At 68.6% G+C, this 56,130-nt stretch carries 42 protein-coding genes; 22 read left to right on the top strand and 20 right to left on the bottom strand.

What is annotated here, in order from left to right; all coding sequences use genetic code 11:
* Positions 1–174 precede the first annotated feature (174 nt).
* The 7 genes from truD (at position 175) to FL344_RS21570 (ending at position 8,682) form a co-directional block, all read left to right on the top strand.
* Positions 175–1,812: a tRNA pseudouridine(13) synthase TruD gene (gene truD, locus FL344_RS21600; protein ID WP_141619871.1), complete on the top strand. Its 1,638-nt coding sequence runs from the start codon at positions 175–177 to the stop codon at positions 1,810–1,812.
* 111 nt (positions 1,813–1,923) lie between these two features.
* Positions 1,924–2,493 (top strand): RNA polymerase sigma factor, encoded by a 570-nt coding sequence (locus tag FL344_RS21595; protein ID WP_225909977.1) that lies wholly within the window; start codon positions 1,924–1,926, stop codon positions 2,491–2,493.
* Positions 2,490–2,993: a hypothetical protein gene (locus tag FL344_RS21590; RefSeq protein ID WP_141594154.1), complete on the top strand. Its 504-nt coding sequence runs from the start codon at positions 2,490–2,492 to the stop codon at positions 2,991–2,993. Before FL344_RS21595 ends, FL344_RS21590 begins: the two co-directional genes overlap by 4 nt.
* A gap of 7 nt (positions 2,994–3,000) precedes the next feature.
* Positions 3,001–4,446 carry a hypothetical protein gene (locus FL344_RS21585; protein WP_194863203.1) on the top strand — a complete coding sequence of 482 codons (1,446 nt, stop codon included), beginning with the start codon at positions 3,001–3,003 and terminating at the stop codon, positions 4,444–4,446.
* A gap of 232 nt (positions 4,447–4,678) precedes the next feature.
* Positions 4,679–6,025, top strand: a complete 1,347-nt coding sequence (locus FL344_RS21580) for a 2Fe-2S iron-sulfur cluster-binding protein (RefSeq protein WP_194863202.1) — start codon at positions 4,679–4,681, stop codon at positions 6,023–6,025.
* Entirely contained in the window at positions 6,022–7,539 is a 1,518-nt protein-coding gene (locus FL344_RS21575) for an FAD-dependent oxidoreductase (RefSeq protein ID WP_141619868.1), read from the top strand. Before FL344_RS21580 ends, FL344_RS21575 begins: the two co-directional genes overlap by 4 nt.
* A 348-nt stretch (positions 7,540–7,887) precedes the next feature.
* The gene (locus FL344_RS21570; RefSeq protein ID WP_141619867.1) at positions 7,888–8,682 is read left to right on the top strand and encodes a serine protease; all 795 of its coding nucleotides are present in this window, start codon (positions 7,888–7,890) and stop codon (positions 8,680–8,682) included.
* A 15-nt stretch (positions 8,683–8,697) separates the two neighbouring features.
* Here FL344_RS21570 and FL344_RS21565 read toward each other — a convergent pair whose 3' ends face one another.
* Complete coding sequence (locus tag FL344_RS21565) at positions 8,698–9,558, bottom strand: SDR family oxidoreductase (RefSeq protein ID WP_141619866.1); 861 nt, start codon at positions 9,556–9,558, stop codon at positions 8,698–8,700.
* 155 nt (positions 9,559–9,713) lie between these two features.
* On the opposite strand from FL344_RS21565, the gene FL344_RS21560 reads away from it, so the two are divergent.
* On the top strand, positions 9,714–10,175 hold the full coding sequence (locus tag FL344_RS21560; protein WP_090495356.1) for a universal stress protein: 462 nt from the start codon (positions 9,714–9,716) through the stop codon (positions 10,173–10,175).
* 12 nt (positions 10,176–10,187) lie between these two features.
* Here the strand turns inward: FL344_RS21560 and FL344_RS21555 are convergent, their stop codons facing one another.
* Complete coding sequence (locus tag FL344_RS21555; protein ID WP_228565253.1) at positions 10,188–11,309, bottom strand: hypothetical protein; 1,122 nt, start codon at positions 11,307–11,309, stop codon at positions 10,188–10,190.
* Between the two features lie 84 nt (positions 11,310–11,393).
* On the opposite strand from FL344_RS21555, the gene FL344_RS21550 reads away from it, so the two are divergent.
* On the top strand, positions 11,394–11,918 hold the full coding sequence (locus tag FL344_RS21550) for a hypothetical protein (RefSeq protein ID WP_141594160.1): 525 nt from the start codon (positions 11,394–11,396) through the stop codon (positions 11,916–11,918).
* A gap of 1 nt (position 11,919) precedes the next feature.
* Here FL344_RS21550 and FL344_RS21545 read toward each other — a convergent pair whose 3' ends face one another.
* The 4 genes from FL344_RS21545 to FL344_RS21530 all read right to left on the bottom strand — a co-directional run bounded on the left by FL344_RS21545 (position 11,920) and on the right by FL344_RS21530 (position 16,373).
* Complete coding sequence (locus FL344_RS21545) at positions 11,920–12,702, bottom strand: 1-acyl-sn-glycerol-3-phosphate acyltransferase (RefSeq protein ID WP_194858677.1); 783 nt, start codon at positions 12,700–12,702, stop codon at positions 11,920–11,922.
* Positions 12,703–12,720: 18 nt separating this feature from the next.
* A complete protein-coding gene (locus FL344_RS21540; RefSeq protein WP_141619865.1) occupies positions 12,721–13,503 on the bottom strand; it encodes an exodeoxyribonuclease III in 783 nt (260 codons plus the stop codon).
* Positions 13,504–13,584: 81 nt separating this feature from the next.
* Positions 13,585–15,273 (bottom strand): lamin tail domain-containing protein, encoded by a 1,689-nt coding sequence (locus FL344_RS21535; RefSeq protein WP_141619864.1) that lies wholly within the window; start codon positions 15,271–15,273, stop codon positions 13,585–13,587.
* 131 nt (positions 15,274–15,404) lie between these two features.
* Positions 15,405–16,373, bottom strand: a complete 969-nt coding sequence (locus FL344_RS21530) for an alpha/beta fold hydrolase (RefSeq protein WP_141619863.1) — start codon at positions 16,371–16,373, stop codon at positions 15,405–15,407.
* An 87-nt stretch (positions 16,374–16,460) separates the two neighbouring features.
* On the opposite strand from FL344_RS21530, the gene FL344_RS21525 reads away from it, so the two are divergent.
* Positions 16,461–17,243, top strand: a complete 783-nt coding sequence (locus FL344_RS21525; protein WP_141619862.1) for a phytanoyl-CoA dioxygenase family protein — start codon at positions 16,461–16,463, stop codon at positions 17,241–17,243.
* A gap of 2 nt (positions 17,244–17,245) precedes the next feature.
* Here FL344_RS21525 and FL344_RS21520 read toward each other — a convergent pair whose 3' ends face one another.
* The gene (locus tag FL344_RS21520) at positions 17,246–19,318 is read right to left on the bottom strand and encodes an ATP-binding protein (RefSeq protein ID WP_228565252.1); all 2,073 of its coding nucleotides are present in this window, start codon (positions 19,316–19,318) and stop codon (positions 17,246–17,248) included.
* Between the two features lie 186 nt (positions 19,319–19,504).
* Between FL344_RS21520 and FL344_RS21515 the strand changes: the two genes are divergently transcribed.
* Complete coding sequence (locus tag FL344_RS21515) at positions 19,505–20,293, top strand: WbqC family protein (protein WP_194863201.1); 789 nt, start codon at positions 19,505–19,507, stop codon at positions 20,291–20,293.
* 7 nt (positions 20,294–20,300) lie between these two features.
* Here FL344_RS21515 and FL344_RS21510 read toward each other — a convergent pair whose 3' ends face one another.
* A complete protein-coding gene (locus FL344_RS21510; RefSeq protein WP_141619859.1) occupies positions 20,301–22,064 on the bottom strand; it encodes an ATPase in 1,764 nt (587 codons plus the stop codon).
* A gap of 193 nt (positions 22,065–22,257) precedes the next feature.
* Here FL344_RS21510 and FL344_RS21505 point away from each other — a divergent pair, with 193 nt between their 5' ends.
* From FL344_RS21505 to FL344_RS21490, 4 genes are all read left to right on the top strand, one after another.
* Positions 22,258–23,034 (top strand): DUF6209 family protein, encoded by a 777-nt coding sequence (locus FL344_RS21505; protein ID WP_228565251.1) that lies wholly within the window; start codon positions 22,258–22,260, stop codon positions 23,032–23,034.
* Positions 23,035–23,124: 90 nt separating this feature from the next.
* Positions 23,125–24,786, top strand: a complete 1,662-nt coding sequence (locus FL344_RS21500; RefSeq protein WP_141619857.1) for an acyl-CoA dehydrogenase family protein — start codon at positions 23,125–23,127, stop codon at positions 24,784–24,786.
* 306 nt (positions 24,787–25,092) lie between these two features.
* Positions 25,093–25,851 carry a hypothetical protein gene (locus FL344_RS21495; protein WP_141619856.1) on the top strand — a complete coding sequence of 253 codons (759 nt, stop codon included), beginning with the start codon at positions 25,093–25,095 and terminating at the stop codon, positions 25,849–25,851.
* Positions 25,844–26,893: a GNAT family N-acetyltransferase gene (locus tag FL344_RS21490; protein WP_141619855.1), complete on the top strand. Its 1,050-nt coding sequence runs from the start codon at positions 25,844–25,846 to the stop codon at positions 26,891–26,893. Before FL344_RS21495 ends, FL344_RS21490 begins: the two co-directional genes overlap by 8 nt.
* Positions 26,894–26,924: 31 nt before the next feature.
* On the opposite strand, the gene FL344_RS21485 is transcribed toward FL344_RS21490, so the two are convergent.
* Together FL344_RS21485 and FL344_RS21480 are read right to left on the bottom strand one after the other, a co-directional pair.
* Positions 26,925–27,689, bottom strand: a complete 765-nt coding sequence (locus FL344_RS21485; protein WP_141619854.1) for a DUF4336 domain-containing protein — start codon at positions 27,687–27,689, stop codon at positions 26,925–26,927.
* On the bottom strand, positions 27,686–30,730 hold the full coding sequence (locus FL344_RS21480) for an error-prone DNA polymerase (protein WP_141619853.1): 3,045 nt from the start codon (positions 30,728–30,730) through the stop codon (positions 27,686–27,688). The genes FL344_RS21485 and FL344_RS21480 overlap by 4 nt, the downstream gene beginning before the upstream one ends.
* Before the next feature lie 372 nt (positions 30,731–31,102).
* On the opposite strand from FL344_RS21480, the gene FL344_RS21475 reads away from it, so the two are divergent.
* The 4 genes from FL344_RS21475 (at position 31,103) to FL344_RS21460 (ending at position 35,028) form a co-directional block, all read left to right on the top strand.
* A complete protein-coding gene (locus tag FL344_RS21475; protein ID WP_141593452.1) occupies positions 31,103–31,585 on the top strand; it encodes an NfeD family protein in 483 nt (160 codons plus the stop codon).
* 5 nt (positions 31,586–31,590) lie between these two features.
* The gene (locus FL344_RS21470) at positions 31,591–32,697 is read left to right on the top strand and encodes an SPFH domain-containing protein (protein ID WP_141593451.1); all 1,107 of its coding nucleotides are present in this window, start codon (positions 31,591–31,593) and stop codon (positions 32,695–32,697) included.
* Positions 32,698–32,912: 215 nt separating this feature from the next.
* Positions 32,913–33,287 (top strand): hypothetical protein, encoded by a 375-nt coding sequence (locus FL344_RS21465; protein ID WP_228565250.1) that lies wholly within the window; start codon positions 32,913–32,915, stop codon positions 33,285–33,287.
* A gap of 238 nt (positions 33,288–33,525) precedes the next feature.
* Positions 33,526–35,028, top strand: coding sequence for an ATP-binding cassette domain-containing protein (locus tag FL344_RS21460; RefSeq protein WP_141619851.1), 1,503 nt, complete (start codon positions 33,526–33,528; stop codon positions 35,026–35,028).
* A gap of 63 nt (positions 35,029–35,091) precedes the next feature.
* Here the strand turns inward: FL344_RS21460 and FL344_RS21455 are convergent, their stop codons facing one another.
* Positions 35,092–36,066 (bottom strand): NAD-dependent epimerase/dehydratase family protein, encoded by a 975-nt coding sequence (locus FL344_RS21455; RefSeq protein WP_141619850.1) that lies wholly within the window; start codon positions 36,064–36,066, stop codon positions 35,092–35,094.
* Between the two features lie 100 nt (positions 36,067–36,166).
* Between FL344_RS21455 and FL344_RS21450 the strand changes: the two genes are divergently transcribed.
* Positions 36,167–36,697: an FHA domain-containing protein gene (locus FL344_RS21450; RefSeq protein WP_194858610.1), complete on the top strand. Its 531-nt coding sequence runs from the start codon at positions 36,167–36,169 to the stop codon at positions 36,695–36,697.
* Positions 36,698–36,716: 19 nt separating this feature from the next.
* On the opposite strand, the gene FL344_RS21445 is transcribed toward FL344_RS21450, so the two are convergent.
* The 4 genes from FL344_RS21445 to FL344_RS21430 all read right to left on the bottom strand — a co-directional run bounded on the left by FL344_RS21445 (position 36,717) and on the right by FL344_RS21430 (position 41,049).
* Positions 36,717–37,247 (bottom strand): hypothetical protein, encoded by a 531-nt coding sequence (locus tag FL344_RS21445; RefSeq protein ID WP_225909294.1) that lies wholly within the window; start codon positions 37,245–37,247, stop codon positions 36,717–36,719.
* Between the two features lie 52 nt (positions 37,248–37,299).
* Positions 37,300–38,811 carry a DNA polymerase Y family protein gene (locus FL344_RS21440; protein ID WP_141619848.1) on the bottom strand — a complete coding sequence of 504 codons (1,512 nt, stop codon included), beginning with the start codon at positions 38,809–38,811 and terminating at the stop codon, positions 37,300–37,302.
* Positions 38,812–38,819: 8 nt separating this feature from the next.
* Complete coding sequence (locus FL344_RS21435; RefSeq protein WP_141619847.1) at positions 38,820–39,692, bottom strand: ImuA family protein; 873 nt, start codon at positions 39,690–39,692, stop codon at positions 38,820–38,822.
* Between the two features lie 142 nt (positions 39,693–39,834).
* On the bottom strand, positions 39,835–41,049 hold the full coding sequence (locus tag FL344_RS21430) for a vWA domain-containing protein (RefSeq protein ID WP_194863200.1): 1,215 nt from the start codon (positions 41,047–41,049) through the stop codon (positions 39,835–39,837).
* Between the two features lie 236 nt (positions 41,050–41,285).
* Between FL344_RS21430 and lon the strand changes: the two genes are divergently transcribed.
* On the top strand, positions 41,286–43,769 hold the full coding sequence (gene lon / locus FL344_RS21425; RefSeq protein WP_090495423.1) for an endopeptidase La: 2,484 nt from the start codon (positions 41,286–41,288) through the stop codon (positions 43,767–43,769).
* Positions 43,770–43,857: 88 nt separating this feature from the next.
* On the opposite strand, the gene FL344_RS21420 is transcribed toward lon, so the two are convergent.
* The 4 genes from FL344_RS21420 to FL344_RS21405 all read right to left on the bottom strand — a co-directional run bounded on the left by FL344_RS21420 (position 43,858) and on the right by FL344_RS21405 (position 53,499).
* On the bottom strand, positions 43,858–44,826 hold the full coding sequence (locus FL344_RS21420) for a LysM domain-containing protein (protein ID WP_141619845.1): 969 nt from the start codon (positions 44,824–44,826) through the stop codon (positions 43,858–43,860).
* 23 nt (positions 44,827–44,849) lie between these two features.
* Positions 44,850–47,399 (bottom strand): hypothetical protein, encoded by a 2,550-nt coding sequence (locus tag FL344_RS21415; RefSeq protein ID WP_141619844.1) that lies wholly within the window; start codon positions 47,397–47,399, stop codon positions 44,850–44,852.
* On the bottom strand, positions 47,399–52,072 hold the full coding sequence (locus FL344_RS21410) for a hypothetical protein (protein WP_228565249.1): 4,674 nt from the start codon (positions 52,070–52,072) through the stop codon (positions 47,399–47,401). Before FL344_RS21410 ends, FL344_RS21415 begins: the two co-directional genes overlap by 1 nt.
* 275 nt (positions 52,073–52,347) lie before the next feature.
* Positions 52,348–53,499, bottom strand: a complete 1,152-nt coding sequence (locus FL344_RS21405) for an SH3 domain-containing protein (protein ID WP_228565248.1) — start codon at positions 53,497–53,499, stop codon at positions 52,348–52,350.
* Between the two features lie 172 nt (positions 53,500–53,671).
* Here FL344_RS21405 and FL344_RS21400 point away from each other — a divergent pair, with 172 nt between their 5' ends.
* Positions 53,672–54,535: an N-acetylmuramoyl-L-alanine amidase gene (locus FL344_RS21400; RefSeq protein WP_194863199.1), complete on the top strand. Its 864-nt coding sequence runs from the start codon at positions 53,672–53,674 to the stop codon at positions 54,533–54,535.
* A 118-nt stretch (positions 54,536–54,653) separates the two neighbouring features.
* Here FL344_RS21400 and FL344_RS21395 read toward each other — a convergent pair.
* On the bottom strand, positions 54,654–56,130 hold a 1,477-nt coding region (locus FL344_RS21395; RefSeq protein WP_141619841.1), incomplete at its 5' end, for a thioesterase domain-containing protein.

Below are 56,130 nucleotides of genomic sequence, written 5' to 3'. Positions count from 1 at the left end.
ACCTGGACCTGCCCCGGCGCCAGCGTCCGGGCCGTCTGCTGTGTGGACAGCGTGGAGGCACACCCCGGAGTCAGGGCCAGGAGCAACAGGGGAAGAATTCGCATGAAAAGTCACGTTATCCCCTTTCTGGCGCAGATGCTTCATTCCGGGGCGCCGCGCTGGTAAGGGGGCGCCGTGCGAATCAAACAAAAGCCCGAGGACTTCTCCGTCAAGGAGTCATACCGTTTCGACGAAGTCGACTCGGGACGTCACCGCGTCTACCTGATGGACAAGCAGAAGCTGTCCACCTTCGACGCCGTGACCCGGCTGCGGGATGCGTTCGGGCTCAAGCCCGGCGCCATCAGCTACTGCGGCCTCAAGGACAAGCAGGGCCGGACCGAGCAGATCATCGCGGTGGACGGCGCCGACGTGGACATGCAGGAGCCTGACCTGCGGCTGAAGTACCTGGGCCGCACGGACAAGCCGCTGTCCGCCGCCAACATCACCTCCAACCGCTTCTCCGTCACGGTGCGCGCGCTCCAGCCGGAGTCGCTGGGGCCCCTCAACGTGGCCGCCGCCGAGGTCAACCGCCTGGGCGTCATCAACTACTTCGACAGCCAGCGCTTCGGCTCGCTGAAGCACGGCCAGGGCTTCATCGCCAAGGACCTCATCCGGGGCGACTTCGAGGCCGCGCTGCACAACTACATGGCCAAGCCGTCCGAGCTGGACCGGACGGAGGACGCCAAGATCAAGGCCTTCTGGAAGGAGAACTGGGGCCGCTGGGACGCCCGCGTCCCCTACGAGGGCACGCGCAAGTACCACCGCGTCCTGAAGTCCCTGCGCGATCAGCCGGGTGACTACCTGCGCGCCTTCATGCAGATCGACGCGGACTACCGCGCGATGCTGATCTTCACCTACCAGAGCTTCCTCTGGAACGAGGGCGTGCGGCGCTACCTCCAGCTCATGCTGCCGCGCGAGCACCTCTTCCCCATGCGCTACCAGGCCGGCACGCTGCTGTTCCACCGCGACGCCAGCCCGGAGGTGCTCCGCACGCTGCGCGACGCCTCCTTCCCCCTGCTCGCGCCGAACTCGACGTTCAGCGACCCGAAGGTGGAGGAGGCCGTGCGCTGGGTGCTGGGCCGCGAGAAGCTCCAGCTGTCGGACCTGCAAGTCCCCGGCGCCGAGCGCAGGCTCTACTTCAAGCACGAGGAGCGGCCCCTGCTGTCGTTCCCGCACAAGCTCGTCGTGGGCCGCACGCAGGCGGACGAGCTCAACCGCGACGACATCAAGGTCAACATCGCCTTCACCCTGCCGCCTGGCGCCTACGCCACCCTGGTCATCAAGCGGCTGTTCCACTTCGAGTACGCCGAGGACAGCGCGGAGACCATCCGCGCCTCGCAGCGGCCGAAGCTGGCGGAGGCCGAAGCCGCCGCCGCCGCGCACGAGCCCTCCAGCCGCCGGGGCCCGCCCCGCCGGGACGCGGACGGCGCGCGCGCCTCGAGCCGGGGCGCTCCGGGCTCGGAGACCCGCCGCCGTTCGTCCGGAGACCGCGACACGCGCGCACCCGCCGGCAACCGCGATGCCCGGGGCGCTGGCGCTCCGGGCCGCCGCCGCAGCGGTCCGCGTGAGGTGGAGCTCCTGGAGCCCGCCTCGGGCCGCGCCCGCACCCTGGCGTCCAAGGTCCCCGCGCCCGCCAAGGTCGCGGAGCCCGCCGCGCCGCTGGGCTTCCGTGAGCGGCAGCGCCAGCGCAAGGATGCCCGCTCGGCCGCGCGCGCGGAGACCGAAGCCAAACGTGCAGCCAAGGCCAAGCCCGCGAAATCACGGAAGAAATAGAGATGTATCTCCCGGATGCAATGGGCGGACGGGCGCGCCGTAGACCCAGGTGTGAACGCTCTTGCCCTCGACGACGCTCCCGGGACGCTCGCCCATGCCATCGGGATGCTGATGGCTGAGGAAGCCCCTCCGCTTCCCTGGAAAGCGGACGTACAGGCCGCCCGCCGGGGTGACCCGTCCGCTTTCGAGGCCTTGGTTCGCAGCGTGCAGCGCCCGGTCTACGGCCTGGCGCTGCGGCTGCTCCAGAGCGAGGCCGAGGCCGCGGAGGTGGCGCAGGAAGCGCTGCTTCGCGCCTACCAGAACCTCCACCGCTACGACGACGCGCGCCCGTTCGACCTGTGGGTGCTCGCCATCACCCGCAACCTCTGCCTGGACCTGCTCCGCCGCCGCACCAAGGTGCGCACGGAGGAGCTGGAGCCCATGAAGGAGGTGCTCCCCAGCGGCGAGGCGTCGCAGGAGGAAGGCGCCATCGCCCGCGAGGAGCGGCAGTCGCTGGAGGAGGCCATGGCCACCCTGTCCGTCGAGGACCGGGAGGTGCTCGCCCTCTATTACGTCCAGAAGCGCACGACGAAGGAGATCGCCCAGATCATGGGCTGTGCGCCTGGCACCATCATGGCCCGGCTCTTCCGGGCCCGTGAGAAGCTGCGCAAGAAGATGACGGCCGAGGAGGCTCCACGATGAATCCCCACCTGTGCCCGGACCTCGAAGTCCTCTTCACGGAGCTGGAAGCCGGTGAAGGCCCCGCGCTGGACCACGCCGCCGAGTGCGCCGCCTGCGCCGCCGTCCTGGAAGATCATCGGCTGATGGAGCAGGACCTGTACCGGCTGGCGGATCCCCTCCCCCCGCCCACCCTGGTCGCCAACGTCATGGCGCGCGTGTCCGCTGAACCCGTGCCCCGGCGCCGCGAGGTCTGGTCCGGGCTGGCCATCCTGCTGACGTCGATGCTGGGCGGGCTGGGCTACCTGGTGATGAGCGACCAGGCGCTCGGCCGGCTGGGAACCGGGCTGGCCTCCGTCCTGGTGCAGGGGCGCCCCTTCGTTGAAGGCGTCCTCAGTGGCGCCCACGCGCTGTGGTCCACCGCGGGCCTGACGGTGGCCTGCTCTCTCGCCTTCCTCCTGCTGACGTCGCTGTACGGTCTCAAGCGGCTTGTCGGCACCGGGCCCACTCCTTCCGAAGCGTGAGCGAACCATGAAGCTCCTTCCTCGAATCCTCTTCCCCGCTCTGCTGCTCGGCGCCCCCCTGGCGCTTGCCCAGGACACGGCGCCCCAGGCCGGCGTGACGGCACCCGCCGCGAGCACCATCGACATCAGCTTCCGCGGCACCCTGCGCGACGCCCTCAAGACGATCGCCGACAAGGGGGGCCTCAACCTGGTCGTCACCGGCGACCTGGACTCGCCCGCCGAGGTCCACCTGCGCGGCGTCACGGCGAACCAGGCCCTGCGCACCGTGGCCCGGGCGTACTCGCTGCGCCTGGACCAGGACGGCACCATCTTCACGCTGCGGCCCATGACGGCGCAGGAGAAGCACGCCGCCGAATCGGGTGAGTCCGAGGCCAACGCCGACGACGCACCGAACGCGCCGCCCGTGGCCAGCGATCCGCCGGTGATGGCGATGCCTCCCATCCCTCCGATTCCCGACCTCCCGAACGCGTTCTCCGAGGAGACGCGGAACGAGATGAAGCGCGCCCGGGACGAGATGAAGCGGGCCCGCGACGAGGTGCGGCGCAACATGCGTCGCAACGGCAGCCGCAACGTGGTGGCGCGCGGACAGAACCTGGAGGTGAAGGACGGCCAGACGGTGGAGAGCGCCGTGGTGTACGGCGGCAACCTGGTGGTCCACGGCCACGTGAAGGATGACGCGGTCGCCTTCGGCGGCAACCTGGAGGTCCACGGCCGCGTGGACGGGGACGCGCATGCCTTCGGCGGCAACGTCATCCTGGGGCCGGACGCACACGTGGAGGGCGACGTGTCTGCCTTTGGCGGCTCGGTGGAGCGCGACGACGACGCCCAGGTCGAAGGCAGCATCGAGTCCTTCGGCGGCGCGGGCATTGGCCGCATGGTGGCCAGTGAAATCAAGAAGGGCGTGAAGGAAGCCAAGGACTCTTCCGAGAGCCGGAGGGACCGCGACGATGACGGCGTGGGCCTGGCGGGCTTCATCCTCACCTTCGCGATGCTCTTCGGGCTCGGCTTCCTGGGACAGATGTTCTTCCCTGCGCGCATGAAGCAGTTGGGCGAGGAAGTGCGCCGCAAGCCGGTGCAGGCGGGGCTCACCGGCTTCGTGGGACTGCTGGCGATGATTCCCCTCACGGTGGTGCTGTGCATCACCATCATCGGCATCCCGGTGGCGCTGGTGCTGTGGATGGCGGCCCCCGTCGCGGCGGCGCTCGGCTACGCGGCGGTGGCGAGCGAGCTGGGCACGCGGTTGCCCATCTTCCGCGGCCGGAAGACGCAGGCGGTGGTGCTGGCCCTGGGGCTGCTGGTGCTGATGGTGGTGGGCTCGCTCCCCATCATCGGCCCCCTCATCACCACGCTGGTCGCTCTGATGGCCCTGGGCGCGGTGGTCCGCACCCGCTTCGGTCACCGGCCGCAGGGCATGCCCGAGCCCGTCATCCCCTCGAGCGAGCAGCCGGTCTGACAGGGATTGCCGGGTGCTTTGCCCGGCGCGTCACGCACTGACGTAAGTCTTCAAGGGGACTGTCCCGGGTGCCACACGGCCCGAGACGGTCCCCTCTCGTTTTACGGTGTGCGCCTTAGCCAAGGTCGGGCGCGCCATCACCGTGCCTATCAGCCAGGCATGTTGGGCATGGCGCGTCATGCCGTCAGAGGCTTTGACCGCCCGGTCCGCGTGGGCCATTTTGGCACACCCTATGCGACGCCTTCCCGACGTACCGCCGCGCGGCCGGGCCATCACCGTGGACCTCGAGGGCGAGAGCCTCCCCGCCATCGAAGGTGAGCCGGTGGCGTGCTCGCTGATTGCCGCGGGTGAGCCCATGCTCGCCCGCTCCATCAAGTACCACCGGCCGCGAGGCCCCTACTGCTTCGCCGGGGCCTGCTCGCATTGCCTGATGCGGGTGGACGGCGTGCCCAATGTCTACGCGTGCCGCACGCCCGCGCGAGACGGCATGAAGCTGGAGCGGCAGAACGCCTACCCCTCCGCGAAGGTGGACATCTTCGAGAGCATCGACTGGTTCTTCCCCAAGGGCATGGACCACCACGAGATGTTCGCCGGCGTCCCGGTGGCCGAGCAGGTGATGGCCAAGGTGGCGCGGCAGCTCGCGGGGCTGGGCCTGCTGCCCAAGACGCCCGCGCCCGAGACGGCGCCCGCGCGCACGGTGCGCACCCGCGTGGCCGTGGTGGGCGGCGGCGCGGCGGGCCTGGCGGCGGCGCGCGTGTTGACCGAGCGGGACGTGGGCTTCCTCCTCATCGAGCGGGACGACGCGCTCGGTGGCCGGCTCGCGAATGGCGCGCCGGAAGCCGGCGGCCCCAGCCTGGACGACATCCACCGCATCTCCCCCAGCAGCGTGCTCACGCGGGCCACCGCGCTGGGCCTGTACGACGACGAGGCGGGGCGCTTCCTCGCGGTGGGCACCTGGGAGGCGGACGCGCCACGCCTGCTGAAGGTGTACTCGGAGCGCTTCCTGCTCACGCCCGGCGGCCATCCGCCCACGCTCCCCTTCGAGAACAATGATCTGCCCGGCGTCTACGCGGGCCGCGCGGCCAGCCTGCTGCTGCGCCGCTACGACGTGGCGCCGGAGACAGCAGTCCTGGTGGGCTGGGGCGCGGAGCTGCACGCGCTGGCGAACCTGCTCCAGGAGCGCGGCACGAAGGTGGTGGCGGTGGTGGACCTGCGGGACACGCCGCCGGCGGGCGCCCATGCCACGGCGGTGCGAGGCAGCGAGCCCAAGGCCCATGGCCTGCGCGGCGTGAGCGCCTTCAGCTACACGCGCGAGGGCGGCGGACGCGAGAAGGTGTCGTGTGACGCGGTGCTGGTGTCCGTCCCCGTCAGCCCCAGCTTCGAGCTGGCGCGGCAGGGCGGCGCGAAGGTGCCGTTCGACGAGAAGCGCGGGCTCTTCGTGGTGGAGACGGACGCGGACGGGCGCACCCAGGCGCCGGACGTGTACGCCGCGGGTGACGTCACGGGCGGAGGCACCGCGAAGGACGCGGCGGCGGCCGGACGGCGCGCGGCCCAGGCGCTGGTGGGAGGGCTGTCATGAGCAAGGCGATGATCTGCTCCTGTGAGGACGTCACCGTCGACGACATCCGTCACGCGGTGTCCCGGGGCTTCTGCGACGTGGAGTCGGTGAAGCGCTACACCGGCTTCGGCACCGGCATCTGCCAGGGCAAGAGCTGCACGGCGGCGGTGGCCGCGCTGCTGGAGAAGGAGAAGGCGCTCAAGCCCGCGGCCGTGGTGCCCTTCACGCCGCGCCCGCCGCTCTACCCCACCGAGCTGCGGATGATGGCCTCCGCGCCCGTGGACGAGTCCCAGCCGCCCGTAGGCGGGCTGCCGCAGGAAGTGGACGCCTTCCCCGCCGCGCTGCGCCCGGAGGGCCCGGTGCCCGCGAAGGCGAAGGTGGTCATCATCGGCGGCGGCATCATGGGCCTGGCGCTGGCGTACAACTTGGCGCGCGCCGGTGAGACGGACGTGGTGGTGCTGGAGCGCGGCTACCTGTGCGCGGGCGCGTCCGGCCGCAACGGCGGCGGCGTGCGCATGCAGTGGGGCACGCCCTCGCTGGTGGAGTTGGCCAAGCGCTCCATCGAGCTGATGAAGGGCTTCGCGCGCGAGCTGGGCATCAACGTCTGGCTGCGCCAGGGGGGCTACATCTTCCTGGCGAAGACGAAGCCGGTGGCCCAGCGGCTGGAGCGCAACGTCTCGCTGCACAACCGCTTCGGCGTCCCCACCCGGCTCATCACCCCCGACGAGGCGCGCGGCATCGTCCCCGGGCTCACGATGAAGGACTGCCTCATCGCGTCCTACAATCCCGAGGACGGCGTCATCTTCCCCTGGCCCTTCCTGTGGGGCTACGCGCAGGGCTGCCAGAAGCGCGGCGTCCGCGTGGAGACGTACACGGACGTCACCGGCTTCGAGACCAGCGGCGGCCAGGTGCGCAAGGTGAAGACGACGCGCGGGGACATCGCCTGCGACACCGTGGTGCTGGCCGCCGGCGCCTGGAGTCCGCAGGTGGCGAAGCTGGCGGACGTGAAGCTGCCCAACGAGCCGCACCGCCACGAAATCCTCAGCACCGAGCCGCTGAAGCCCTTCCTGGGGCCGCTGGTGTCCGTGCTCGACAGCGGGCTGTACTTCAGCCAGTCCATGCGCGGCGAAATCGTGGGCGGCATGGGCGACGCCAAGGAGCCCGCGGGCCTCAACATGGGCAGCACCCTGCGCTTCGTGTCGCGCTTCGCGCAGGCGCTGATGGAGCAGTTGCCCGAGGTGGGCCACGTGAAGGTACTGCGCCAGTGGGCCGGCTGCTACGACGTGACGCCGGACAACAACCCGATTCTGGGACCCACCCCGGGACTGGACAACCTGCTCCAGATGTCCGGCTTCGTGGGCCACGGCTTCATGATGGCCCCCGCCGTCGCGGAGCGGATGGCGAAGTGGATGGCCACCGGCGAGTCCGACGAGCTCTTCACCCGCTTCAACCTCCGGCGCTACTCTGACGCGGCGGGCCATTCGCGTGACTTCGGCACCGGGACGCTGGAGCGCGAGGACATGGTCATCGGCTGAGCCCCTGGCCACGCCGTTCCCGGCCGCGCCTGGACCCCGTCTCCACCGGGTCCGGACGCGGCCCTTGTATTTTTCCGGAGCCTGTCCTGGCTGGAGACAACGGCTGGGGAGCGAATTGACCCGGAACGCACCAGCTCCGGACAATCTCGCAAATCACGAAAACAACTGGCGACCGTCAGCGGAGCTGTGAAGCGCCTTTACATCAACAACTGAGTTACCTGGACAGGGACGCACCAGTCGCGTGTGCCGGCGCGGTGCCCGCTCCGAGTAGAGACGCTCGGAGTGGAGACCTGGCACGGCGCATGCCTTGGCGCCTCGCCGCGCAATCCAGCGCGAGGAGGTGTTCCGATGTTCCCGAAGAGCGTTCGTGCGCTGTTCCTGGTGGGAGCCCTGTCTGCCTGCGGCACCGAAGCACCTCCCGACGTTCCCAACGCGGACGGACAGGAGCCGCTGCAGTCGCAGGAGTCCAACGTCATCGTGGGCACGGTGAACTGGGTGAGCGCCACGACGCTGACCGGCACGCAGCGCACGCGCTCGCGCGCGGTGGGCTACCTGTCCATTCCGGCGGTGGGCTCGCGCTGCACGGCGTGGCTGGTGTCGCGGGATGTGATCATCACCAACAACCACTGCATCGGCAGCAGCTCCGAGGCCTCCGGTGCGCGCGTGTCCTTCAACTATGAGGACGGCGTCAGCTCCACCGCTCGCGTCTGGTACAACTGCGGCACGATGATCCGCACCTGGGCCGGCGACGACATGACGGCGCTGCGCTGCACGGCCACCAACGGCCAGCTCCCGGGTGACGTGTACGGCTGGCTGACGGTGGCCAGCGCCAACGCCGCCACCAACGCCAGCATCTACGTGGTCCACCAGAACTGCGACTACTACACGACGAGCGGCTGCACGCCGACGAAGAAGTCCTCGCCGGGCGTGGTGCGCAACGCCAACTACAGCACCACGGACCTGTCCTATGACGCGGACACGCTGGGCGGCTCGTCCGGCTCGCCCGTGCTGTCCTCGTCTTCGCACCAGGTGGTGGGCCTGCACCACATCGGCCTGGGCGGCAACTCGCAGGGCCGTGGCACGGCCAACACCGGCGTGAAGGCCACGCGCGTGAAGGCGCGCCTGGCCGAGATTGGCCTCTAGAGCCGAGCCCCCGCGTCACGCGGGTGAGGGCTCGCCCGCCAGCGGCAGCGTCTGGGGGGCCTGCCGTGGTGGGAGCAGCAGCTCCTCCCGCCGCAGGCCCCGCAGCGCCATCCGCCCCAGGCTCCGCTTGAGCCCGCGTGGCAGCAGCGGCAGCAGCCGCATCACCCACCGGTGCCCCAGGCCCGGGTACACCAGGGCCTGGCCGCGCTCGAAGCCGGCGAGCGCCTCGCGGGCGCAGCGCTCCAGCGACAGATGGAAGAAGGGCGCCAGCGACTCCGCGCCCTCCACCCCCGCTTCCCACAGCGGCCCTGGAGCCACGCGCGTCACCGTGACGCCCTGCCCCTCCACCTCCAGGCGCAGCGCCTCCGTGAAGCCGTCCAGGAAGCGCTGGGTGGCGGAGAAGGTGGCCGAGCCCGGCAGGATGAGCTGCGCCGCGCCGGAGCCGATGTTGAGGATGCCGCCCCGTCCACGCTCCAACATGGGCTTGAGCAGCCGGTGCGTCAGCAGCGCGGGCACCCAGACGTTGGCGCGCAACATGGCTTCCACACGCCCCCAGCCCTCCTGGGCATAGAGCGCCTGGTCGCCTTCCGCGGCGTTGTTCACCAACACGTCCACGCGGACGAACTGCGACTCCAGTGAAGCGAGCAGCGCGTCCACCTGCTGGGGATCGCACACGTCGCAGGATTCGACGAGCACGCCCAGCGTCGGGTAGTTCAGCAGGAGTTCCTCGCGCAGGGGCTCCAGGAGCTGGGCCTGATGGTCCACGAGCACCAGGGTCCGAACGCGACGCGCAAGCAGCCGGGCAAGCTCCCGGCCAATTCCCCGGGCCGCGCCGATGATCAGCACGGTTCCTTGGTCGATGGGGAGAGGACGCATGACGAAATCCTCCGTTCGTTGAGGTGCCCATCGTGCGCACGCCTTGCGCGGTCTGCCGCTCCCGCCGCAGGGTTTGCATGCCTGGACAGCAGGCGACCGGCGCGGCGCTGGCACGGCTCTTCCATCTGGGGCGTGCCATGCCCAGAAAAGAAGACATGGCGACTGTTTCCCGAATCCTCGTTCCCGTGGACCTGTCGGACGGCTCCCGGGAGGTCATCGACTACGCGGTGAAGCTCGCTCGGCCTTTCAAGGCATCGGTCGAGGTGGTCCACGCCTGGGAGCCACCCCAATACGTGGCGCCCGACCTGCTGGTGGCCGCGCCGGGGTGGAACTCCCAATCCCTGGAGCACGTCGCCGTGGAGGCGGCGACGAAGGAGCTGACGGCCCAGATGAACCAGGGGGAGCCCCCGGGCGTCCCGGTGAGCCAGAAAATCGTCGTGGGTGAGGCGGCGTCCACCATCCTCGACCTCGCCGAGCAGGACCAATGCGACCTCATCGTCATGGGCACTCACGGCCGGCGCGGCCTTCCCCGCCTGCTCCTGGGAAGCGTGGCGCAGAAGGTCGTCGCCCGCGCGTCCTGCCCGGTGCTCACCATCCACCTGTCCGAGCGGAAGTAGCGCGGACGCGCCTCACGGCCCCGGCGCGGGCGCCACCGGGGGAGCGGCCTGCTCCCCCGCCTTCCGCCGCGCGGCCAGCACCGTGGGCACGGCCAGCACCGCCATGGCGGCGACAACGAGCGCGGCGCCCACCAACTCCAAGGCCCCCGCGCCCGGCTGGCCCAGGGTGACGGACATCACCACGGTCGCGACCACTCCGGCGAGCACGCTGGAAGCGCGATTCACCGGCACGCAGAAGGCATTCTCCCGCCCGTCCAGGAGGATGAGGCCGCCGAAGATGCCGGTGGCCTGCGACAGCAGTCCCACGGCGATCTCGGAGGCCAGGTGGCCTCGCGACAGGGCCCCGGTGAAGCCGTCGCGGATGTCACCGAGCACGCCATCACCGCCGATGAGGGCCAGCACCGCCAGGGTGCCCACCAGCACTGGCGTGGCCACCATCTGCTCCTCCACGAAGTAGCGGATGGAGACCTCACGCTCGCCGGACTTGGCCAACTGGCTCATTGCGCGCAGCCGGAAGAAATAGGCCGCCAGGTACACGCCCACGTCCACCGTGGCCAGGAGCGTCAGCGTGGGACTTACCGACGAGCCCGCGGCCACCGCCACCGCCGAGAAGCTCAAGCCCAAGGCCACCCATGAGGGCCAGCGCACCCGCCGTCCACTGAGGACGTCCACCAGCGGCGCCAGGACGAGCACGCCGCCGCGCATCAACAGCATCATGAAGACGATGGACGCCCCCGGCAGGGTGTACGCCAGCGTCGTGGTGCCGATGATGGCCGCCGAGCAGAGCCCCGACAGCAGCGTCCACCGCCCTGGTGCCGGCACCTGGAGGCCCCACACCTGGCGGTGCCCCGCGTAACGCCACCAGCGCATCCACGTGAGGAAGGCGAACATTCCCACCAGCGAGGCCGTGGTGCTCACCGGCAGGAGCGTGAAGCCGGAGATGCCCTCCCGCATGCCGGGCAAGGCGCCTCCGGACAGCGCCTTCGTCAGCGCGCTGTAGGGGGCATAGGCCACGAAGTAGCCCAGGGCGTACCCCCAGATGCTCAGGTCACGGACGTCATCATTTCGAAGAGGCGTGGCGGACAGGACGTGTTCCTGGGTGGGGGGGTGGAGACTGGGTTGTGCAAGCCGCACGCCGGGGAGGTAACGGCGTGGGCACGCAATCGCTTCCGTGCGGGCGCGTATCCAGCGGTGTCACGGCTTTCACAGGAGCCTCGCATGCGCTCGTCCCCCATTGCCACTCTGGCCCTCGGGCTCGCCCTCGCCACCCCTGCCTTCGCCGAGGACGACGCGAAGCCGCCCCAGAAGTGGAAGGTGGTGTGCGCCACGCAGTCGAAGGACGGAAGCCGCGCCGTCCAGGGCACGGACCTGATCATCGAGGCTGGTGAGAAGGTGAAGGACGGCGTCGCCGTGGAGGGCAACGTCATCATCCGCAAGGGCGCGGTGGTGGAGGACGTCGTCGCCATCCGGGGCCGCGTCATCGTCGAATCCGGTGCCCGGGTGACGGGCAGCGCGGTGTCCCTGGGCGGAGAGGTCCGCGTCCACAAGGGCGCCGCTGTCGACGGGGACGCCATCGCCCTGGGCGGAAAGCTGAAGGTGGATCAGGACGAGGCGGTGAAGGGCGACAAGGTCAGCCTGTCCTTCGAGATTGGCGGCCGGGACATCGTGCGCGGCTTCATTGAAGGCGCGCTCGACGAGGAGACTGGCTGCCACATCGTCGACGAGAGCGACAAGGACGTCTGAGTCACGCGGCGCTGGCCGGCCCCGGCGGCACGGCCGGCTCGGTGCCGGAGCGCGTCAGCGGCATCAGCGAGGCCCGCAGCGACAGGATCTGCTCGCGGGCCAGGTTCTTCAGCGTCTCCACGTCCGCCAGCGTCATCCCTTTGGTGGAGATGGGCGTGCCCACCGTCACCAGACCGCGCGAGGTGGCGAAGCGCCAGGAGTGCTTCGGCAGCGCCCGCCGCGTCCCGCTCACCGCCAGGGGCAGCACGTCCGCCTGCGCCTCGATGGCCAGCCGGAACGCGCCGTCCTTGAAGGGCAGCAGGTCATCCGTCTTCGAGCGCGTCCCTTCCGGGAAGATCATCACCGGCATGCCCTTGGCCAGCCACTGGCGGCACTTCGCCATGGCGCCCGTCGCCGAGTCGCGGTCACCGCGGTGCACGGGGACGTCCCCCGCCATCCACATGCTCCAGCCCACCACGGGAATCTTGAAGAGGCTGGCCTTGCCCAGCCACTTCATCTCCCACGGCAGGTGCGAGATGAGGAACGGGTCCGCGTTGGACTCGTGGTTGCTCACGACCACTGTGTTCGGCGCGAGCTTGTCCGGCACCGGGCCATGCACGCCGAAACGCCAGAACGGCGTCAGCTTCGCCGCGGTGACGCCGATGAGCCGGAAGCAGCGCCCCGTCACGTGGCGCTTGTGGTCGAAGGCCCAGGTCAGGATGGCCAGCGACAGCTGCACAAAGAAGCCAACCAGCGCCACCAGGCCAATCTCGATCCACGTCCAGATGGAGAGCAGTGCGTTCATGAGAGCCTCGAACAAGCGTCAGCGAACCGCGGGGTCCAGGTCCACGCTCACCGGACAGTGGTCTGATCCGAGCACGTCCGGGTGGATGCCAGCCTTGCGCACGTAGGCCATGGCCGCTGGTGAAGCCAGGACATAGTCGATTCTCCAGCCGATATTCTTCTCCCGAACGCCGGCCCGCTGACTCCACCACGAATAGTTCCCCCCACCCTTGTTGAAGTGGCGGAAGGTGTCCACCCAGCCGGCACGAATCCACCGGTCGAACTCCTCGCGCTCCTCGGGCCGGAAGCCGCTCGTCTCCCGGTTCTCCTTGGGCCGCGCCAGGTCGATGTCTTGATGCGCTGTGTTGAAGTCCCCCATCACCAGCACCCGGCCACCATCGCGCAGGGGCTTCTCCAGCCGCTCGAAGAGGCGCCGGTAGAAGGTCAGCTTGTAGGGAATGCGGCTCAGGTCCCGGTCCTTCCCGTTGCCGTTGGGAAAGTAGCCGTTCACCACGGTGAGCTTGCCGAAGCGGGCAATCTGCAGGCGCCCTTCGACGTCCAGCTCCCCCACGCCGAGCACCGTCACGACTTCATCGGGCTCCAGGCGGCTGTACAGTCCGACGCCGCTGTAGCCCGGCCGCTCCGCCGCCACGAAGTGCGTCTTCCACCGGGGCGGTGAGCGCACCTCGTCGGGAAGCTGGTCGGCGCGCGCGCGGACCTCCTGCAGACCAACGACTTGCGCCCGGCACCCCGCGAGCCAGGGCAGGAAGCCCTTGCGGTGCACCGAGCGAAGTCCGTTCACGTTCCACGAAACGACTCGCACGGGGAAGGCTTATGGCCCGCCCCGTGCGGCATTACCAGCCCCTACCGCACACACGGGCGGTAGGGGCGAACAGGAGATCTGCTACGGCTCCGCCGCGCTCGACGCGTTCTGCGGCTGACGCGTCGGACGGAGGATGAAGTCCGCCGAGTTGTCGTTCGAGTCGTGACCGTTGCCCAGCTGCGCGTCCGCGCCGGTGGTCATGGACTCCACCGTCGAGGTGGCCGAGGCCTTGCGCTCGTAGCTGCCCGCGACGGGCGGCACGGTGGCGATGCGCGTGCCCTCCGGCTGGTTGGCGTTGCTGCCGTAGCCCACCGTGTCCACCACCAGCGGCGAGGTGATGGCGTCGGTCATCGCCATCTCCGGGTAGCCCAGGCGCACATGGCCCGCGGAGCCGCCCATCGCGATGGTGCCACCCCAGTTCGCGTTGCCCGTCACAGTGTTGCCCGACGAGCTCGCGTAGCCCGACGACACCGCCAGGAAGTAGCTGCGCGGCGCGATGACCGAGCCGGCGGGCAGCGTGTAGCTGCTGTTGTAGCCGGTGGTGCTCGTGGCGGACTTGTACTGGAGCTTCCAGCCAGAGATGTCCACCGCGCTCGACGTCGGGTTGTAGAGCTCGATGAACTCGTCGCCGGCGCCACCGGGGCCCGCGGGCGCGAACTCGCTGATGACGACGTGGCCCGTGCTGCTGCCCGCGGTCACCTGCACCGCCGCCGCAATGGACTGACCGTTCAGCGCGGCCACCAGCTGACCCTCGCCGCCCGTGCTGCCCGCGGTGAAGTCGAACTTGGCGGACAGGCTGTTGGCCGGCACCGGCACCGTCGCCGGCACCGTGCCGAGCGACGCGGGCTCCAGCGCGAGCTGGATGACCGTGTCCTGCGCCGGGGGAACGTCCAGCTCCACCGTGAAGCCCTGCGTCTGGCCAGCGCTCACCGCGATGACCTCGGGCGACAGCGTGGCCAGCTCAGCGGCCTGATCCGCCGCCAGCACCCGGACCGTGGCCGCACGCGTGTCGTTGCCCAGCGTGGCCGTCAGCGTCGCCTTGTCCGTCTCCGGATCCGCGGCCAGGTTCGCCGTCACCTGCACCGTGGCGGAGCGCTCACCCGGGGCGATGCGCACCAGACCACCCTGCACGTTCAGCACGGCGCTGGACGAAGTAATCTCCACCCAGACCTCCGCCGGAGCGTCCTCACGCAGACGCACCGTCAGCGCCTCGGGGAACGTCGCCCCCGTGGTGCCGGTGCGCGCGAAGGTGCCCGTCGGACCGAAGCTGTCCAGCGAGACCTGGACCGTGCCCGCGTCGGTGCCGGCGTCGTCCTCGCCCGTGCCCGCGTCGGTGCCGGAATCCGGCTCACCCGAACCACCGTCTTCATCCGAACCCGCGTCCGGCTCACCTGAACCACCATCCTCGGTGGTGCCAGCGTCGTCCTCACCAGTACCCGCGTCCTCGGTGGTGCCCGCGTCCTCTTCACCGGTGCCGGCGTCGTCCTCACCGGTGCCGGCGTCGTCCTCACCGGTGCCAGCGTCGTCTTCACCGGTGCCAGCGTCGTCCTCGGTGCCGGCATCCTCCTCGGTGCCCGCATCCGGCGTGGTGCGACGGCAGCTGTTGTCACAGCTGTCGTTGTTGTTTCGGTTGCCGTCGTCGCACGTCTCGCCAGCCTCGACGATGCCATTTCCGCAAACGGGCCTGACTTCAGGGTCGTCGCCACATGCGGACATGAAAAGGAGCAGTGCGGACAGCGGCGCCAGCATCTGCCGGAAGGACCAGGGCATGGGTAAAGAGTCTCCGTTGAAACTTGAAGAGCCCCCTGCATCCCATATCTGTCACCCACGACGCAATCCGGGCGGCAGTTTCCGATTTCACTGGACTCAAGCCCGGCTTCTGATCCTCCCGGCCACCCCTCTCAGGAGGGAGGCACCGGAGCGTGCTCCCCGACCTCATGGGGCGGCTCCAAGCCGTGGTCCACGAGGAAGACACGCACGGCCTCGGCGATCTCCGACCCGGCCTCCAGCAGGCCCGCGTGCCCCGCGTCATCCACCCGCATCCAATGTGCGTGCGGCATTGCGTCACGCATTCGTTCCATCTCCCCCAGCGGAACGAGCAAATCGTTGCTGGCGGCGACGATGAGCGTGGGCACCTGCACCGTCCTGGCCACGTCCCAGGCATGGCCCTCCACCATGCCCCGGAGGGTGTACCAGTAGGCCCTGGGGCTCATCCGGCGCAGGGCGAGCATGAACTCGTCGATGTCCGCCCGAGGCGCCCGGGCCCGGAGCGCCCCCACCATCCGCGCCAGGGGGTAGGCGAAGCGGCTGGCCATCACCGCGTGCGCCACGGGCGCCGCCAGCGGCAGCGTGGGCGTGGCCAGCTTGAGCATGCCCCGGGTGGCGGACAGGAACGCGCGAGCCCCCGCCGAGTCCACCCCCGAGCCGAACGCCCCCGGCGCCCCGGCGATGAGCGTCATGGAAGGAACCAGGTCCGGCCGCCGCCGGTACAGGTCCAGCAGGACACGCACGCCCATGGAGAACGCCACATGGTGCGGCGGCCGCCCATCCCCCCGGGCCATCACCGCCTCGGTGATGCGCTCCAGGTCATCCACGTGCACGCGAATCTGGTACCCGTCCCCCAGGGATTCATCGCTGCTGCCGTGGCCCCGGTAGTTCCAGTGCACCACCCGGTGGTCCTGCTCCAAGTTGCCCACCAGGTAACGCCAGAAGTTCTCCGAGGAGCCAATCCCATTCGTCAGCAGCACCGTGGGGCGGGCCGCCAGCTCTGCGTCGGCGGTGGCCTCCCGGAGGTTGCCGAAGTGGGTATGCCAGGCGACCCGGGTACCATCCGGGGCAGTCACAAAGCGCGTGGTGCGACGGTAGGGCATGCCACCTCCCACGATGAGGCGCCCGGGCCGGGGGCGCAAGCATCAACCTGCCCTGACGGGCGCGTCCCGGGGTATGAGAGGGGCGCCATGCTTTGCGTCGACGTGGAACGGTTCGATATCCGCCCTGCCCTGGCCCACTACGCCGAGCACGGCTACGCGAAGCTGGGCCGGGTGCTGGGTGACGAGGGCCTGGACGCGCTCCGCGAGCGAGCCGACGACCTGATGCTGGGCCGGGTCGTCCACCCGGGCCTCTTCTTCCAGCCAGACGCCACCACCGGCCGCTACGAGGACGCCCCCCTGGGACTGGGCTGGCAGGGCCCCTCCCTGGACTACCGCAAGCTGGAGAAGCTGGAGAAGGACCCGCGCTTCCTGGCGTGGATGGAGAACCCGCTGTTCGAACGCATCGCCCGGGCGCGCATCCCCGGCGACATCGTCCTCTACCGCGCCATCCTCTTCCACAAGGGGCAGGCCGGCGGCAGCAACCTGCCCTGGCACCAGGATGGCGGACGGCTGTGGGGGCTCACCCATGAACCGGAGCTGCAGATCTGGACCGCGCTGGATGATGCCCCCGAGGACGGCGGCTGTCTGGAAGTCGTCCCGGGCAGCCACCGCGGCGGCCTGGTGACGCCCCTGGGCGGGGTGATTCCTCCGGACGCGGTGGCGGCGGCCGACGCTGAATCCCGCGTCCTGTCCCTGCCGGCGCGCGCTGGCGAGGCCATCCTGGTCCACAACCACCTCTGGCACCGCTCCGGGCGCGGGCGCCCCGGCCTGCGCCGCCGCGCCTTCTCCGCCTGCTACATGGACGCGGCCGTGCGCTGCCTGCGCAAGAAGAAGGCCCCCCGCGTCTTCCCGCCCATGTTCCGCCGCTGACCTCAGCCCACCAGGGGCATGCGCAGCGGCGGATCCACCGGCTCCTTCGCGCGCCGCGCCACCGGCAGGGAGACGCGGAAGGTGCTGCCCCGTCCCTCCTCGCTCTCCACGGAGATGTCTCCACCGAAGCCGGTGACGATGCCGTGGCAGATGGACAGGCCCAGCCCCGTGCCCTCGCCCACCGGCTTGGTGGTGAAGAAGGGGTCGAAGATGCGGGCGCGCACCTCCGGCGGCATGCCCATGCCCGTGTCGCGCACTTCGATGATGACGCGGTCCCCGGCGCTCCGCAGGCTCAGCCGGACCTCATGCTGCTCCGACTGGCCTATCGGAATGGCCTGCGCGGCGTTGATGAGCAGGTTGAGGAACACCTGTCCGAAGCGGCCCTCGTTGCCCTCCACCAGCGGCACCTCGCAGTAGTCGCGGACCAGCTGCGCGCGCAGCTTCAGCTCGCTGCGCGCCAGGGTGATGGCCGACTCGAGCACCGCCTGCACGTTGACGGCGGTGGCCACCTCGTCGTCGCCCCGGGAGAAGGTCCTCAAGTCCCGAACGATCTGCCGCACGCGGTGCGCGCCGTCGGTGGCCTCGCGCAGCACCTCCTCCAGCTCCGCCATGCGGCCCGACGGCAACTCCGGCGCCAGGGCGTGCAGTTCGCCCGCGAGGAACGACAGGTTGGAGAGGACGAAGGCCAGCGGGTTGTTGATTTCGTGCGCCACGCCCGCCGCCAGCGTACCCACCGCCGCCAGCCGGTCCGACACCACGAGCTGCGCCTGCATGGCCTTGCGGTCGGTGATGTCCACCGCCACGCCCGCCAGCAGCCGCCGCCCGGAGCGCTCCCGCACGATGAAGCGGTAGGTGAGCCAGTGGCGCTCGGTGCCGTCGCGCGCGGGAACCATCATCTCGGTGATGCTCTGCTTGCCGGATGTCAGCACCGCCTCGTCGTCCCGGCGCGACTGCTCGGCGGAGGTCGCGGGCATCAACTCCACGTCGGCCACGTTGGACATGTCCGCGCCCACCGGGTAGCCGAAGAACCGGCTGTAGCGCGCGTTCACCCAGATGCGGCGGCCCCGCTCGTCCTTCATGAAGGCCATCGCGGGGATGTTGTCCATGAAGGACGCGAACAGTTCCTGCGACTCCTCCAGCGCGCCCATCGCCAGCGTGTTCTGCACCATCAACTCCTGGCGCGCCTGGGCCTCGGCCGCGTTGCCCATGGCCGCGCCGAGCAGGCCCGCCATCAGCTCCAGCGTGCGCACGTCCCGGTCCTCGAACGTGTTCGGCCGTCGGCTGGTGACGTTGAGCGCACCCACCGGGCGACCCTCGCGCCACAGCGGAACGCAAATCATCGACCGCGCGCCCACGTGGCGCAGCGCCGTCACGTTGACCCGGACGTCCGCCTCCGAGTCATCCGTGCGCATCACCTCGCCCTGCAACAGGCTGGCGCCCGTGAGGCTGCCCTCCACCTTCAGCCGGAAGCCGATGAAGGGCGCCAGGCTGCCGGTGGCCACCAGGTAGGTCACCTCCTCGTCGGTGTCCGCCCCCAGCAGCGCCACCGCCGCGCCGTCCGCGCCGCACAGCACCCGCGAACGCTCGCACAGCAGCCGCATCAGCTCGTCGAGCCCGTAGCCCGCCATCGCCACGTCCGACTGCATCTGGATGATGGAGGCCAGCCGCGCCACCTCGCCCCGCGCCTCCGCCTCGGACGTCCGCCGCTGGCGCCGCGCCGCCACCCGCCGCTCCAGCAACAACCGCCGTGAGCGCACCTGCACCGGGGTGAAGGGCTCCACCAGGAACTCGTCCACGCCCGCGGCCAGCAGCGGCTCGAGCGCCGCGTCGGTGTCGTCCCGCGCCAACCCCAGCACCAGCGGCTCCTCGGGACGGGCCCGCGTCCGCAGCGCGTCCAGCCAGCGCGCGTCCTCCACCAGGTCCGCCGCGTCCACCACCAGCACGTCCACGGGCCCGTGCCCCAGCGCCGCGCCGGCTTCCACCACGTCGGCGGTGATGAACACGGCCTGGCCCTGGCGCCGCAGCTCCTCCGCCACGGGGTGCCGGTCATCGGTGGTGAGACACAGGAACTTCATCCAGTCGCTCTGCTCCGGGGCCCCAAACACACGGGGTGAAAAATACTATGATTCTGTAGCACGGCATTTCCAGCCAGGGGCGTCTTGACGGGTGGGGGTCAGGCGCACCCCATGTCCGGTGGAAACATACTGGCAGGAGGGCAAACGGGTGGCCACCGGGGGGCGCCAGGACGCTATCCTCCGCGCGTGCCGGGCATCCCTGGAGTCGTGGTCGCCGAGCAGCCGCATTACCTGCCGTGGGTGGACTTCCACGAGCAGTTGGCCCGCGCGGGGACCTTCGTCGTGCTGGACAACGTGCAGTGGCTGCGGCGCGGCTGGCAGCGGCGCACGCGGGTGGCCCTGCCCCACAACGTCCCCCAGCCTCCGCCCACGGAGCCCGGGTTCCAGTGGATGTCCATCCCCTTGGAGAACCCGCACCGGGACACCCTCATCAAGGACCTGGCGGTGGATGCCCGTCAGCCCTGGGCCCGCGAGCACCTGCGCACGCTGGTGTCGCTGTACGCGAAGCGGCCCTACTTCGCGTCGCAGGTACTGCCCCGGCTGGAGCCCTTCTATGACGCGGCGGCGCGCGAGTCGGGCCCGGGTTCGCTGCTGCGGGTGCTGCTGGCGAGCATGGCGCTCTTCAACGAGCCGCTGGGCCTGACGCCGAACCTGGTCCTGGCCTCCACCTTGGACAAGCAGGGCGAGGACAAGTCGGCCCGGTTGGTGGCGTACTGCCGGCAGTTGGGCGCGCACACGTACTACTCGGGGTTGGGCTCGTCCCTGTACCTCCAGGTGGGCCTGTTCCGGGACGTGGACGTGCGCGTGCTGTGGCAGCGCTTCCGCCATCCCGAATATGCACAGGGCCGCCCGGGCCGCTTCGTCCACGGCATGTCGCTGGTGGACGTGCTGGCCAACGTGCCGGTGGACGAGGTGCGCCAGTGGCTGGAGCCTTCGCCCTGGGGACCGTTCGCGCCCCGGCCCCCGGGCGAATGAGGGTGCCTCAGCGCGCGGAGGCGGACGTCCCCGCCGGCTTGTCCTTGTCGAAGCGCACGAAGTAGCCGCGCACGGCGGAGTCCAGGAGCTCGGTCGTCAGGCGCGGCTCCTGGCCCTGGTAGTGGGCCATGTCGATGACCTGATCCAACAAGTCACGCGGCTGGCAGGCGGCGAACGGACGCCCCACCGGGCGGTAGTGCGCGTCGATGAGGTAGTCCACCGCCGCCGCGTTGTAGGGCACGCCGCGCTTGCGGCACATGACCTGGAAGATGTCGTGGAACTGCTCCTCGTCCGGACGCTGCACCTCCAGCTTGTAGCGGACGCGGCGCAGGAAGGCGTCATCCACGAGGTCGCTGGGGTCCAGGTTGGTGGAGAAGGCGGCGAACACGTCGAAGGGCACCTGCAGCTTCTTGCCGGTGTGCAGGGTGAGCATGTCGATGTCGCTCTCCAGCGGGACGATCCACCGGTTGAGCAGGTCCTTGGGGGACACCTTCTGCCGGCCGAAGTCGTCGATGAGGAGCATGCCGTTGCTCGCCTTCATCTGGAACGGCGCCTCGTAGTACTTCACCTCCGGCGAGTACACGAGGTCCAGCATCTCCAGCGTCAGCTCACCGCCCACGACGACGAGCGGGCGCCGGCAGCGCACCCAGCGCCGGTCATACGGCGGCGAGCCGGGCTCGTCCTCCACCACCTTGTGGAGGTTGGCGTCGAAGATGCGCACCACGAAGTCGTCGATGAGGATGGCGTGGGGGATGAAGATGTCCCCGTCGAAGCAGTTCACCATGCCCTGGCAGATGGCCGTCTTGCCGTTGCCCGGGGGCCCGTAGAAGAAGATGGCGCGGCCGGAGTTCATCGCCGGACCGATGCCGTCGAAGATGTAGTCCTTGATGATGAGGTCGCCGAACTTGTCCTGCATGCGCGCGCGGGTGATGCGGTTGCCGCGCACGGTCTGCTTCTTCACAGCGGCCGCCCACTCCAGGAAGGGCACGGGCGCGGGGCCGTTGTAGCGGTTGCGGTCGAGCACCTGCCGCAGCACGTCCGTCACGAACGTGGTGAGCTGGTAGATCATCGTCGACTTGCCCACGCCCGACCCGCCACCGCCGCGGATGTCGATGTACTTCTGGCGGCGCAGTCCTTCGATGACGTCGTCCACCAGCGCGGTGGGCAACTGAAGGCGCGCGGCGATGTCCATGCCGCGCATCTCACCGGCGAAGAAGAGCGCCTTGAGGACCAGCTCCTCCACGAAGGTGGTGTTGAGGCCCGTCTCGCCCAGGGTGCGCGGCTGGGCGGGCCAGAAACGGTCGCCCGATCCGGCGCCGCCCTCATCTCCCGACCGCCGGGGCGCCCGGCGCTCCGGGCCGCTGTACTGTGGACTGGCGGCGCTGCCCCGTCGGTCCGGGCCCGAGTACTGGGACGGCCCGGGCCCACGGCGCTCAGGCGGGGCGACGATGACGGACGGCAGCGTGGCCGGCGCCGGCGGCGGAGCACGGCGGTCCGGCGGCGAGGACGAGCCGCGACGCTCGGTGGGAAAGTCGGGCTCGTCCGGCTCCGGCGGCAGCGCGGGACGTGAGCCCGTGACGGCGCCCGGGGGACGCGGCGGGAGCGCGGCGGTCATCCCCGTGACACCGACGCGTGGGCGCGGAGGCCCCGACAGCACCGGCGTGGGCGCCGCGGGCGGCACCACGGCCGTTTCCACGGGGGTGACGCTGCGGCTGGACTCGTCGCTCGACGAGCCGGAGTCCGGGGATGGCGGTCGCCTGAACAGGGACATGCGGTGCTCGCTCCAGGGTGTTCGCGCCGGAGCCTACCGCATCGGTCCGGTTTGGACGAAACGGAGTTGCAGAACAAACAGAAAAGCACTGAACCCAAGTGTTCCTGTCAGCCTCCTCGTCGATAGTGCGCGCGCCTCCGCCCGCATGCGCGGCGCGCGAAGCCCACCCCCACCATTCGCATTGGAACTCTTCGTGAAGCGACTTCTGTCCGTCCTCGCCCTGCCCCTGCTCCTGCTCGGAACCTCCGCGGCGGCGCAGACGACGCCCACCCTCTCCTTCCACGGCAACTGGACCATCCACCAGTCGGAGGTGCTGACCGAGGGGGGCCAGGTGCAGGTCGTCTACAGCACCGCGCGCCTGCCGCAGTGCCGCGTCAACAACCCCGACGGCAGCCCCGCGTGGAGCATCACCGGCCACTACCGCATCAACGGCTCCGCGCCGGCCAGCTTCGATGTGGCGGGCGCACCCGTCACCGGCAATGGACCGACGCTGGACCTGCAGGAGCAGGGCCTGCTGGAGCTGTGGTTCCTCGTGTCCAGCCCGGGCTGCGAGCACTACGACTCCAACTACGGCGGCAACTTCCAGTTCAACGTCCTGGAGGCCAGCGCCACGCCCACGGCGACGCTCGTGTTCCAGCAGGGCTGGGTGGAGCACGTGGTGGGCACGCCCCGTCAGGGCCAGCCCTTCGTCGTGGACTACGACATCGCGCGCCTGCCCGAGTGCCGGCTGCTCTACAACGGCGCGCCCACGTGGGACGTGGGTGTGCGCTGGCGCTTCAACAACGGGGTGATGGGCGAGAAGAGCGTCACCACCACCAGCGGCTATACGCGCACGGGCACGCCCGTCACCATCATCCCGCCCGTCGGGGCCACCTCCGTGCAGCTCTGGTTCGAGAACTGGGACCGCGGCACCTGCCGCCGCTGGGACTCCGACTACGGGGCCAATTACACGTTCACCCTGCAGCCGTAGGCCGTCTGGCGGCCGCACCCACGTTCCGGCCTGAATGCCCTCGCACCGCGAGACGCGCCCGGACCGGAACATGGGTGCTACCTTTGGCGCATGAGTTTCTTCCAGGAACCGCCGAGGCTGGGCAATCAGTACGACGACGATGCGCTGCTCCAGAGCTACCTGGCCCGCACCCTCCCCGAGGACCTGCGGCGCGCGCTGACGGATGAGTTCCGCGAGCTGGGCGAGCTGGGCGGGGATTACTTCTACCGCTTCCAGCTCCGCGACCGGCTGAACGAGCCGGAGCTGACCCAGTGGGATGCGTGGGGCCACCGCGTCGACCACATCGAGGTGTCGCCGCTGTGGAAGGAAGCCGAGGCCCTGGCCGCGCGGCGCGGACTGGTGGCCACGGCTTACGAGCAGAAGAACGCCGAGCTCAGCCGCGTCCACCAGTTCATCCTCAACTACCTCGTGCAGGCATCGCTGGACGTGTACTCGTGCCCGCTGGCGATGACGGACGGCGCGGCGCGCTCGTTGCTCACGCTGGGCAACACGGCGCTCATCGACCGCGCCCTGCCCCACCTGACGTCCCGGGACCCGGCCACGGCGTGGACGTCCGGTCAGTGGATGACGGAGCGCACCGGCGGCTCGGACGTGGGCCTCACGCAGACGGTGGCCCGGCAGACCCCGGAGGGCTGGCGGCTGTCTGGAACGAAGTGGTTCACCTCCGCGACGACGGCGCAGATGGCGCTCACGCTGGCGCGTCCGGAAGGCAACGGCCCCGGCGGCAAGGGCCTGGCCCTGTTCTACGTGGAGACACGGGACGCAGCCGGAAGACTCAATGGCATCCAGATCAACCGCCTCAAAGACAAACTGGGAACGCGCAAGGTGCCCACGGCGGAGCTGACCTTGGATGGCGCGCTGGCCATTCCCGTGGCGGGGCTGACGGATGGCATCCGGAACATGGCGTGGATGCTGAATGTGACACGCACCTGGAACGCGGTGGGCTCCGTATGGGCCATGCGCCGGGCCCTGGCCCTGGCCCGGGACTACGCCCAACGGCGGGTGCAGTTCGGCGCGAAGCTGGCGGACAAGCCGCTGCACATGGACACCCTGGCGGGGCTGGAGGCGGAGTTTCAGGCGGGGTTCCTGCTGGCCTTCCGCGCCGTGGAGCTGCTGGGCCGCATGGAGGCGAAGGCGGCCACCGAGCAGGAGCTGCTCCTGCAGCGGCTGGTGACGCCCCTGGCGAAGCTGACTACCGGCCGGCAGGTGGTGCACGTCACCTCCGAAGTCACGGAGGCCTTCGGCGGCGCGGGCTACGTGGAAGACACGGGCATTCCGCGAATCCAGGCCGACGCCCAGGTGTTGTCCATCTGGGAAGGCACCACGAACGTCCTCTCCCTGGACACCCTGCGCGCCCTGGCGAAGGAAGGCGCGCTGGAGGCGTTCTTCCACGAGGTGGAGGGCCGTCTGGGCCAGACCCGGGACGCGGGCCTGCGGCCCTGTGTCGACGCGGCCCAGGGTGCGCTGGAGCACGCGCGGGCTTGGGTGGCCGGTGCCATGGAGGACCCCGCCACCTTGGAGGCTGGCGCCCGGCGCTTCTCGCTGACGCTGGGACGGACGCTGGAGCTGGCCTTGCTCTGCGCCCATGCGCAGTGGTGCCTGGACCACGGCCACGGCCCCCGGAGCAAGGCGGCGGCACGGCGCTTCGCCTCGCACGGCGTGGACCTCATCCAACCGGCCGCGAGCCTGGAGGATGTCCGGCTCCTGGCCTGAGGTGCCGCGTCTGGCACCGGCCCGAAACAACACGACACATCCAGACCTTCTCAATCATTCACACGCAATTCCTATCCCAGGGGCCGCCCCGCCCCTCCCTCCAGGGCGGGCACCCTTGAAGGTATACGGACGTCGGTTCGCAGACGGCGCCCCTCCCCTCAATCCGAGCCCGCACATCACCTGCCCACTCCCAAACGCGGCGCCTGTGTAACACATCACGCTTCAACGGGAGACCTGATCGGCCAAAGACATACTCAGGAAGAGATAGAAAAAACCAGATGCGAGATGCATCCACAATCTCGAATCATGCTCGCCATGCACACGATGCAATGGCGGAGCTTGGACGAGATGTTGGGGGGGCTCAGACCACCAGAGCACTGCTGCCTCGAGCAGCTCTCGCGGGACTCCGTCGTTCAGGTCACGGCGCTTCTGGGGAAGTGGTACCCGGACATCCTGGTCGGCACGGAGAGCCGGCACCTGGAGCCCGCTTTCTATGAGCAGTGTGTCTGTCTCCAGGGTGAGTCTCCGGATCGGCCGGTGTATGCGATTCTGGGAAGGGACCGGGACACCCAGGAAGTCATCGGGCTGCTGACGCTGGAGAAGAACGCTCGCGGCCTGCAGTTGTCTGCCGCGATGGGGGCCGTTGAACCCTCTCAGCGAGGCCTGGGCCTGGGCCAGTTCGGCATCTCCCTGCTGGAGCAGGTGGGCCGCAACATCGGCGCCGAGGTCGTCCTCTATTACTCCACCCTGAAGATGGCCCGGGCGCAGCGCAACGCCGAGCACCGCGGCTTCAAGCTGGTGGGACTGGTGCCCGCGTTCGACGTGGACGCCATCGCGCCCAACACGGTGAAGCGCGTCTACGAGGCCATCTACGCGAAGGTGCTCGTCGGTCCGGAGAAGATCCACCTCCCTGACTGGAATGCCCTCATCCCCACCACGCGCGCGCTGTACACGCATCTCTTTGGCCAGCACCCGGCCGCCGCCACCCTGGAGCACATGAACGGCGTCTCCGTTCCTGCCTCGACACCGGCGCCCGTCTCCGCGCCCGAGGCCCATCATGGTTGAGGTCCGCACCTTCGAAGGCGGCGCGAAGGAAGCATCCCAGTTCATCAACAGCGTCTGGCAGCGCACCTACGGCGTGAAGATGGGACTGACAGTCTGGGACGAGCGCTTCTTCGACTGGCTGCTCTTCAGCAATCCCCTGGCGGACCAGGACTATCTGCTGGGGGCGTATTCAAAGGGCAAGCTGGTGGGGGCCTTCCTGGCGGAGCCGGCGAAAATCCAGCTTGGCCTGCGGCAGGTGGATGGCACCTACGGGAGCTGGGTCAGCGTGGCGCCGGAGAGCCGGGGCCAGGGAATTGGCATCAAGCTGTCGGACACCATGCAGGCACGCCACCGCGAGCGTGGCGCTGCGCTCACCTTGAGCTGCGTGGCCAACGGCACCCTGGGCCAGGGCTTCTGGGGCCGCCGGAGCCACACGCGCTACCTCAACAACCTGGGCATGTGGCTGCACGTCTTCAACACGGAGAAGGCGGTCCGCTGGTCGCTGAGCGCCGCCGAGCGCGCGTTCCTCACCTTCACGCGTCCGCTCCACCACCGGGGCTTCCTGGCGGCGCGCGCCGACGGCATCCGGGCCTACCAAGCCCGGGACCTGCCGCAGTGCATGGCCCTGGTCCAGAAGATGATGCGGCCGGTGAACCTGGGCTACGCCTACACTTCGGAGCGCCTGGCCCACCAGCTCCAGTTCCGCGACATCCCGCGCACCTTCGTCCTGGAGCGAGATGGCGTCATCCAAGGCATGGTCAACTACTACACCCTCCAGATGACGGCCCGAGGCCTCCTGACGACGGGACTGGTGGACCTGCTCGCCTTCCAGGACGGGCTGCCCTTTTCGGAGCAACGGAGGCTGCTGTGGGTGGCCATGCAGGACATGGTGGCCCAGGGCGCCGACTGCGCGGCGATGCTGCGGACCCCGTGCACGCCGGCCCACCTGATGCTGCGCTCCGGGTGGTTGCCATTCCCCGGAGGCTCCCGGGTGACGTGCCTGCTCACCACCCCCGACGTGGAGCTGCCCGCCTCGCCCCGGGTATTCATGCACCTGCGCTGACGCAGCGCGCGCGAAGCTGAAGCCCCGTGCTTCAGCGCAGCCAGGAGAAGGCGCGCTCGAGCGGGGCCATCCCCTCATCGAGATAGCAGCGGCCGTGCGCGAGGAGCACCCGACGAGGCTGCCATGCCATCATCCGCTGGTAGCAGGCGCGCGCCTGCGCGAGCCGGCCCCAGGTCGTCCCCCGCACCTCGCGTGGCGTCTGCCCCGGCCACATCGTCCCGCCGAGCGTCAGCAGCCATCTCAGGCGAGGCCGGAGACGCTCGGGCTCCAACGCCATGACCAGGTCCGCGAGAATCAAGGTCGAGGACGCACCGTGGAAGAACACCACCTCTTCCACGAAGCGGCTGCCCCGGAAGATGAGCTGGCCCAACTCCGTGGACCAGGCCGAGGGCGCGGCGTCGTCGAGGTCGGCATCGAATGGGACGTCAATCCGCTGGGAGCGCGCCCGCTCGCGAACGCCCGGAGATGCCCAGGCCGTCGCGCGCGGATAGCGTGCCTTCCAGGCCGGGATGCCCGCGTAGTGGAACCGGTTCGGAGAGACGAGATGTTCCACCGGGCCGAGTGCGTCGACCTGTTCGAACAACTCGGGCGTTGGAGCCGTGGGCGACCAGAGCCACAAGCCTCCCGAATTCAGGCGAACGATGACCATGCGCGTCGGGAACGGCAGGGAGACGGGGCCTACGCGCATCCTCGCCACCGGCCCGTCCACCCACCAGACGCCGTCCGCGACCGGCTTGAGGGTGGAAAGCGGCACATAGGGACGCACCCCATCGTTCCATTCGAGGTCGGCGGTCATCGCCCAGGCAGCGTACCCCGCTGTCCATGCAATGACGCCACTCGACTGGACTTCACGTTCGTCACCTTGCCGGAGCGCTCCAGGACGCCTTCTCCCACCAGGAAGAGCGCGCCATGGATGTCCTTCCGGCACCGCTCGTACACGTCCGGAGGCACCACCAGGTTCGCGATGCCCGTCTCGTCCTCCAGGGAGATGAAGCAGATACCCTTGGCCGTGGGTGGACGCTGGCGGCAGATGAGCATGCCTCCCACCGCCACCCTCCGCCCGTGGGCCACCTTCTTCAGTCCCTCCGCCGTCACCGCGCCTTGCTGCTTCAGCACCGGGCGCAGCAGCTCCAGCGGATGCTTCTCCAGCGAGAGTCCCACCGTGTCGTAGTCCGCGCAGACCCGCTCCAGCACATCCATGGACGGCAGCTCCACCGCCGTTCCGTCCATGGCCATGCCGAAGAACAGGTCATCCGAGTCCAGCGGCCCCAGCGCCTGGAGTTCCCACAGCGCCTGACGCCGGGAGCCACACAGCGATGACAGGGCGCCCGCCAGGGCCAACCGCGTCAGCTCGTGCCGGGGCGCCCGCGACCACCGCGCCAGGTCACCCACGTCACGGAAGCCCTCGCTCCTCGCCGTCGCCACGCGCCGCCCCGCGGACTCGCCCAGGCCCTTCACCATCCGGAGCCCCAGCCGCAATGCAGCCCCGCCCTCCTCCAGCGTGCAGTCCCAGCTCGAGTGACGCACGTCCACCGGCCGCACCACCACGCCATGCCGCTGCGCGTCCGCCACCAACGTGTGCGGCGCATAGAAGCCCATGGGCTGCGAGTTCAACAGCGCCGCCGTGAAGGCCGCCGGGTAGTGGCACTTCAGCCAGCTGGACGCATACGCAATCAACGCGAAGCTCGCTGAATGACTCTCCGGGAAGCCGTAGTGCGCGAAGCCCCGGAAGTTGTCGAACCACTCCTCGGCTTGTTTGCGTGTGTACCCCCGCGACACGCAGCCCTCCACGAAGCGTCCCCGGTATTGCAGCAGCATGGATTCGGCGCGCTTGTGGCTCAGCACCCGCCGCAGTCCGTCCGCCTCGCCCGCGGTGAAGCCCGCCGCCACCATGGCCAGCTTCATCGCCTGTTCCTGGAAGAGCGGCACCCCCAGCGTCTTGCCGAGAATCTCCTTCACCGCCTCGCTCGGGTACTCCACCTGCTCCTGGCCGCTCCGCCGGCGAAGGAAGGGATGCACCATGTTGCCGACGATGGGCCCCGGGCGGATGAGCGCGATCTCCACCACCAGGTCGTAGAACGTCCTCGGTCGAAGCCTGGGCAGCATGTTCATCTGTGCCCGGCTCTCAATCTGGAACACGCCCACCGTGTCCGCCTCGCACAGCATGTCGTAGACCTTCGGGTCTTCGGCCGGCACCGTCGCCAGGGACAGCTCCCGCCCGTGGTGCTCACGAATCAGCGCGAAGCACTTCGACAGCGCCGTCAACATGCCCAGCGCCAGCAGGTCCACCTTCAGCAGCCCCACCGCGTTGATGTCGTCCTTCTCCCACTGGATGACGGTGCGGCCCGGCATCGCCGCGTTCTCCACCGGCACCAGCTCCGTCAGCGGCTCGCGGGTCATCACGAAGCCGCCCACGTGGATGGACAGGTGCCGGGGAAAGCCCTCCAGCTCCATGGCCAGCGCCAGCGTCTTCTGGACCCGGCCGTCCTCCGCGGACAGGCCCGCCTCGCGCAGCACGTCCGGCGTCACGTCGAAGCCGTTCGACGCGGACACCTTCGACAACCGGTCCACCTGGTCCAACGACAGGCCCAGCGCCTTGCCCGTCTCACGCAGCGCCAGCCGGCCCCGGTAGCAGATGACCTCGCACACCATGCCCGCGTGCCGACGCCCGTGCTTCTCGTAGACGTACTGGAGGACCTCCTCGCGGCGCTCGTGCTCGAAGTCCACGTCGATGTCTGGCGGTTCCTTGCGCTCCATGCTCAGGAAGCGCTCGAACAACAGGCCCATCCGCACCGGGTCGATGGCGGTGATCTGCAGCGCGTAGCAGACCGCCGAGTTCGCCGCGCTCCCCCGCCCCTGGCAGAGAATCCCCTGGGCCCTGGCGAAGCGGACGATGTCCCACAGCGCCAGGAAGTAGCCGGCGAAGTCCAACGCGGCGATGAGCTTCAGCTCGTGTTCAATCTGCTTCACCACCGCCGGGGGCACACCTTCCGGATAGCGGAACCGCAGTCCTTCGTATGTCAGCACGCGCAGGTGCGCGTCCGCGGTGCGACCTTCGGGCAGGTCCTCTTCCGGGAAGCGGTAGTGCAAGTCATCCAATGAGGCGTGGCAGCGCGAGGCCAGCTCCGCCGCGCGCGCCAGGGCCTCCGGCCGGTCCGCGAACAGGCGCGCCATGTCCCGTGGGGACTTCAGCGTCCGCTCCGCGTTGGGCAACAGCCGCGTCCCCGCCCGGTCCACCGACGTCCCGTGGCGGATGGACACCAGCACGTCCTGCAAGGCCTGCCGCCGGCGGTGGTGCGTGTGCACGTCGTTGTGCGCGACCAACGGCACGCCGAGCTCCAGCGCCAGCCGCTCCGCCCGGGCCTCGCGCTCCGCGTCTCCCGCGGACAGGGTCCGGCAGATGCCGACGTGGAAGCGCTCCGGGAAGGCCTCCGCCAGCGAGACGACCTGCTCGAAGGGCGCGGGCGCGGGAAGGAGCGCGAGCAGCCCCGCGGACCGGTCCGCCACCGCGCGCCACGGCAGCCCGGCCTCGCCCTTGGGGTGGGTCATCCGGCTCTGGGACACCAGGGCGCACAGGTTCGAGTACCCCGTCCCATCCGCCGCGTACACCACCACCGGTGGGCCGTCCTCCAGCGTCAGCTCGGCGCCCAGGATGAGCCGCACCCCGTGCTCCTTCGCGGCCAGGTGCGCCTTCACCACGCCGTACAGGCCATCCGCGTCCGTCAGCGCGAGCGCACCCAGCCCGAGCCTCGCGGCCGTGGCCACCAGCTCTTCTGGATGCGAGGCCCCGCGAAGGAACGAGAAGTTGGAGCGGCAGACCAGCTCGGCGTAGTCCACGCCTGGATCTAGATACCGAACAGGCGTTCAGGCGCTAGATTGGATCTTCGCGGTGCGGGCAAGCGACTTCATGAGTTGACGCGAATGAGGGCGATCCGGGCGGGGGCGCGACTGCTGCTTGCCGGACAGAGCGAGCGGCGCCCTCCTTCGGGCCCACAATCAAGCCTGGCAAACTCGTCAGGCGCTGCTTTTGTCTTGTTACGAGATTCGTGAATGTCGCATCCGCGCAGCAAGTCCTGCGCACCCGCGAGGCCGGGCAAACCTCAGGGAGTTAAGCGACCTGCGCTCCACACAAAAGCCTGAGCCGTGATGTTTGAAGCTCGCGCCGCCGCCGTTTGACAGGATGCCGATCCGACTGACAAACATGTCTTCATGGACCTCACTCCCACCGCGTGGCAGCTCTGGCTGATCGCGGCGCTCCTCCTGGGAGCGCTGGAGCTCCAGCTCACCAGCTTCATGGTCCTCTGGCTCGCCGTGGGGGCGTTGGCCTCCTCGATCGGAGCGGCATTGGGCCTGAGCCTCAACGGCCAACTCTACCTGTTCACCGCCGTCTCCATCGCCCTGTTCGCGGCCTCTCGCACCCTCTTCAAAAGCGTTTTCATGCGCGACGCAGCGCATTTGAAGACAGGTATCGAAGCCATGCTTGGCCAGGAGGCGGTGGTGGTGGAGGCCCTGGGCGACCCGCTTGGGGGCACGGTGCGCATCAATGGTGAGCTGTGGACGGCGCGCTCCCTGTCGGGCCCGGTGCTCGAGGGCGAACTCGTCACGGTGGAGCAGGTGGAAGGTCTCAAACTCTGGGTGCGCCGACCGACGGCGTCGTTGCCGGTTCCCTCGGGGGACCCAAGGAAGGAGTAGGCGGGATGGAAATCGTGACGATTTTCGGCATCTTCGCGGTCATCCTGGTGGGCGTCGCCGCCACCGGCATCCGCATCGTTCCGCAGGCCAAGGTCATGGTCGTGGAGCGGCTGGGCAAGTTCTATAAGACGGCCAGCAGCGGCCTCAATTACCTCGTCCCCTTCGTGGATGCCCCTCGCGCCATCGAGATGCGCACGGGCAACCGCTTCATGCGCAGCAACCTCGTGGACCTGCGCGAGCAGGTCATGGGCTTCGACACCGTCCAGGTCATCACCCACGACAACGTCAACATGGAGGTCGGCTCGGTCATCTACTACCAGATCGTCGAGCCCGCGAAGGCGCTCTACCAGGTGGAGAACCTCGCGCTCGCCATCGAGCAGCTCACGATGACGAACCTGCGCAACATCATGGGCGGGCTGACGCTGGACCAGACGCTCACCAGCCGCGAGACGGTCAACACCAAGCTGCGCATCGTGCTGGACGAGGCCACCGAGAAGTGGGGCGTCAAGGTGACGCGCGTGGAGCTGCGTGAAATCGAGCCGCCGCAGGCCATCAAGGCCGCCATGGCCAAGCAGATGACCGCCGAGCGTGAGCGCCGCGCCGAGGTCACCAAGGCCGAGGGTGACAAGGCCGCCGCCATCCTCCAGGCCGAAGGCGAGAAGATCTCCCGCATCCTCCGCGCCGAGGCCGAACGCGACGCCGAGGTTGCCCGCGCCGAAGGCCACAAGCGCGCCACCATGCTGCAGGCCGAAGGCAAGGCCGAGGCCACCCGGCTCGTCTTCGAGGCCATCCACAACGGCCGCGCCACTCCCGAGGTGCTCGCGCTGCGCTACATGGAGACCCTCCAGGAGCTGGGCAAGGGCGACAACAAGATTTTCGTCCCCTACGAGGCCACCGCCACGCTGGGCGCCGTCGCCACCCTCAAGGAAGTCTTCGCTCAGACTGGGGATGCCGCCAAACCCGCCCCGGCGCCGGCCCGCTCCGCCGCGAGCCTGAGCGCCCAGGCCATTGCCCGGAACACGGTGGTCCCCGAACACGCCACCCTCCCCGGCAGCACGCCCGCCGTGGCCCCTCGGCGTTCGCGGCCCGCCCTGGATACGCAGGACGACTGAGCCCAGACGTAGGCAGTCCCCGAGGGAGGAAGACGCCTCCCTCGGGACACTGGGCAGGACTCGCGTTCGCGCATCCAGGACGACGGTCCGTTGCGCCATCAGGGGCCGAGCAGACAGCGCGCCCTCCTGTCCACCACCGCACGCGCAGTCACTTCGCGGGAACCTTCCATGTGTCCGGCTGTCAGAGCCTCCGAACACACCCACTGGAGGGGAGCATGCAGAACATCTTCATCGCAGGAGGCTGGGGGATGTATCCCACGTTGCTCGCGGGAATCGCGCTCATCGCCACCTGCGTCCAGTACGCGCGCCGGCCCGCGCCGCGCTACGTGCCGCTGATGCTGTCGCTTGGACTCTGCACCTTGATTGCCGGCACGCTCGGCTTCGCCACCGGCATCCTCTCCCTCCTGCAGGCCTATAGCGGCCCGCTGTGGGACCAGGGCCCGCGCGTGCTCTTCATCGGCACCTTCGAGGCGCTGCACAACGTGGCGCTCGCCTTGCTGCTTGCCATGCTGGGCGCCCTGCTGGCGTCCATCGGCGCGTGGCGGCTCTCCCGCCACACGGGGAACTTCGCGGCGCCCGCCGCAGGTTGATGTGTGACTGTCGGACGCACTGCCGGAGGAGTGCCCCCTGCCCCATGAAGGCGGGGGTTGCATTCCGGCGCGCGTCTGGACATAGATTGCAACCATCCCCAGGAGGGATTGACGCCCCCTCCCAACGAGAGGTCAGACGCACCCTTGAGGACGCTTCGCTGAATTCCCAGGTCCGTTGACGTTCCCGCGCTGAGCCGCCTTCGGGCTGGCTTGCGCCCTGGATTCAGGAGCTTCCTTTATGTCTTCCGTGCGCGCGCACTGCGTTTCGTTCGCCTTTTCTGACGCCGTTCCCGTCCTCTCTGAAGTCGACTTCCACCTGTCCGCTGGCTGGACGGGGCTCGTGGGCGCCAATGGCGCCGGCAAGTCCACCCTGCTCCGGCTGTTGGCGGGAGAGCTGACGCCCACCGAGGGACACCTTCAGTTCGAACCCTCCGCCCCCACCCTCCGCCTCTGCCGTCAGGAGGTGGAGGCGCTGACGCCCGACATCTCCGCCTTCGCGGAGTCGTGGGACTCCGTCGCGCGGCGACTGCACGGCCAGCTGGGCCTGGACGTCACCGCGCTGGAGCGCTGGCCCACGCTGTCCCCGGGCGAGCGCAAGCGGTGGCAGGTGGGCGCCGCCCTGGCCGCGGAGCCCCACTTGCTGCTCTTGGACGAGCCCACCAACCACCTGGATGCGGAGGCCCGCACATGGCTGGTCTCCGCGCTGCGCCGCTTCCGGGGCCTGGGCATCGTGGTGTCACACGACCGCGACCTGTTGGAGTCCCTCACCACCTCCACGCTGCGCGTCCACCACGGCAGCGCGCGGCTGTGGCCCGGCGCATACACCGCCGCGCGGGCGCACTGGGAAGCCGAGCGTGAGGCTGAAATCGCCACCCACCAGCAAGCCCGCGCTGAACAACGCCGTGCGGCGCATCTGCTGGACCAGGCCCGGCGCGAACAACAGTCCGCGGATGCCGCGCGGCACACCCGCAAGCGACTGAAGAACAAATACGACAACGACGCCCGCTCCATGGGCGCCAAGGTCGTTGCCGGCTGGGCGGAGGCTGGGGCCGGACGGCGCGTGGGCAATGCACGGCGCGAGTTGGAGCGCGTCAGTGAGTCCGTGGGCGAATTCACCGCGGACAAGACGGTGGGCCGCTCCGTCTTCCTGGACTACGTGCGCGCGCCGAACCCGTGGCTCTTCACGCTGGACGTGCCCGGCCTCCGCGCCGGTGACGTGGAGCTGTTGGGCCCCGTGAATCTCTCCGTGAGCCGCGAGGCCCGCGTACGCATCGAAGGGCCCAACGGCGCCGGCAAGAGCACCCTGGTGCGCGCACTGCTGGAGAACGCGCGCATTCCGCTGGAGCGCGTGCTCTACCTGCCCCAGGACGTCAGCGCGGACGAGGCCCGGGCCACGCTGGACGCGGTGCGCGCACTGCCGCCCGAGGAACGCGGACGCGTGCTGTCACTCGTCGCGGCGCTCGGCGTGGACCCGGAGCGGCTGCTCGCCTCCGAGCAACCCTCCCCCGGCGAGGTGCGCAAGCTCCTCATCGCCCGGGGACTGGGCCAACACGCCTGGGCCCTGGTGCTGGACGAGCCCACCAACCACCTGGACCTGCCGTCCATCGAACGGCTGGAGGCGGCGCTGCGGGAGTACCCCGGCGCACTGATGCTCGTCACGCATGACACATCCTTCGCCCAGGCCTGCACCTCCGAGGTGTGGCGCGTGGAGCATGGCCAGGTGACGGTGACGTCCGGGTAGCCGGCACGCAGGCCCCACCTCGAGGCACGTTGAAGACGCCCGGCCACGTCTCGTCGTTCTGCCTCAGGTGCCCGACTGTTCGTGGAACCACGCCACCAGCCGTGTCAGCCCCTCCTCCACGGAGACGCGCGGCCGGAATCCCGTCTCCCGCTCCAGCGCGGAAGGGTCCGCCCAGGTCGCGTCCATCTCCCCAGGCTGCGCGGGCGTGGACTTCACCCGCGCCCGCGCCCCCAGGAGCCGCTCCAGGACAGAGAGGAAGGCCCGCACCGAAACAGGCTCGCCCCGGCCCACGTTGAGGACGCGATGGCGAGGTGCCCCTGGGGGCGGCCGGTCCAGCACGCGCACCACGGCCTCCGCCACGTCCTCCGCGTAGGTGAAGTCGCGCTGCATCCGGCCTTCGCCGTGCAGTGACAGCTCGGTGCCGTCACGGATGGCCTGGAGAAAGCGCAGGGGGGCCATGTCTGGTCGTCCCCAGGGGCCGTACACCGTGAAGAAGCGCAGGCCACTGGTGGGGAGCCCGTGCAGATGGCTGTACGCGTGCGCCAGCAGTTCATCGGCGCGCTTTGTGGCCGCGTAGACGCTGAGCGGGTGGTCCGCCGCGGCGCCTTCCTGGAACGGCGGCACCGAGCCCGCGCCATACACGGAGCTGGAGGACGCGTAGACCAGGTGCCGCACCCGGGCGGAGCTGGCCTGCTCCAGCACCTGGAGGAACCCCGACACGTTGGCGTCCACGTATGCCTGCGCGGTGCCCGCCGGCGCCCGCACACCCACACGCGCGGCCAGGTGCACCACGGCCTCGGGGCGCATCTCCTCGAAGAGCGCTCGCAGCGAGGAGCTGTCGGTAACGTCCACGGGACGGAAGGTGAAGCCCGTCGCCCCCGGCAGCGTGCCGAGCCGCGTCAGCCGGGCCTGCTTCAACGCCACGTCCCCGGACGGGTCCAGGTTGTCCACGCCGATGACGGCATCACCGCGCGCCAGCAGCCGCGCGCTGACGTGGTGGGCAATGAAGCCCGCAGCTCCCGTGACGAGTACCCGCATCCACCTCCACGCTCCCACGCCAGCCCCCAACACGCCACGGCGGAAGACGTGGACGCGGCGCTTCCCGTCCCCGCCACTTGCACGTAGGGTGGAGGCCCTCATGGTGTCCGTGAATCAGCTCCGCCCCTTCGCCGGTGCCTCGCTGGACGCGTTCCGGGCCGCGTCCGGCCCTGTGGCCCTCATCCAGCAGCCCGTGGAACTCGTCGGCCAGCACAGCCGGGGCCTGGCGGCACGCACCGTCGGCATGGCACACCGCGCGTACATGGACGAGCGGCTGCTCGCCATGCTCCGCGACTTCGACAACCTGGAGGTCCACTTCCTCCAGCCCTCCGTGGACGGCGAGGAGCTGACGGTCGGCCGCACCGAGGCGTGCGACCTGGTGGTGCCCGACCCGTCCGTCTCCCAGCATCACGCCACGATGCGCTGGAACGCCGCCCGCGGCGGCTTCTCCGTGCGTGACGCCGAGTCCATGAACGGCACCTTCATCAACGGTGCCCCCCTGGGCTACCGCGCCCAGGTGCTGCTCCACGACGGGGACACCCTGGCCTTCGGCGACGCCCAGTTCCTCTACCTTCGCGCCGAAACCGTCTACGAACACCTGCGCCTGGCCAGCCCGAAGAAGGCCCGCTGAGCCAGCCCGAGCCCGAGGCTCACGGAATGGCCTGGATGGCCTCCACCACCGCCTTGCGCAGGTAGGAGCGGAAGTCCGTCTGCGCCTGGTACATGCCAATCGTGGAGACGGTGCGCGTGGGGTTGCTCCAGCGCAGCTTGCCGTTGGGTCCCACCACCCCCGTCTCCAGCAGCACCTCCGCGCGGCCCATCAGCTGGGCGGACGTCACGTCCACCCAGTTCAGCACCACCACCACTCCGGCCTCGGCCTCGTTGTCCTGAATCATCGCCACCACCTCGTGGATGGTGGGTGACGGTGCCTGGGAGATGCGCGTCCCCACCACCTCGAAGCCCCGCTCACTCAGCGTGGCCTGGGCCTGGCTGACGAGCACCGAACGGGGATTGCCTTCCCCCATCATGTCCTGCCGGTACGTGTAGGTCGGCAGCGAGTCCACCCGGGAGCCCACCACCACCACCACCTTGCGCAGGGCCCCCGGCGGGCGGACCTGACGCGGAGCGCACGAAGCGAGCAGGAGGCAAAGCAGGACAGCCGCGGGACGGAGGACGCGCATGACGGGGAACCTGGGAGACGGGGACGAGGCCACTATGCTGGGCCGCTGGGCCTCAGTCGAACAGTCCCTGGAGGTAGAAACGTCCATCCCGTCCGTCGCGGAACACCCAGGCGGGGCCCAGCCCCTCGAAGTGGACCCGGTAGTAGTCCCGTTGAAAGGGCGTCTCCGACCACCACTCCCCACCCAGCCGCTCCGGCCCCGTGAGCGCCGTCACCCGGTGCCGTCGGCCCGCCATGCGCGCGGCCAGCAAGCGTCCGGACTCCGCCACTTCCGCGTCCAGGCACGCCGGCTCCGCCAGCAAGCGGGAGGGCCGCTCCCGTGAGGCCGCCGACACCGAGGCGCGCCGGGCGCCTGGCTCCAGCAACTCCGCCGACAGGCCCCGCCGCGCCTCCGGGGGCCGGAAGGCCCGTGTTCCATGGGCCGCCTCGGGCCGGTGGACCGCCTCCAGGCCCGCCGCGAAGAGCGACCCCTCCCCCAACGTGGACGCCAGCCGCGACAGCACGACTTCCAGCGCCGCGTCGCCCTCCGGCGCGTCCCCCAGCGCGAGCTGCTGTCCTCCGTCCTCGGAGTGCTCGTCCACCCGAGCGGACACCTCCGCCACCGGGTTCTCCAGCCGCAGCTCCTCCAGCCGGTGCCGCGCCAGCTCGTGCAACAGCTTCGCCCGCGCCGTGGGCCGCGCCAGCGTCAGCGTCACCTGCCGTTGCCCCGAGGGGTCCAGCTTCAGCGTGAAGGTGAGCCGCACCGCCGCCCGGCACCGCCCGGACAACCGTGCCCCCAGCCGGTCCGTCAACGTCTTGAGCGCGAAGCGCAGCGGCTCGAAGGACTCGGCCGGGAAGTCCAGCACCACGCGCTCCTCCAACACCTCTTCCAGCGACGCGGGGACGAAGGGCGTGTCGTCCTCTCCGCGGCACCGCGCATGAACCCGTGCGCCAGCCACGCCGCCCCGGGCCGCCACGGCCCCCACGGGCAGGGCCGCCACCTCGCCCAGCGTGGTGAGGCCCAGCGCGGAGAACGCCGCCCCCTCGCGGCCTTCCAGCGCGGACAGCGGCAACGGCGCCAGGGCCCGAGCACTGTCCCCCGGAGCCACCACCTCCACCCGGCGCGCGCCATGCCGAGCCACCGCGCGCGAGGTGAAGGCCTCCGAGGCCACCACCACGTGCGCCCGGTAACCCTGCTCTGCGCACAGCGCCAGCATCCGCGTGCCCAGGCCTTCCTCGCCGTCGCACAGGTGCGCGGCCCCCGCGTCCAGCCACAATCCATCCGGGGCGCAGAGCTGGAAGCCCGGGGCCAGTGGCAGCAGCGCCTCGCCCAGCGCCGTCAGCGCGCGCAGCTCGTCCTCCGGGCGGTAGTCGAAGTGCCGCAGCCCTGGCTCCAGCGCGGTGGCCGCCGTCAGCGTCATCCCCGGGCGCACCCCCGCCTTCAGCGCCGAGGTGGAGGCGAAGGCCACGCGGCGCTGGCCACGCACCGCCTCCACCAGCGCGAAGGGACGGCCCGCAAGTTCCGGGGACTCCACCACCCGGCGCTGCACCGGGAAGCGGGTGAGGTGCAGATAGGCCCTGCGCATGTCGTGCCTCAGTGCGCCGGCAGGGCCGCGTCCAGTCCCTGCCGCACGGGCGGCAGGGGCGCGTCACGGCCAGGACGCTGGCCCAGGATGCCCAGCCCGTTGCGCAGCGCCCCGGACTGATCTCGCAGGAAGTCCGGCGTGCCGTCCTCCGTGTCCTCGGCCACGTCCAGCAACCGGCCGCCTCCCTCCAGCCCCAGCGCCGGGTACAGCGCGCTCCACGGCAGCTCCGCCCGCGCGCCCGTGCCCCCCTGCCGGCTGCGCACCACCTCCACCGACCAGCCATCTCCGTCCCGGGCCTCCGTCCGCAGCCGGACCACGCCGTCCGCCGGTGACTCTGGCGAAGTCAGCAGCAGGAGCAGCCCGCCGCCGCGCGCCGCCGCGTCCGCCAGCTTGCGCGCCTCCGCCAGGGCCACCCGGCACGCGCGCCCGTCGGGATTCACGCCGCGCGACAGGTCCAGCACCACGCAAGCGAAGGCCCCGCTCCGAGCCAGCTGCACCGCCGCCCAGATGCGCTGCTCAGGAGCCTGGGGCCGGACGATGAGCAGCCGCTCCAGGTCCACGCCCAGGGCCGCGGCCGAGGGCGAGTAGAGCTCCCGGGGGCCGTCCACCCAGGCGCACAGCCGCGCCTCCTGGTGCGCCGCGGCCACCGCGTGCAGCGCCAGGCTGGTGCGCCCCGAGGCCGCCTCACCGCACAGCTCCACCACCTGCCCCAGTGGCAGGCCCCCGGTCGGCAGCAGGGCGTCCACCGCCGACAGGCCCGTGCGGAGCACCGCCAGGTAGCGCCGGGGCGCCGCCTGCAATTGGCGGATCCGCTCCCGAAGCTGCTCCACGACCGAGCCCGTCCCCTGCCCCACTCCCACTCGCTGCTCCGCCGCGCTCATCTCGCCTCCTCGCCAGGCCCCTCCGGACCGAACGACCGGCGGGGCGGTCGTCCACTATCCTCGGAGGTCTGACATGCGCCTTCATGGGACGCATGGCGGTGGGTGCGTGGATCAGACCCGCTGGTGCGGGCTCACCCGGGCATCAGCCGGCGCAGAGGACCTTCACTTCCACCTTCTTGTCGTCCGCGCGGCGCAGGCAGCTCGACTGGAAGAACAGGCGGGCCGGGTACGCCTCCGTGGACGCCTCGTAGCGCAGGTCGCCCGCGGCCACCGAGCACCGCTCCACCTCGTCATTGGCGCGCGTCAGCTCCACCTGGACCAGCCGGGGATCGGGCAGGTTCACCACCTCGATGCTCTGCGCCACCGTGGCCAGCTCCGCGATGCGCAGCAAGGTGTCGCGGTAGTTGTCCCGGCAGATGGAATCGAGGTTGTCGAGCCCCTGGTCGAACGCCTCCGCCATGGCGCGCTGCCGGTGGCCGGGACCGTAGGAGGTCGGGCAGTCGACGTTGCGCACGAAGACACCGTCGGGCGTCGTGTCGCGGATCAGCTCCGCCCGCTTGTCGGACAGCGCCACCGGACCAATCGTGGCCCAGAGCACCTGACGCGAGGCCCCCGTTGAATCCCGAAGCTGCTGGAACGTGGCGAAGTACTCCTCCACCGGCGTCAGCAGATGGGACTGCTCACTGCAATTGTCGATGGACGTGTCGTCGGACACCCACACCGGCGGAGGGCGCTGCGTGGTGCTGCAGTCTTCCTCGTCGGTGACCACCGCCACCAGCAGCCGCGCGCCGTCGCGCAGGAACCCGGCATTGCCGTTCTCCGCCCCCGGCGTCGACACCAGCGGCTCCGTCACGGCCAGCCGGACCGCCTCGAAGGGCGTCTCCTGCCCGCTGCCATCCGTCCCCTGGATCACCAGCCGGCGGAACTTCTCCAGCACGTACGGATCCGTGCCGTCGATGAAGCGCTCGTCGGTGGGGTTGCCCGCCGCGTCTGGCACGCGCTGCAACCGGCCAGACTCCCTGGTGTACTCGCGGTACTGCTCCTGCCCCTGGAACATGGCCAGCCGGTACACGGACGTGGTGATCACGCCCACCCGGAAGTCCTGCGAGACGCCGCTGCCCTCCTTCAGCGCCTCCAGGAAGGCAGGCAGCTCGGTGGCGATGGCGTTCTGCTCCTCTTCCATGGATCCGGAGTTGTCGATGACGAAGAGGATGTCCGTCTTCTGCGGCGCGATGACGGGGGACTCGCTCTCGCACTTCCCGGGGAGATTGGAGCCCGGTTCGTCGACGGGCGACCGGCACGACGTCCACAAGAGAGACGGCAGCAGGAGCAGGTGGGCGAAGGGTCGGAGCTTCATGGGGGGCCTCTCGAAGAGCTGCGCACCCCGGCGGGGCGCCGCGTCAGATGCTAGGGGGGCGATCATGCCCCACCCTACGTCCGGACGCGAGACTTCCGAGGAACCCTGGAGAGGTGACGGGGGACGGAAAAACGCACACTGCGTTTGCCATGTCCGTTTTGGTTGTTACGTTGGTTCATCCGCCGCAGAAAACCTGGAAATGTTCACTGGTTGTCGAAGGGAAAAGGCTGAATTTCATGTCCGATGAGAAGAAGAAGGGCTCCGCTGCGAGCGCTATGCCCACCGCGATGGCCCCTCCGGGGCTCATCAACAAGGAAGACATCCCGCAGGTGCTTCCCATCCTCCCCCTGCGCAACAGTGTCTTCTTCCCGGGCGGGGTGCTTCCGCTGGCCGTCGGCCGCCAGAAGACCATCGCCCTGATCAAGGACGCCGTGCGTGACGACCAGGTCATCGGTGTCGTCACCCAGCGCCGCGCCGAAGAAGAAGATCCGGGTGCCGCCGACCTCTACACCATGGGGACGGTCGCCCGCATCGTGAAGCTCCTGAAGATGGGCGAGGACAACTACTCGCTCGTGGTGCAGGGGCTCGCCCGCTTCCGCGTGGTGGAGCTGGTCCAGGAAGCGCCCTACCTCAAGGCCCGCGTGGACGCCGTGGAGGACAAGACCTCTTCGGAGAACGTGGAAGTCGAGGCGCTGGGCATCAACCTCAAGAAGCTGGCGCGCGAGGTCATCGAGCTGATGCCCGAGCTGCCCGCCGCCGCCACCGAGCTGGTGGAGAGCATCACCCACCCCGGCCACCTGGCGGACCTGATCGCCGCCAACGTGGACGTGCCCATCGAGGAGAAGCAGGCCGTCCTGGAGACGGTGGACCTCAAGGCCCGGATGAAGCTCGTGCTGGAGCTGCTCAACCGGAAGCGGGAGATCCTCAAGCTCTCCAACAAGATCGACTCCGCCGTGAAGGGCGAGATGTCGAAGACCCAGCGCGAGTACTACCTGCGCCAGCAGCTCAAGGCCATCAAGGAAGAGCTGGGAGAGATGGGCGAGGAGGAAGAGGAGCTCGACGAGCTGCAGGAGCGCCTGAAGAAGGCCAGCCTGCCGCCCGACGTGGAGAAGGTCGCCAACAAGGAGCTCAACCGCCTGAAGACGATTCCGGCGGCCTCCAGCGAGTACACCGTCGCGCGCACCTACCTGGATTGGATCGCCGACCTGCCGTGGGCGAAGCTCTCCGAGGACAACCTCGACATCGAGAACGCGCGCCAGCAGCTGGACAAGGATCACTTCGGCATCAAGAAGGTGAAGAAGCGCATCCTGGAGTACCTGGCCGTCCGCAAGCTGAAGAACGACATGCGTGGCCCCATCCTGTGCCTCGTCGGCCCGCCGGGCGTCGGCAAGACGTCGCTGGGCCAGAGCGTGGCCAAGGCCACGGGCCGCAAGTTCGTGCGCCTGTCGCTGGGCGGCGTGCGTGACGAGGCGGAGATCCGCGGCCACCGCCGTACCTATGTGGGCGCCCTCCCCGGCCGCTTCATCCAGAGCATGAAGAAGGCCGGCACGAAGAACCCGGTCATGATGCTGGACGAAATTGACAAGCTCGGCGCCGACTTCCGTGGCGACCCGAGCGCGGCGCTCCTCGAGGTGCTGGATCCGGAGCAGAACAACACGTTCAGCGACCACTACCTCGACGTGCCCTTCGATTTGTCCAAGGTGATGTTCGTCGCCACGGCGAACCAGCTCGACCCCATCCCCGGTCCGCTGCGTGACCGCATGGAGATCATCGAGCTGACGGGCTACACCTTCGAGGAGAAGCAGAGCATCGCCCGCATCCACCTGGTGCCCAAGCAGCTCAAGGAGCACGGGCTGAACCCGGACCACATCGACATCACCGACGAGGCGCTGCTCACGCTGACCACCGCGTACACGCGCGAGGCCGGTGTGCGCAACCTGGAGCGCCGCATCGCGGACATCTGCCGCGCCGTGGCGGTGGAGGTGGCCGGCGGGAAGACGGAGAAGCAGACCATCAACGCCGACCGGGTGAAGGAGATCCTCGGGCCCGAGATGTTCTACTCCGAGGTCGCCGAGCGCACCGAGGTTCCGGGTGTGGCCACGGGCTTGGCCTGGACGGCGGCGGGTGGCGACCTGCTCTTCATCGAGGCGACGAAGATGGCGGGCAAGGGCGGCATGACGCTCACCGGCCAACTGGGCGACGTGATGAAGGAGAGCGCCACGGCGGCGCTGAGCTACCTGCGCAGCAAGGCAGAGCAGCTCGGCATCAGCCCGAACTTCCTGGAGAAGACGGACCTGCACCTGCACTTCCCGGCGGGCTCCATTCCGAAGGACGGGCCTTCCGCGGGCGTCACCATCCTGACGGCGCTCACCAGCCTCCTGACGGGCATCCGCGTGCGTCACGACACGGCGATGACTGGCGAGGCCACGCTGCGTGGCCTGGTGCTGCCGGTGGGTGGCATCAAGGAGAAGGTGCTGGCGGCGCACCGGGCGGGCATCAAGCGGGTCATCCTGCCCGAGCGGTGCCGCAAGGACCTGATCGACGTGCCGGACCAGGCGCGCAACGAGCTGGAGTTCATCTTCGTCACCCACATGGACGACGTCCTGAAGGCGGCGCTGGAGACGCCTCCCGTCGGCGTGGCGGGAACCCCGGGCGGTGAGCCGGGCAAGGAGGCTCCGCTGCCGAAGCCGGCCGAGTCCGCCCCCGAGGTCCGCGCCTAGTGCACGGCCTTCCAGCCGATAGGAAGTGACACGGGCAGGTTCCCTTCTTTCGGGGACCTGCCCGTTGTCTTTGCGGGGCAGGTGGCGCTCAGAGCGAGAACAGGAAGTGTCGCGGCTCCGGGACGCGCTTCACCCTCAGGATGTGACTGTGCTCCACAGGCAGCCGGGGAACGGCCTCTGGACGGGGAATGTAGAGGATGCCGGGGTCATCCTCTCGGGTGAAGACGTACTGCCCACGCGAGCCCCTACGCGTGCAGCCCACATCGAGGATGAGGTGCCGCTCGATGTCCGCCGCGTCCGTGGTGTTCCAGTTGAAGCGGGTGAGCTCCTCCACCGTGCGGCCATACATCTCCGCCACGCTCTCCAGCGTCTCTCCGTCGATGACCCGGTGCTGGGTGACACGTGCGAGGAAACGCGGCGCGCTGGCCACCCTCGCCCGCTGACCTCTCTTCGCGGGCTTTTGCTGGGACCAGGGGCCTCCCGTCCGCACCAGCGCCAATGTGTTGTCCACGGTGGCTCCTTCCAGGTCGGACAGGACGTGGGCGCCCCCCTTCGGAACGCCTTTCAGGTCGATACGGCCCTCTGAATCCGTCCGGGCCTGATGCTCGGACCGGTCGTCGAGTTGGATGCGCAGTTGGATGCCGGCAATGGGCACATCGGTGGTGTCGTCCACCACCTGAAGCCGTAGCCAGACCGGCTCCTCCACCGGAACAGGCACACACGCAGGCTGGGGAACGGAGAATGACGGCGAAACGGCGACCTCGCGCGGGGGCGCCTGCGCCAGCCGAAGGACCCCCGAGTCCAGAAGGAGCGCGGCCTGCCGCACGACTTCGTCCACCGGCAGCGGTGCGCGCATCCCGCTGCGGTGTCCATGGCTGTAGACCAGTGATTGGAGCGTCCGCTGGTTGGATGAATCCTGCGCGAACTGGCGCAGTCTCCGCTCCAGCGCCCAGCCCCGCGCAGGAGTCACGAGCGTGTACCCGTTGGGCAGCCCCTCATGGAGCGCGAGGACAATGTACTCGCGTAACCCGTCTTTCAGACAAGAATGGAGAAACATGCTGTCACCTGAATGAGACGTCTCTATTTGCGGAACTTCTGGCCTTCACGAAGGTGCCGCTCCACCGGAACCAAGATGTCTGCCTTGGTGATGAAGCCCTTGCCACCGCGGTCCAACCCCTTGTTGGGCGCGTAGCCCCTCGACCCCTTGGCGTAACAGACGAAGGACGCGTCCTTGCCGAGCGCCTCTGGACAGAGGATGCACGCGTAGACATCACCCAGATTGTCTAGAGGGAGCTTCGACCGCGCCTTCCACATGCGGAAGTACTTGGCGACGTAGTCGAGCTGCTCGACAGCGCTCATCCGCACCAGTGCGGACAGCTTGATGTCGAGCGCATCTTTTCCTTCGTTGATGGCCGTGAACTGAATGAGACCGAACGCCTGATGCCCAGCCCGGTTCGGTGTGTCGGCCCGGAAGGCATTGCCCGTCTCAAAGGCCATGCACGCCATCAAATCATCGGCATTCATCTCCAACTGCTCGGCGATGATCAGAACCTTCCTCCGGAACGCCTCCGTCACATTCGGGTGGCTGCCGTAGATGAGCGTGCCTTCGATGCGGCGCGGTGTTCCCTCCAGATCCAGGTGGATGGCAGGAAGCGCGCTGGAGTGGTTGGCATTCGCCCGATCCACCAGGCGCGCTTCAATCCGAAATCGGCCCTTGCGCCGCATCCGCTCGACGAGCGCCGGCTCCCGGAGACGCGCCACCACCCGTCCACGAGCGTCGCATTGCCCCGCCGCCCCCTTCGCGACCTCATACCGGAAGGGCACGGCACCGAAGACAACGGGCTCCGCGACGTCAGCGAAGAACTCATACAGGCGGAACTCGATGACATCCCCCTCCTTTCCATTGGGAATGTGGAGGGCCTGACAGCGGACTTCCAGGATGGACGTATCATCCGTGAGCTGGACGAACTCGGCGCGAAGTCCCTGGAGCTGAGGAACACCTGGGTACTCCACGGAGAAGGCCGGTGGCGCCGCCACCAATTCATCCCAGAGCCGCGCATCCGGTTTTGAGACTCGCCCCTGGATGAAGACCTTCTGGCGGATTCGAGGATCGTCGAATCGAACGAGCGCCTCGTAGTAACGAGGATTCCCTTCGAGAGGCCGCGCCTCCAACCGAAGCACCTCGGTCTCCCGAGAGGCCGTTGGCTCCGCGGGGCGCAGATCGTCGCAGATGGAAAAAACAGGCGAGGCCTCACGCCAGTAGTCGAGATCCCCGATGACCTTCACGGTGATGAGCAGGTGGTTGTCGCGAGCCCCCAGCCAGACGTCCCCGAAGCGAGGCATGCGCGAAGGCCGGACCGCCAACTCCTTGGAGGCCAGTGCCGTCACCAGCTCCTGGCGCACCCGGTCCTGCTTCTGCCTCGCGGGAGCCCTGGCCGACGTTGGGGCTTCCAGCCACAGGTCCTCGTCCTCGAACGCGAGGAATTGCGTCTCATCGAAGTCCAGCACCGAGCGGATGGGCACGTATTCATCGGTCCCCGTCAACGAGCGCGGAATCCGCAACAAGGCGAAGCTCTTCCGGCGCAGCCAGTCTTCAGCGTCGAAAAACTGCCGTAGGAACAGGCCCCTCTCGTTGGCGTTCACCAACACCGGCCGCGAGACGGGGTCCATCAGGGTGAAGGACAAGGCCTCTCCTCGCGTCTGAGCCTCGTACCGCCAGTGGGTCAGTTCCAGGGGGAGCTCGAAATCCGGCTCCAGATGATCCACCGTCGCGGTGACCGCGTGGTGCTTGAATTCGAACCCGGTCAGCTTCGGCTTCGGGCACACGCATGCCCTTGGCTGCTCCCACACCACGTAGGGCCGCGTCTCCCCCTCGATGTCTCGGAGCACTTCGAGCCGCAGGTCGAAGGCGTACTCGCCCTGAATGGGCTCACGCCATGGCAATCTGAGACCGTCCCCACTCCAGGCGCAGCCAACTCGCCAGTCCTTCGCGCCCAAGTCGGAAGCGCCCCATTCCAGCGCGGCATAGCGCTGTTCCTCTGAAGCCATCCTCGGCGCCACGCCACGCTTCGGCTCCACGGAGTGGTAGATGGAGAGCCGAAGCGTCGCGCCGGAGAAACGTGCATCCATGTCCGGCTTCAAGTGGAACCGCCGGCCAAACAGGACAGGGACGCCCAGGTCGAGCCCCCTGAGCCCCAGGGGGATGTCGAACTCGAAGGGCTTTTCGAGGCAGCATTCCTGCGCGAAGGGGAAGTCGGGGACGATGGTCATCTCCGCGTGGCCCCGGCCGAAGAAGCTCGCCTCGTAGATGTCCGCCTCGAACTCCAACGTGCATGACCTGCCATTGACACGCAGTGGGACGTTGACCAGCGTGTACTCCCGCGCTGGCGCCCCACGCGCGTGCGTCTTGATCAGAACGCTGCAGACCGTGTCCGCCGGCAGGTTCTTGTGCGTTCCCTCCAGGATGAAGGCAATCCTGTCCTGAACGGCCCGGTGGCTCTTCAGGGAGAGCTTGAGCTCCGTGGGGGCCACCGCGACGAGATAGAAGGCGCCCTCGGCTCCCGGTTCACGCCGAAGCTCGAAGCGCTCGGCGCCAGCATGTGACTGTGAAGCAACGGCTGTGTCCGCCATCACCCTTCCCCCTTCATGGGCACGGCCCCCAGGTCGTCTGACCACCACCACAGATTGGGGCGAATCCGCACGTCGTCGTGTACTCGGGGCACGATCCGCTCGGGCAACGAGAGCTTCAGCTCCCGAGCAAGATCCGCGTCGTTCTGATGAATCGGGACGACACGGAGCACGTATTCCCTGGCGCCCTCCAACGCGGCCTCGACGTCATTGAGGTCCACGTCCGCATGGAGCGCCCCTTCCACGTCCGTCAGACCTTGCCCTTGGCGTTCTGGTTTGTAGACAACGCTGCCCTTCTTGAGCTTCAGCGGAAGCCCGGGCGGGCCGCCTGGCAGCGACGGACTGGCGAGTTCCAATCGGAAGGGTCTGCTCACCGGGACGGCCTCCGTCATGACGGCGACCTTCAGGCTGAAGGCATCATGGTAGTGAGACCGAGCTTCAAGCCTGGCGTTGCGCTGCATGGTGTAAGCACGGCCCTTCGCGGGCTGGACGTCGATCCGTTCGTGCCCCAGGGGCACATGCTTGTTCACCACCTCAGCGGTCGGGATGAGAATTCGCCCCTGAACCTGCGCATCCTCGAACCCGAAGGTCCGCACCACGCACCCATTCTGGATGACGGACTGACGTGCGGCGGCTTCATCGAGGGAACTGTGGCCCACCTTGATGATGGGTCGAGCCTTCTCCCAGAAGGTCCGATTTCCACCCAGCAACCGCGAGGAAAGCTGAATCCCCCGGGCGGTGACGAAGACCTTGGGCGCTTCGAGCGAAGGGATGTGAAGGACCTCCGACACCTCGGTGGACCACACCTCCAGCGCCCCCGCTTTGGCGCCGCTCCGCAGCGCGTCGAGCGTCACAGGTTCACATCGGCTCCCTAGCGTATCCGCCGTCACCAGGCGCGAGTCCCGTGCGCTTCCCCCGTTCGGGAAGAACGCGCCGAACTTCACATGGACCTCATGGGTACCTGGGATGCCCTTCCGCAGCTCCGAGAAAGCAGCGCTGGCGTCGAACCGGACGACAAGTTCACCAGGATGACGTCCCTCCGCTGGCGCTGGGACTCGGACGCGAATCGCCCCCTTGGCCGCGTCCTCCAAGGCGGTGAACCAGCCATCCTCTCGAACCTTCTCGGCGGCATCCTTCAACCGCCGGGCATTCGTGGCCGTGAGCACGATGGACAATCCGTCCTCGGCCAGCGCGGACAACACCAGCAACTGCTTCTCTGAATACGCGCACTGGACACGCTCCACCGCCTCCACGAGCGCCCAGGTCAGCGGAGGCTCTGCCTTGGAAGCAGCGGCCTTCAAGAAGGCGCGGTAGGTGAAGTGCCGCGTCACATACGTTTCCAGCTTCTTGAGCGCCCCTTTCTGAATGAAGCCGTCAACGACGCGGAGTCCGGAGGCCTCATTGAACGCGAAGTCCTCCCGCCCCTGCACGGGGATGGCCACACGGGCCAGTTCGAACGCAGGTGCCTCCGGGTGCAGCCCTTCCTGTTTCGTGGCCTTCGCCCATGCGCTCAGAAGCACCCAACCCCGAAGAAGCTTTGGGCAGTTCCCCCTGAAGGGAATACGCCAGGAGAACGTTCCATCCTTGTGAGACTCGGGAGCGTAACGAGCCGAGGAAACAACCTGGCTCCCAGGAACCTCCGCCGACTCGCGCCCACCCAGCAACACCGGCGGGAGCACCTCCAATGTCGCGGCTCCCACAAGCCGGGCACCCGGCATGTCGAGCGTGCAGGCCCCCCAACCCGGCAACTCCACCTGCGCGAAGAAAGCACCCTCGGTGCAACTTCCGCTCGCGAGGAAGCAGCGTGTGCCCTCATGCAGCACATGCAGCTCCACCTCGTCATCTCCGCTCCCGCGCACCACGGCCCCCACGTCCAGGAGTTCCCCCACCCGGTATGCGGGATGAGCGCTTCGTGCCGGGAGCCACCCCACCGCGAGCACGTCCTTCGAGTTGCTCGGGCGCCAGGCCGGCAGGTCCGAGAACCGGACGAGGCCATACCGGACCATGAGCATCAGGAGCCAGGCGAAGGTGACTGGGTGCGGGTTGTCGACCAGCCCCTTCGCGGGCAATTGGTCGACGTCAGGCGCCGCTGCGAAAAGCGCCTTCTTGCCACCGTTGTCCCCCACGGGCCCGAGGAAGGGTACTTCCTCCGGGTGGGCCCAGAATCCGACTGCCTCCGCGTAGCGGCCCAGCAGCCTCTTGGCCTCGTCCGGCTGCTGGATGTCGGCGATCTGGCTCCCCATTCGAAGCTGACCGTGAATCTCCAGATGCTTCATCACCTGAACGACAATGCTCTCCGGCAACCACTCGTTCAGGTGCCTGAGCACCACGTTTCGCCAACGGACGGATGCCAGCCTCTTGAAGTGCTGGAGTTCCTGCTCGAGTGCATCCTGAGCACCGCCGCCCACCTGCAGCAGAAAGCCGGAGCCGTCGGCCGGCTCCACGAAGATTCGTCGAGCCCCAGCCGGCAAGCGCACGTTGAGACGGCTCTGTTTTCCATCGTAAGCGACGTACCGTTCGCCCAAAGGAGGCTCGAAGGTCAACTTGAGCCAGTAGGTCCCCTCAGGGAGCGTGTCCTTGTAGTTGGTGATGACAAGCTCCGCGGGAAACGAAGGCTCGCCGGCATCACCAGGCGCATCATCGGACGAGAACGCGAGCGCGCGAGGTGAGCGAAGAATCTCCTTGAGCGCGCCGTGGTGATACGTCTGCTCGAAGCGAGCGAGACACTCCTCTTCGGGGCTCCCCGCAGCGTGAATCGACTTGGGCGCCAGCTTCATCAGCGCGTCGAGTTCTCCCTTCGACGGGTCGAAGAAGTTGTTCTGGTCCGCCTCCTCGAAGACCTTGAAGAAGTCGCCCAGCCCCAGCGTGTCCTTCGCGAAGTCGAGGAAGTCCTTGAGCTGCCCTGGCTCGGAGGGCGCCAGGATTTCCCAGTGGACGAAGCCATCCCCGATGGCCTTGCTCCTGCTGTCGACGTAGCCAAGCACCGCGCCAGCCTCCAGCTTGAGCAAGGGGTGACGCAGCGTCACCATCCGCCCCTCGCGCAGTGCTTCATGAATCCCCGTCAGGTCCTGGTCCGCCGGCCTCCAGAGCGCTCGGACATCGTCCCCCTGTGCATCTCCCAGGCGCAGTGTCTCGGGCACGCCCAATCCCGTCCCCACGACGGAGTAGCTTCCCCCCTTCTTCTCGACGACGTCCGCTCCCGCCTCCGGCAGGGCCTCCTGCAACCACCGTGTCTGGCGAAACGCCTCATGCGCCGGATCAACCACCGTCAGCGCGCCGTGGCGCCGCACGAGCAGCTTCAACCAGTCCACGTTCCGGTATGTGTCCGGGTCCTTCCAGTCCGGAGGAGCGAGGTGCATGTAGAGGCTGTAGAACGTAAAACGCCGCGGCGGCTGGCCCTCCGTCTTCGCTACCTCTTCGACATCGTGCCGGACGAGGACGAAGGAGTTGTGGTTGCCCGTGAATTCCCGGGCCAACTCGTGCGCCTCGGGTCCCGTCTCGACACGCTCCTTTTCTTCGAGGGGAGCAGGCAGGCCATGGGCCAGCCGGACGGCCACCACGTAACCTGGGGCAAAGCAGCGAACCTCTCGCACGCCGGACCCGGCTGCGGAGCTCGTCGTCCCCTCTCGCGCCGAGAAATGCGACGCAGGCAGATGGATTCCCGAATGAAGATTCCGGCGCATTCCCAATGGGAAGAGCCCGCCGGGCGGCATTTCCGTCTCCGTGAGGGCATAGCAGTTGATGGGCCGGAAGCGGGTATCCCCGTGGTCGAACGGATACGCGACCGTGCGCATCACGTTGGTTTCGAGAAAACCAGGCGGGACGACGGTGGGACGGAGCGAGTAGAGAAAGGCTCCACCCTTGTGCTCGTCGTGGCGGTAGTCCATGAACAAGTCGTCAGGCACCGCGCTATAGGTGTTCTCCTCAAACAGCTTGCGGGCACGAATCAGGACTACGGACGCCTGCGCATTCTCCCAGTCACCTCTGCGTACCCGAAGAAGATCGTGCTCACCCGTGACCTGCTTCTTTGCAATCGCATTCAGATCCGTTCCATCCCTCGATCCTGATTCGGGAGGGAAGAAAAGACCGCTTCCTTTCTTGCCACCAATCTTGTTGTTCTGTGTCGCCGGATCAGCAACCGCCAGCCAGAGATGACGTCCGGAAGCATCCACCAGCCAGGCGAATCCGACAATCAGAACAAGATGAATGGGCTCAGTCTTGTTCGCAGAGAATCCCGAATAAAAGATGACCGGATTATTGGCAACAAGCGCCTTGAGAATCAGCGATAACTTCCCCTCAATCAAATTCGGATCGTTCGCAATTCTCGCCGCCATCCTGCGCCGTTCCTTGATCGAGCATGGCAGAACATGGTCGTACGCAAAACCAAGCACCTTGGAGGCGCTAAAATCACCCGCCTCGAACCCATGCTTGTCATCCATCCCAAACTGCGGAGGAGACACACTCAAGACAGGAACAGGAACAGGGCTGCGATTCGAGACCGAATACCCACTCAGATTGGCATTAAAGGGCGGGGCTGTGGGCTTCGTATGGAACGCTCGCTGCCCACCAGGATATCGCAGATCCACAAACTGCCCCGGCTTGCCTCCATCCCAGTGCGTCACGAAGCGAGAAGCAAAATCGCCCCCCTGAACCACTTGGTAATAGTTATAGGCCATTGCACTGGCTGTCCGCCCGCACCAATCTCCCGGCCCTTTCGGGTAATGCTGCCCGAGCAATGGGACCTTCAAGATATGATATTCATCCAGCGCAGACAAAAGCTGCCCAGGGACCTCATAGTCCCACAAGGCCGGATATCGATTTTTCCGAGACACAACGCGCTCCCCCATGAGTGCGTTCAATCAATCCATCTCTGTGCACTCCCCCAGTGCACCAGATCAATTCCTTGCTTCAAACATCTCAACGGCAGCTCGAAGTCGGGACCGACTCTGCGTCAGGGACCACCTTCCAGACATTCCCCCCCAGTATCGGGGTACTTCGAAAACGCATATGTGTAGGCGGCTTTTCCCAAGAACGCGATGTCCGCTCCGGGCTCCGGCAGCTTGAAGCGCTCTTGACGCGCGTTCCGCCCGTAAAAGTCTTCGAGCGTCAGGTCGAGGCTGTTCTCACTCTTCGATGCAGCCGTCACCCAATACCGCTCCAAGCCACCACCTGGACCCTCGATGACGACGAGCACCCGCCCATGAATGTCACGCCTCAACAACAGCTTGTAAGGTCTCTTCAGGCAAGCGTTCCATCGCACCCTGGGAACGCCATCCTCACTCTCCAATGTCAGCAACGCCCATTCAGATGAAGTTTCCGAAACGACCTGTGCCGCAGCCTCGCTCAACACGTATCGCCCGAAGGCTGGCCACAACTCGTTCTTCGAAGGCATTGCGGCCTCTGAGAAGAGAGCCCTATCGAGGGAATGGGTGATTGCGGAGGTGATCTCCTCCAGAACCTCACCCTGAACGTGAGCCTCCTGAGTCCTCTCGAAGTGCTTGTTGTCGAATCGGAACCGACCCCGGTAGACGGTCAAGGTCTCCGCCGTGCCAAACGCGATGACAAACAGATTCTTCTTCGTCTCGGCCCGAACCTTGACGCCGTCGACGAAGAGCGCGCTCGTACCCCGGAGGCACCGAGCCGGCTCATCCACCGTGCAGTCAAACTCGAACGACCTCCGCAGGCTCGGCTTCTTCAGCCGCGCGACGGCCTCCAGGTTGCGCTCGAAGAACAACGTCGCCAGCTCTTTCTGGAGGCCGGCGTCCTCCGGAGCCAACGTGGCGGCACGCAGGGCGCTCTCCTCTCGCTGCAGCAACGTCCGCTTCGGGTCCTTGGCCTCCGCGGCGAGCTTCTCCGCCGACGGCTTCTCGGGGCCCAGAAACGCCCCCACCACGAAGCCTTCCGCCTCTCCGCAGCGCACCCGGGCCCAGCCCCCCTCGAGGGACTCCAGCGTTCGGCACTCCGTCCCAATGGGCAGCTTCTGGAGGACCTCCGCCGTCTTGCCGGCTTCCTTCCGCAGATTCACCGAGGAACCCAGCACGTATGCCGGCGGCGGCTCTCCCCCAGCGGCGGCCACCAGCAGACCTAGCAGCATCGTCTTCATGCCCTGTACCCTTCCCCCTCGGTTGAAGACACTCGCATGCCAGTCCGACGCAGGTTCATGAGGAGTTGTTCTACTCAGTGAGTCGAATAAGACCGCGACGTGGGCTTCCACACCACCCCATCAACAAGGGAGACTACGCAGCGACGATCCTTTCTTGGGCATTTCAATCACCATGCCGAAGACCTTTCTGCTGCTGGGACTGGGACTCGCCCTGTGGGCAAGCCCCGCTGCCTCTTCCGAGCCCACCACTGTCGCTCCCTCTCCCACATGGCCCGCTCCGGGCGCGCCCCTCACCATTTCCGAGGTGTGCTTCCCCAAGGACTTTGGAAAGCGCCGCATCTACCTGGACGCGGGGCACGGCGCGGAGGGGAACACCGGCAACAAAGGCGTCACCTGCGAGGACGAGGAGACCTTTACCCTCCGAGTGGCGGAAGACCTGGCGAAGCGGCTGGAGGCAACCGGCCACTTCCAGGTGCGCCTGAGTCGCAGGCCGGGCGAGCGCATCCCCTATCCCACCCGCGTCACCGCCGCCGAGCGGTGGCGCGCCCATGCCATGCTCAGCCTGCACTCCGACTCGCGAGGCACCGCCACGCCATGGTCTCCAAATCCGGACCAGGAGTGCAACCGGCAGGACTCCGCCCCTGGCTTCACCGTGCTCTGGTCCGAGTCCGCGGAAGCCACCGCGCTCCTCCAGACTGGACGCGCGGGACTGGCCCGCGCCCTGGCGCGCAGGCTGGGCCAGGCGGGCTTCCCGCCCTATGACGGCGTGGACTACGAGGGGCTCTACGCCATCGACACCGCCCAGCCTGGCGTCTTCGTGGCCCGAGAGCCCACGCACAGGCAGATCTTCGTACTGCGAAAGCCGCGCATCCCCTCCGTCATCATCGAGACCCACCATGCGCTCGACTTCGAGGAGGTCGCACGGTGGCGCGAGCAGCGGACGCTGGAAGCCTTCGCCGCCGCCGTGGCCCAGGGACTCGTGGATGCGCTCGCGCCCGAAGCGTCCCCCCAGCCACGCACAACCCGCCCCCGCTGAACCCGAGCCGCAGCGTCCCGTGACATGCCCCCGGCCATCCACCGGACCTCTTGGTGGATGGCTCGCCATTCATTGGTGAGCGGGCATCATGGCTCTGCCATTCAGGCGGAGTCCTCGCTCAGCCCTCGCGTTGCTGCCCCGCCGCCTCGTGCCGCTCAGTGGCGGCGCCGACGTGTTCGACAAGGCGGCGCGCCAGAGTCTCCACCCGCGGTTCCCTGAGCACACTGTAGTGGTCTCCCGGAACGTCCTCCACGGTGAGGCCCGACAGCCCCCAGCGGGCCCACCCGTGGGACGGCTCCACCGCCTGGGAGCGTTGCGCATCCTTCGCACGCAGCAACAACACGGGGCACCGAACGGGACCAGGACGGTAGGCCGCCAACGCCCGCAGGTTCGCGCGAGTCACATCACGCCAGGCGCGGAGCGTTGACGCCTCGACCTCGGGAGGCAGCCACCCTGCCTGTCGCGCATGCTCGACGAGGGCGGCGAGCTGCTCCTCTTCGGTCAGGCCCGAGAGCGCCTCCGGACGCAGGGTGGACTCGGCACCTGCCGTCCGTGCCAGGTCCATGGCCATTCCCGCGAGCAGCAACGCCGCATCGGGTTCCCGTGTAGGCGCGCTCTCGTCGGGAGCGAAGCTATCCAGCAACACCAGGAGCGCCACGGACTGCCCCAGACGCTCCAGCTCTCGCGCCATCTCGAAAGCCACCACGCCCCCCAGGGACCAGCCGCCCAACACATAGGGCCCCTCGGGCTGACGCTCGCGCATTGCTTCAACGTAGCGGCGGGCGAGCGCCTCCACCTGCTCCAGAGGAGGCTCGCGTCCATCGAGCCCCGCGGCCTGAAATCCGTAGAGAGGCCGCTCGCGTCCCATGCGCCGAGCCAGCGCGCGATACGGCCCCACCGCGCCGCCTACGGCGTGCACGAAGAACACAGGCGTGCCGGCACCATCGGGCTGCAATGCCACACAGTCACGCACGGCCCCTCCCGTTTCCGAGCCTTGCAACCAGACCGCGAGCCGCAACACCGTGGGCGCCTCGAAGAGCGCGCGCAGCGGCATGTCCACGCCCAGCGCTGTACGGACACGCGCCACGACCTGGGTTGCCAACAACGAGTGGCCTCCCAGTTCGAAGAAGTCGTCATGAAGACCGACACGTGGCACGCCCAGCACCTCCGAGAAGATGCCCGCCAGCGCGTGCTCGGCTTCCGTGCGCGGCGCGACGAAGGCCTCGATGGCAACGCGCGACCGCAGGTCCGTAGCAGCCAATGCCTTGCGGTCGACCTTGCCGTTGGGTGTCAGCGGCAGTGCCTCCAGCACCACCACCACCGACGGCACCATGTACTCCGGCAGCTTCTGCCTCACGTATTCCTTCAGCGCCCCTCCCTCTCCTCCCGGCGCCACCACGTACGCCTCCACCCGCTTCTCCTGCCCCTCTCCCCTCACCACCGCTGCCGCTTCCTTCACCTGCGCGTGCTGCTTCAGCGCCTCCTCCACCTCCCCCAACTCAATCCGGTACCCCCTCACCTTCACCTGCGCGTCCCGGCGCCCCACAAACTCCAGCAGCCCACCCTCCTGCCACCTCACCTCGTCCCCCGTCCGG

Source organism: Myxococcus sp. AB036A (assembly GCF_006547355.1).
Classification (GTDB): Bacteria; Myxococcota; Myxococcia; order Myxococcales; family Myxococcaceae; genus Myxococcus; species Myxococcus virescens.
Note: the sequence above shows the minus strand (reverse complement) of the source record. Positions and strands in the feature narration are given on the sequence as shown.

Coding starts and splice junctions, on each gene's coding strand:
- FL344_RS21440 (WP_141619848.1), bottom strand. CDS start 38,811: ATGCGCAGGGCCTATCTGCACCTCACCCGCTTCCCGGTGCAGCGCCGG.
- FL344_RS21525 (WP_141619862.1), top strand. CDS start 16,461: ATGCTTTGCGTCGACGTGGAACGGTTCGATATCCGCCCTGCCCTGGCC.
- FL344_RS21585 (WP_194863203.1), top strand. CDS start 3,001: ATGAAGCTCCTTCCTCGAATCCTCTTCCCCGCTCTGCTGCTCGGCGCC.
- FL344_RS21565 (WP_141619866.1), bottom strand. CDS start 9,558: ATGCGTCCTCTCCCCATCGACCAAGGAACCGTGCTGATCATCGGCGCG.
- FL344_RS21400 (WP_194863199.1), top strand. CDS start 53,672: ATGCCGAAGACCTTTCTGCTGCTGGGACTGGGACTCGCCCTGTGGGCA.
- FL344_RS21490 (WP_141619855.1), top strand. CDS start 25,844: ATGGTTGAGGTCCGCACCTTCGAAGGCGGCGCGAAGGAAGCATCCCAG.
- FL344_RS21530 (WP_141619863.1), bottom strand. CDS start 16,373: ATGCCCTACCGTCGCACCACGCGCTTTGTGACTGCCCCGGATGGTACC.
- FL344_RS21475 (WP_141593452.1), top strand. CDS start 31,103: ATGGACCTCACTCCCACCGCGTGGCAGCTCTGGCTGATCGCGGCGCTC.
- FL344_RS21545 (WP_194858677.1), bottom strand. CDS start 12,702: ATGAACGCACTGCTCTCCATCTGGACGTGGATCGAGATTGGCCTGGTG.
- FL344_RS21590 (WP_141594154.1), top strand. CDS start 2,490: ATGAATCCCCACCTGTGCCCGGACCTCGAAGTCCTCTTCACGGAGCTG.
- FL344_RS21460 (WP_141619851.1), top strand. CDS start 33,526: ATGTCTTCCGTGCGCGCGCACTGCGTTTCGTTCGCCTTTTCTGACGCC.
- FL344_RS21435 (WP_141619847.1), bottom strand. CDS start 39,692: ATGAGCGCGGCGGAGCAGCGAGTGGGAGTGGGGCAGGGGACGGGCTCG.
- FL344_RS21410 (WP_228565249.1), bottom strand. CDS start 52,072: ATGGCCTATAACTATTACCAAGTGGTTCAGGGGGGCGATTTTGCTTCT.
- FL344_RS21595 (WP_225909977.1), top strand. CDS start 1,924: ATGGCTGAGGAAGCCCCTCCGCTTCCCTGGAAAGCGGACGTACAGGCC.
- FL344_RS21430 (WP_194863200.1), bottom strand. CDS start 41,049: ATGAAGCTCCGACCCTTCGCCCACCTGCTCCTGCTGCCGTCTCTCTTG.
- FL344_RS21580 (WP_194863202.1), top strand. CDS start 4,679: ATGCGACGCCTTCCCGACGTACCGCCGCGCGGCCGGGCCATCACCGTG.
- FL344_RS21550 (WP_141594160.1), top strand. CDS start 11,394: ATGCGCTCGTCCCCCATTGCCACTCTGGCCCTCGGGCTCGCCCTCGCC.
- FL344_RS21560 (WP_090495356.1), top strand. CDS start 9,714: ATGGCGACTGTTTCCCGAATCCTCGTTCCCGTGGACCTGTCGGACGGC.
- FL344_RS21520 (WP_228565252.1), bottom strand. CDS start 19,318: ATGAAGTTCCTGTGTCTCACCACCGATGACCGGCACCCCGTGGCGGAG.
- FL344_RS21535 (WP_141619864.1), bottom strand. CDS start 15,273: ATGCCCTGGTCCTTCCGGCAGATGCTGGCGCCGCTGTCCGCACTGCTC.
- FL344_RS21470 (WP_141593451.1), top strand. CDS start 31,591: ATGGAAATCGTGACGATTTTCGGCATCTTCGCGGTCATCCTGGTGGGC.
- FL344_RS21405 (WP_228565248.1), bottom strand. CDS start 53,499: ATGAAGACGATGCTGCTAGGTCTGCTGGTGGCCGCCGCTGGGGGAGAG.
- FL344_RS21415 (WP_141619844.1), bottom strand. CDS start 47,399: ATGGCGGACACAGCCGTTGCTTCACAGTCACATGCTGGCGCCGAGCGC.
- FL344_RS21495 (WP_141619856.1), top strand. CDS start 25,093: ATGCTCGCCATGCACACGATGCAATGGCGGAGCTTGGACGAGATGTTG.
- FL344_RS21570 (WP_141619867.1), top strand. CDS start 7,888: ATGTTCCCGAAGAGCGTTCGTGCGCTGTTCCTGGTGGGAGCCCTGTCT.
- FL344_RS21445 (WP_225909294.1), bottom strand. CDS start 37,247: ATGCGCGTCCTCCGTCCCGCGGCTGTCCTGCTTTGCCTCCTGCTCGCT.
- FL344_RS21420 (WP_141619845.1), bottom strand. CDS start 44,826: ATGTTTCTCCATTCTTGTCTGAAAGACGGGTTACGCGAGTACATTGTC.
- FL344_RS21500 (WP_141619857.1), top strand. CDS start 23,125: ATGAGTTTCTTCCAGGAACCGCCGAGGCTGGGCAATCAGTACGACGAC.
- FL344_RS21510 (WP_141619859.1), bottom strand. CDS start 22,064: ATGTCCCTGTTCAGGCGACCGCCATCCCCGGACTCCGGCTCGTCGAGC.
- FL344_RS21465 (WP_228565250.1), top strand. CDS start 32,913: ATGCAGAACATCTTCATCGCAGGAGGCTGGGGGATGTATCCCACGTTG.
- lon (WP_090495423.1), top strand. CDS start 41,286: ATGTCCGATGAGAAGAAGAAGGGCTCCGCTGCGAGCGCTATGCCCACC.
- FL344_RS21575 (WP_141619868.1), top strand. CDS start 6,022: ATGAGCAAGGCGATGATCTGCTCCTGTGAGGACGTCACCGTCGACGAC.
- FL344_RS21450 (WP_194858610.1), top strand. CDS start 36,167: ATGGTGTCCGTGAATCAGCTCCGCCCCTTCGCCGGTGCCTCGCTGGAC.
- FL344_RS21455 (WP_141619850.1), bottom strand. CDS start 36,066: ATGCGGGTACTCGTCACGGGAGCTGCGGGCTTCATTGCCCACCACGTC.
- FL344_RS21485 (WP_141619854.1), bottom strand. CDS start 27,689: ATGACCGCCGACCTCGAATGGAACGATGGGGTGCGTCCCTATGTGCCG.